The organism is Streptomyces sp. NPDC054813 (genome assembly GCF_053611365.1).
Genome location: NZ_JBSHAF010000022.1, coordinates 1 through 57,035, shown reverse-complemented (window position 1 = coordinate 57,035; position 57,035 = coordinate 1). Strand labels below are relative to the sequence as shown.

Sequence of the window (57,035 nt, the reverse complement as noted above, 5' to 3'; positions counted from 1 at the left end):
ACTCCGAGTGCGGGCACAGGTTCTCGGCGCCCCGCCGGCAGTAGGCGCACACCCCGTCGGTGCGCCGCAGCCAGGCCACCCCCACCCGCTCACCCACCGCGAAGTCCGTCACCTCGGGGCCCAGGCCCGCGACCACGCCGACCACCTCGTGCCCCGGCGTCACCCCGGGCCGGTGCACCGGCAGATCACCCTCCGTGACATGCAAGTCGGTCCGGCACACCCCGCAGGCGCGCACCCGGACCAGCACCTCGTCGGCTCCGGGCACCGGCACCGGACGCTCGACGAGCCGGAGCGGATCCGCCTCGACCGGTCCGGGCCGCGCCACCGTCCACGCCCGCATCACGTCCGTCATGCCGCGCCCCGTCCGCCGAAGGCCGCTCGGTCATCCTTCCCAGTGTCCGCCGGAGTCCGGAGTTCGGCTCGCGGGCGGTCGGCCGGATGGCTAGCGTGAGGAACCGGGAGAATCCGTGCGATCGGAAGGGCCGCGGCCATGGCGGTACAACCTGAAGGAACCCCCTGTTGGGCCGACGCGATGTTCAGCGACCTGGAGGGGGCCAAGAGCTTCTACGGCGAGGTCCTCGGCTGGACGTTCGGCGAGTCGGCGTCGGAGTACGGCAATTACACCCAGGCCTACGCGAACGGCAATGCCGTCGCCGCCGTCGTACCGCCCATGCCCGGTCAGGAGGGGCAGTCGCAGTGGTGTCTGTACTTCGCCTCGCCGGACGCGGCGGCCGTCGCCGAGCGGATCCGGGAGAACGGCGGTGAGGTGCTGATGGAGCCGATGCAGGTCGGTGACTTCGGCACGATGTGCCTGGCGCGTGAGCCCGGCGGGGCGGTCTTCGGTATCTGGCAGGGCGGCGTCCACGAGGGCTTCGAGGCCACGGCCGTGCCCGGCGCCTACTGCTGGGCGGAGGTCTTCACCCGCGAGCCCGAGAAGACCGACCCCTTCTTCACCGCTCTCTTCTCCTACACGGCCAGGCAGGTCGAGGACGACAACGTCGACTTCCGGATGTTCGACGTGGACGGGAACACGGTCCTCGGCCGGATGGGGATGACCGACGACTTCCCGCCCGAGGTGCCCTCGTACATCAACGTCTACTTCACCGTCGACGACTGCGACGAGGCCGTCGCCAGGGCCACCAAGCAGGGCGCGGTGCTGCGCTTCGGTCCGATGAGCAGTCCCTTCGGCAGGTTCGCGGCGCTCACCGACCCGCAGGGCGCCAACTTCTCGGTGATCGACCTCACCACCACCGAGGGCGAGCAGCCCCAGGTCAAGGACGTCTGACCAGGGCGGACACGGGCCACGGCCGGGCTCCCCGCCCGCCCGTGGCATGATCGGGCCCATGCGTGAACGAGTGGTGGCCGCGTGCGACGGGGCTTCTAAGGGAAACCCGGGACCGGCCGGCTGGGCCTGGGTGATGTCCGACGACGCGGCGACTCCGGCCCGCTGGGAGGCCGGCCCGCTCGGCAAGGCCACCAACAACGTGGCCGAACTGACCGCGCTGGAGCGGCTGCTGACGGCAGTCGACCCGGACGTGCCGCTCGAGGTACGGATGGACTCGCAGTACGCGATGAAAGCGGTCACCACCTGGCTGCCCGGCTGGAAGCGCAACGGCTGGAAGACCTCGGCGGGCAAGCCGGTCGCCAACCAGGACCTGGTCGTACGCATCGACGAACTCCTCGACGGCCGCACGGTCGATTTCCGGTATGTCCCCGCCCACCAGGTCGACGGCGACCCGCTGAACGACTTCGCCGACCGCGCGGCCAGCCAGGCGGCGACGGTCCAGGAGGCCGCGGGAAGCGCCCTCGGCTCCCCGGTACCGCCGCCGTCGCCGACGCCCGCCGCCTCCGCCGGGGCCCCGCGCCGCAAGGTGGCACCCCGCAAGACCGCCGCCGGCGGCGGCTCCTCGCGCACCATCAAGGCCAAGTTCCCCGGCCGCTGCCTGTGCGGCCGCCCCTACGCGGCGGGCGAGGCGATCGCGAAGAACGGGCAGGGCTGGGGCCACCCGGAGTGCCGCACGGCGGACGTCTGATCAGCTGTCTTCAGCTGTCTTCAGACGTCTTCAGACGTCTTCAGACGTCTTCAGACGTCGAACGTGTAGAACCGCGTGTGGTCGAGCAGGTCCGCCGGCCGCACGTCGTTCCACGGCTTCATCGTCTCGTCCAGGTCGACGACGTCCGGCGTCCCGCCGCCCGGCACATAGGCCGCCTGCGGGTGCCGGCGCTGCCACTCGGCCCACAGCTTGTCGATGAAGGCGTGGTGCAGCCAGAACACCGGGTCGTTGGGGGAGACCCCGGTGGCCATCTGGCCGCCGACCCAGACATGGACCCGGTTGTGCAGATTGACCCCGCGCCAGCCCTCCAGATGGTTCCGGAAGCCGTCCGAGGCGCTGTTCCAGGGCGCCATGTCGTACGTCGCCATGGCCAGCACCGAGTCGACCTCGGCCCGGGTCGGCAGCTCGCGCACGCCGGTCCCGAGTGACCTGCGCAGATAAGTACGGCCGTCCACACGGACGTTGAGCGGCCAGTTCCCGCTCGACGCGGCGAACGGGCCGTCCGCCACCCGCCCGTCGGAGCTGCGCCCGGTGCCGCCCAGGAAGTCCGGCGCCCACAGCGCGGCACGGACCGTGCGGTCGGCGCTCCAGTCCCAGTAGGGAAGTGCCACCGAGGAGTCCACCGACTGCAGCGCCTGCTCGAAGTCGAGCAGGAATCTGCGATGCCAGGGCAGGAACGACGGCGAACGATGGCCGGTGCGCTCCGAGTCGTCGGTGTCGGACATGATGAATGCGTTGTGCGTGCGCACGAAGTCGTCGTAACGCCCGCTGCGCTTCAGCTCGATGACGGCGGCGACGAACCGCCGCTTCTCGTCGGCGGACAGACTGGCCTGGTTCTTGCGTATGGTCATGTGCTTCGAGGCTCCGGAAGTCCTGGCGGGGGCGGTCAGTTGGCGGGGAACGGCAGCAGCGCGGCGCCCTGCAGCTCGTCGACTGCCGCACGGGCGGCGGCACGCGGGGTGCGCACCGGGTCGTAGTGGCTGACCACGCTGATCCAGCTGCCGTCCGCGTTCCGCATCACGTGCAGCTCCACCCCGTCCACGAACACCGCGTAACCGGTGCCGTGTCCGTGGTGGTGACCGCCCATGCCCTTCATGCCGCCCATGCCGCCCATGTCATCCATGCCGGACGGGTGGCCCTGTATCCGGCGGCCCTTGTAGACCTCGTCGAAGGGTTCGAGGGACCCCTCCTGCGGGTGAGCGGCGGCCGGGGTACCGGGGGCGACCAGGGCCTGGGCACCGGCCGCGGCGGCCAGGGCGGCCGCCGCGGTGAGCGCGCGACGGCGGGTGAGTTCGGGCATACGGATGCTCCTGTGCTGGGTGCGGGTGATGACTCCGTATGCCTATCCGCCGGTTTCCGGGCGGGAGAAATCGCCCGGATCGGGTTGGCTCCGATCAGGACAATGACTACATGTCATACAAGTTTGAACGAAGATGATCTTGCCGTGGCGAAGGGCCCGGCGGTACCGGAACGGGGAATTCCTTGCCTGGGCGAGGGGGTTTTCGTCGATCTTTCGCAAGGGTCCGCCGTCCGGGTGTCGTGGCTCACGCCGTCAATCTGGCGCGATTCGAAAACCCGGCCGGACCCGTCACCGCTGCTACTCTGCGATGCCAATTGGCCACTTTCGGTGAAATCCAGGGGTGCGTGTGAAGGTCGTCTGCGTCGGAGGCGGGCCCGCCGGCCTGTATCTAGCGATCCTGCTCAAGCGGCAGAACCCGTCCCACGACATCACCGTCCATGAACGCAACCCCGAGGGCTCGACCTACGGCTGGGGCGTCACCTACTGGCGTGCCCTGATGGACCGGCTGCACGCGTACGACCCCGAGTCGGCGCGCGCCGTCGAGGAGAGCTCGGTGCGCTGGAACCAGGGCGTCGCCCACGTCCGTGACCAGGTCACCCGACAGCCCGGCGACCCGGGCCACGGCATCGGCCGCCACCGCCTCCTGGAGATCCTCGCCGCACGCGCCCGGTCCCTGGGCGTACGGCTCGAGTTCGAGAGCGAGATCACGCCCGACGACCTCCCCGAGGCCGACCTGGTCGTCGCCGCCGACGGCATCCACAGCGCCCTGCGCACCCGGTACGCCGACGCCTTCGGCGCCGAGGTCACCGAGGGCCGCAACCACTACGTCTGGCTCGGCACCACCAAGGCCTTCGACTCCTTCACCTTCGCCTTCGCCGAGACCGAGCACGGCTGGGTCTGGTGCTACGGCTACCCCTACGACGACGGGCACAGCACCTGCGTCATCGAGTGCGCACCCGAGACCCTCACCGGCCTCGGCCTCGACACGCTGAACGAGGTCGACCAACTCGCCCTGCTGGAGAAGCTGTTCGCCGGCGTCCTCGACGGCCGGCCGCTGATCGGCGGCTCCTCGGCGGCCGCCTGGCCCACCTTCCGCACGCTCGTCAGCCGCACCTGGCACCATGGCAACCTCGTCCTGCTCGGCGACGCCGCCCACACCACGCACTACTCCATCGGTGCCGGCACCACCCTCGCCCTGGAGGACGCGATGTGCCTCGCCGGTGCCCTGCGCGAGCACGGCGCCGTACCGCAGGCCCTCCTCGCCTACGAGCGGCAGCGCAAGGCCGAGCTGGTCTCCGCCCAGAGCGCCGCCCGCCTCAGCGCCCAGTGGTACGAGAACCTGCCCCGCTACATCGACCTCCCCCCGCACCGCATGTTCGCCCTGCTCGGCCAGCGCCACTCGCCGCTGCTGCCGTACGTTCCGCCGCAGCTGTACTACGGCATCGACAAGGCGGCCGGGCGGCTGGAGGCGCTGCGCCGGCTCAAGAGGTGGCTCGGGCCACGGGCGGCGCGCGCCCTGCACTCCCGGTCGTAGGAGCTCGCTGTCGGAACGAGTTGGTGAAAGGTCATTCACTCGATAGGGTGAATTCGTATTCACCTTCATATCTGTGCCGTCCGCAGGAGCGCCGATGGATCACCCCGCCCCGACAGCCGGCCCCTCGGGCTCGTCCGCCGCACCGCCCCGGCTGCGGGAGCGGCTGACCATCCCGGTACTGGCCTTCGGCGGGATCCTGATGGCCGTCATGCAGACGGTGGTCGTCCCCCTGCTCCCGGATCTGCCCAAGCTCACCCACTCCTCGGCCGGCACCGTCTCCTGGATGGTCACCGCGACCCTGCTCGCCGGGGCCGTCCTCACCCCGGTGCTCGGCCGGGCCGGTGACATGTACGGGAAGCGCCGGGTGCTCACCGGGGCGCTCGCCCTGATGACCGTGGGCTCCGTGATGTGCGCCCTGTCGTCCGACATCACCGTGCTCATCGCCGCCCGCGCCCTGCAGGGCGCCGCCGCCTCCGTCGTACCGCTGTCGATCAGCATCCTGCGTGACGAACTGCCGCCCGAACGGCGGGGATCGGCGGTGGCGCTGATGAGCTCCACCGTCGGCATCGGCGCCGCGCTGGGTCTGCCGCTGGCCGCGCTCGTCGTCCAGTACTACGACTGGCACACCATGTTCTGGCTGACCAGCCTCCTCGGTGCGCTGGGCGTGGCGGCCGTGTGGTGGGCGGTCCGGGAGTCACCGGTGCGCGAACCCGGGCGGTTCGACGTGCTCGGCGCGCTCGGGCTGGCCGTCGGGCTGACCTGTCTGCTGCTCGGCGTCTCGCAGGGCGGCCAGTGGGGCTGGGGCAGCCCGCGCGTCCTCGGGCTGTTCGCCGCCACCGTCGTCGTACTGGCCCTGTGGTGGTGGCAGCAACTGCGGACCGAGCAGCCGCTGGTCGACCTGCATCTGGTGTCCCGGCCCCGGGTCGGCCTGTCCCATGTCGCCGCCCTGCTCACCGGGTTCGCCTTCTACGCCAACTCCCTGGTCACCGCCCAGCTGGTGCAGGCTCCGAAGGCCACCGGATACGGCCTCGGCCTGTCCATCGTGGCCACCGGCCTGTGCTTGCTCCCCGGCGGCATCACCATGCTGCTGTTCTCACCGCTCTCCGCCCGGATCTCGGCCTCCCGCGGCCCGCGCATCACCCTCGCCCTCGGCGCCGCGGTCATCGCCTGCGGATACGCGGTGCGCATCGCCGACAGCCGCGACCTCTGGATGATCATCCTGGGCGCCACCGTCGTCGCCACCGGCACCACCCTCGCCTACTCGGCGCTGCCCACGCTGATCCTGCGGGCCGTCCCGGCGAGCCAGACCGCCTCCGCCAACGGCGTCAACGTCCTCATGCGCACCATCGGCCAGGCCACCTCCAGCGCCGCCGTGGCCGCCGTCCTCACCCATCACACCAGCCTCGTCGGGGGCGCCCAGATGCCCACGCTGCACGGGTATCTGCTGGCGTTCGCGATGGCCGGCGTCATCGCGCTCGCCGCCAGCGCCGCCGCCCTGTCCATACCCGGCGACAAGGCCACGGGCGACGCCCCGCGCGCCAAGGCCCGCCCCCAGGGCGCCCGGGACGACGCGCTGGAGGGAGCATGAGTGCCGTGAGCACCCGACCCGACTCCGGCAACGACACCACCCCCGCGCCCGCCCGCCGGGACGCGGAGGCCACCAAGGCCGCCATCCTCAAAGCCGCCCGCCACCTCCTCGCCCGGCACGCGCACGCCGACATCACCCTCAAGGACGTCGCCGAACGCGCCGGGGTCAGCGCGCCGCTGATCCTCAAGTACTTCGGCAACAAGGACGGCCTGTTCGCCCGCGTGATGTCCTTCGAGAGCGACGCGGCCGCTCTGCTGGACGCACCCCTGGACGACCTGGGCCGGCACATGGTCCGGCACGTCCTGGAGGGCCAGCGCGACCGGGGCGCCGACCCGCTGCTGCGGATCGTCTTCGCCCCCCTGCACGGCGACCACGGAGACGTGCTGCGCGCCAACTTCCGCGCCCAGGTGGTCGACCGCGTCGCCGCCCGGCTCATCGGCCCCGACGCCCCACTGCGCGCCGAACTCGCCGTCGCCCAGCTCCTCGGCCTGGGCGTGATGTACGGCATCGCCCGCGGCGCACGGCTGCGCGACTCGGCGATCGACGACCTCGTCGACCGCTACGGCCCCGCCGTCCAGGCCCAGTTGACGCCCTAACCGGGCTCCGGTGCCGTCAGGAGCGCCTCGGCCGACCTGCGGAAGGCGGTCAGCAGCCGGTGGTGGTCCCCGGCGCGGGTCGCCAGGACCACCTGGCTCGGCTCGACGCCGTGCAACGGGACCGTGGTCAGGTCGGGGCGGATGGCCGCGCCGGGCACCCAGGGCGCGATCGCCACGGCCTGCCCGGCGGCGACATGCTCGAACTTGTCCTCCACCGCGCCGATCAGCGGACCGTCGGGCGCCGGGCTGCCGTCCGGCCGGGGGTCGACGCGCCAGAACGCGTTCCACAGCGGATCCCGCCCCCGGGGCAGCGGCTCGTCGGCGATGTCGTCGAGCGTGACCGACTCCTTCCCGGCCAGCCGATGGTCCAGCGGGACCACCAGGACCCGCGGCTCGTCGTAGAGGACCGTCACCCGCAACCGGTCGGTGCGCAGCGGCAGCCGGGTCACGACCGCGTCGACGCGCCCCGCCAGCAGGGCCTCGCGCGACTCGTTCCAGTCGAGGTGCAGGGTCCGTACGTCGGCGTCCGGGAAGCGGCGGCGCAGATCGCGCACGGCGGGGGTGACGAAGATCCCGTTGATGTACCCGACGGTGATCCGGCTGGGCTCGGCGGCGGCCCGGGTGACCGCCGCGGCCTCGCCCGCGGCCCGCAGCAACGCCCTCGCCCGCGGCAGGAACACCTCACCGGCCTCGGTGAGCCGCGCCCCCTGCGGGGTCCGGTCGAAGAGCCGCGCCCCCAGCAACTGCTCCAGGCGCTGGACCTGGCGGCTCAGCGACGGCTGGGTGATGTGCAGGACGCCGGCGGCCCGCCCGAAGTGCCGCTGCTCGGCGACGACGGTGAAGTACCGGACGAGCCGCAGATCGAGGTCAGGGGCGGAAGCGGGATCAGCCATGCCTCCAGGGTACGGCCGGCGACCTGCACCGATGCCTGAAACGCATTGCGTATTGCGAATCAGGCTTTGGACGCCCGCCGCCCGCCGGCCGAATGATGGAAGCACCAACCCCTCCCTCGAAGGAGCACCGACCATGCGGGTATTCGTCACCGGCGGCAGCGGCTTCATCGGCTCCGCGGCTGTCCCCGAACTCCTCGGCGCCGGGCACCAGGTCCTCGCCCTCGCCCGCTCGGACAAGTCCGCCGAGGCCCTGAAGGCGGCGGGCGCGGAAGTGCACCGCGGCAGCCTCGACAACCCCGAGGACCTGGCACGCGCGGCGGCCGGGACCGACGGCGTGCTGCACCTCGCCTTCAACCACGACGACTTCCCGGACATGACGCGAGCCGTGGACACCGACCTGCGCGTCATCGAGGCGATCGGTGCCGCCCTGGAAGGGTCGGACCGGCCCTTCGTCGTCACTTCGGGAACCCTGATGCTCGCCGCGGTCGACGGTGTGGCGACGGAGCAGGACACCCCGGCCCCGGGCATCCACCGAGGCGCCTGCGATCTGGCGGCACTCGCCCTCGCCGAGCGCGGCGTACGCAGCTCGGTGGTCCGCCTGGCTCCCACGGTGCACGGCCGTGGCGACCGGGGCTTCGTGCCACAGCTGATCGACGTCGCCCGTCGGACGGGCGTCGCCGCGTACGTGGGCGAGGGCACCAATCGCTGGCCCGCCGTACACCGCCTGGACGCGGCCCACCTCTACCGCCTGGCCCTGGAATCGTCCCCGGCGGGCACGGCCCTGCACGGAGCGGCCGACCAGGGCGTCCCGTTCAAGGACATCGCCGCGGCGATCGCCAAGGGCCTCGACGTCCCGTTGAAGAGCATCCCGCCCACAGAGGCGGAGGCCCACTTCGGCTGGCTGGGCATGGTGGCCGCGATCGACAATGCGACATCGGGCGAGCGGACCCAGAAACTCCTGGGCTGGAAGCCGGAACAGGCGGGCCTGCTCGCGGACTTGGAGAAGGGCCACTACTTCTAGGCACCGGCCACGCGTCCCTTTAGGGGCGCGGGGCTGTGTCGATGTGCGGCTACCGCCGCGTGGTCGCGACCAGCCCCCACCGCCCCACAGATTTCAACGGCGCACAAGCACCCCATCCAAGAACCCGTTGGTGAACACCCGGTGTGGGTCAAGGCGGTCCAACGTCTCCACCGCCGTATCCCACACCGCACCCCCGAACGACCCCGGAATCCTCGTACCGAGCACCTCCTCGTCACTCCACACAGCGGACCCGGTGTACGCCCACCCTTTGGACCACTCCACCCGAGTCCCCTCGTACCGCTCGAACAAGAACCGTTCCAACTCCCGCAGGAACGCCTCCGCATAGGGCGTCCCCGGCAGCGTCAGCACATCCAGCCACACCGCCGTGTCCGCCCCGTCCCTCGGCCGCAGGGCGGAGAGCAACGGCACCTGCGAGCCGGCCAGTTCCACATCGGCCGGCTCGTCCAGCCCCGTCACCCTGATCTCCACCGACCCGTTGACGGGGAACCGCCCCGACGCGGCGTACGCGGTGAGCCGTTCCCGGTAGAACGACGTGAACTCATGCACAACACGCTGCACGTCGGCTCGCCGAGTCAGCACCGCGTACCCGTTCGCGTTGATCCGCAGCGTCGTCGGCCGCAGATACAACAGCGTGTTCTTCGAGGCCCCCCAGATGTCCGAGGACAGCGTCGTCACCAGCCCGAGCGCCGCCACATCCAGCTGCGCGTTGCCCAGCACCGGCGCCAGATACCAGGCCGCGCCGGACACCATCCGCCCCACGAGGTCGGCGACCACGGTCGGCACGACGTCGGAGAAGGGGTAGTTGTACGGCGAGGTCACATGCCGCGAGGTGAGCGGTCTGGCCGGGGCGACGCTCCACTCCTTCAGCCACGGGTACTCGGTGAACGCGAACCAGATCGCCTCCACCCGCCCGGACCGCGCCAGGAAACTGTCGAGGGTCCGTCCGCCGGAGCCTGCCGCGGCGAACAGTTCGCCGGCCGGGATGTCGGTCCGGCTCACACACCGCAGATTGCTGTTGCCGCCCACCCGCAGCACGACCTCGGTCACCAACGCCCGGCCCAGATGCGTGAGCAGGGCCGCGCAGTCCGCCTCGGCGCGCCGGAACGTCCGCAGGACATACGCTCCCGCGTCCTCGTCCCACACCACCGCCGTCAGCGACAGCACCAGGTTGCTCAGCGAACCGTAGGTGTGCCCGGGCAGCGGCTGCTCGCCGTCGGCCGGTACGGCGGTGCCGTGCGCGTCGATCGCCAGCGCCCCGCCGAGCGTCAGATCGCCGGGCGCGGGAGTGGCGGTGAGCCCGAGACCGTGGCCCTCGAGGAAGGTGAGCAGCGCCTCCATGGTGACCCCGGCCCCGGCCCGCACCTGCGACCCGGAGTCCAGGGACAGCCCCGTCAGGTGCGTCCCGGTGTCCACGAGCAGCACTTTGTCGCCGGCGGCCGTCCCCTCCGTGACGGTCAACGGCGACCAGCCGTGCGAGGAGCCACGCGCGCGGACCCGCCAGCCGTTGCGCCAGGCCCACTCGACGACCGTGAGCACCTCGTGCGCGTCGGCCGGAGCACAGGCCCACAGCCCGTCCGCGGTGATCTCGCCGACCCAGTTGCGGTACGCCGAGCGGTACAGCGCCACATCCGCCGGGAAGCCGGGCAGCTCGGCCGCGGCCACGGCCGGATCCGCCGCCGACAGCACCGGTACGGCGGCCAGCGCGGCGGCGGACCGCAGGAAACCCCGACGGCTCCAGCCGTCCGGGGCAGGGAAGTTGTCCGCTGAACGATCAGTCACGCCGACACGCTAGGGCCGGGTTGACGCCCTCCCGATTTCTGTCGAACAGAATCACCCGTGTGAGTGAAGGATTCACAGGTAGGCGGGGGTGGAGAGGCCCTTGACACCGTTGTCGGTGGCGGATGACAGACTGACGCCATGGACGAACGCGTAATCGGCAGGTCGCAGCAGTGGGCATCGGTCGTCGGCCTCGGCACATGGCAACTCGGTGCCGACTGGGGCGACGTGGACGACAAGGAGGCCCTGGCCGTTCTGGAGGCCGCGGCCGAGTCGGGGGTGACCTTCTTCGACACCGCCGACGTCTACGGCGACGGGCGCAGCGAGCAGACCATCGCCGCCTTCCTGAGCGGCAGGCCGGACCTGCATGTGCTGGTGGCCACCAAGATGGGCCGCCGGGTCGACCAGATCCCGGAGAACTACGTCCTGGACAACTTCCGCGCGTGGAACGACCGGTCCCGCCGCAACCTCGGCGTGGACCGTCTGGACCTGGTGCAGCTGCACTGCCCGCCGACCCCGGTCTACTCCTCCGGCGAGGTGTTCGACGCCCTCGACACCCTGGTCGAGGAGGAGCGCATCGCGGCCTACGGGGTCAGCGTCGAGACCTGCGCGGAGGCGCTCACCGCGATCGCCCGCCCGGGCGTGGCCAGCGTGCAGATCATCCTCAACCCGTTCCGCATGAAGCCGCTGCGCGAGGTGCTGCCGGCCGCCCGGGAGGCCGGCGTCGGCATCATCGCGCGGGTGCCGCTCGCCTCCGGTCTGCTGTCCGGCAAGTACACCAAGGACACCGTCTTCGCGGCCGACGACCACCGCACCTACAACCGGCACGGCGAGGCCTTCGACCAGGGCGAGACCTTCTCCGGCGTCGACTACACGACGGGCGTGGAGGCCGCCGCCGAGTTCGCCGCGCTCGCCCCCGAGGGCTACACCCCGGCCCAGCTCGCCCTTCGCTGGATCATCGACCAGCCGGGCGTCACCACGGTCATCCCGGGCGCCCGCAACGCCGAGCAGGCCCGCGCCAACGCGGCCGCCGCAAAGCTCCCGGAACTGCCCGCGGAGACGGTCACCGCCATCCGGGACCTCTACGACCGGCGGATCAAGGACCAGGTCGAGAACCGCTGGTAGCACCCGCCGGGCCGGGACCGCCATCACGGTGCCGCTCCCGGCCCGGGCCGTTTGAACGACGGGACCGGCGGTTACACGGACTCCATGACCGACCAGGAGCGGCGGCAGGGGCGCGACGAGAGCGAGGAGGAGCGCGCCGACCGGATGTGGGGCGAACTCATCCAGGAGGTCCGCGTCGCCCAGACCGGTGTGCAGATCCTCTTCGGTTTCCTGCTCACCGTGGTCTTCCAGCAGAAGTACGCCGAGCTGTCCGACGTGGACCGGACGATCTACATCGTGACCGTCGTCCTGGGCGCCGCGGCCACCGGCGCCCTCATCGGCCCGGTCTCCCTGCACCGGCTGGTCGCCGGCCGCAAGGTGAAGCCACAGGCGGTGCGGCTGGCCTCCGGGCTGACCCAGATCGGCCTGTTCCTGCTGCTGGCCACCATGGCCGCCGCGCTGGTGCTGATCCTCCGGGTGGCCACCGGCGGCAGTCGGCTGACCTGGGTGGTCGCGGCCGTCGTCGTCTGGTACCTGGTGTGCTGGTACGGCCTGCCGCTGTGGTCCCGGAGCCGTCACACCACCCGTTGAGCCGCCTCCAGCGCCCGCAGCTGCCGGTCGTGCACCCGGCTGAGCAGCAGCACCGACACCGTCGCCCCGATCAGCGCGCAGAACATGTCCCACTGGGTGTCCCAGACATCTCCCTGGGTGGCGAGGAAGGCGTCCGCGCCGTGCCCGCCGATCACGGCCGCAAGCCACTCCAGCAGCTCGAAGAAGGCGCTGAACGCGAGGCAGGCGCACACCGTCAGCGGGGCCAGCCAGCGGCTGCCGCGCAGCGGTGAGGTACGGCTGAGCAGCTCACGGACCAGGACCGCCGGTACGAAACCCTGCATGAGGTGGCCGAAGCGGTCGTACGGATTGCGGTCCAGGCCGAAGGTGTCGCGCGCCCAGTCGCCCACCGGCACCTCGGCGTAGGTGTAGTGGCCGCCGACGGCGAGCACCAGTGCGTGCGCGGTGAGGAGCCCGGCCAGCAGCCCTGTCAGCGGGAAGCGCCGCCAGGTCAGCACCACCAGCGGCAGGCCGACCAGCACCCACACCGTCTCCAGGAACCAGGTCGTACGGTCCCGGGCACCCCACGCCGACACGGCCATGCCGGCCACCACCACCCCGGCGAGCAGGGCGGGCGGAACCCGGCGTGGCACACGGTGCGGAACGGGGCGCGGGGCGGGGTGCACTGCGGTCATGGCGGACTCCTCGTCGTGGGAGCCCCATCGTGGCCGCGGCGCCCGGGCGCGGACATGAGTACGGCTACTCAGCCTGGCACGCGCTCACTCAGCCGGTGGCGAGGATCTCCGCCAGTAGGTCGTCCACCCGGACCTCTTCCCGTCCGGGCGGCACGGCCATGTAGGTGTCGCTCAGGAACGAGGCCAGCGCGGGAGCCCAGGCGAACACCACCGCGTGATGCCGTTCGCCGCCGGGCAGGGGATCGCCGAGGAAATCCATGCGCACTTCCCTCCAGCGCCCCTGCCGTACCGGACGCAGCCGTACGTCCCCGACCCCGACCGGCTCTCTCAGACCCTCGTTCAGCATCTCCCGGTCCAGCCGCCATCTGGCCAGCACCCGGCCGTCCAGGGTGAACACCGCGGTGACGGCGAACGGGTCTTCGGCGTCGTACGACAGATGGGCGAGGACGGGGCAGCGGGCGGTCCCGTCCGCGCGGAGCTGTACCACCAGGGTCCTGTGCACGATGGGGTTCACGCGAGAGGCCTCCGGGAACGATCGGCTTGGTGCTCTCTAGTACCCCTCTCACAGGAAAAACGCTCAATCGTGAGCGGAATCCCCTGCGGAATCCACTGTGGGATCCACCACGGAGTCGCCCTTCGTGCCGCGCAGTGCGGCCAGGCAGGAGCCGATGGCCTGCTGGAGTTCCTCCAGGCGCTGCACCATGTCGTCCTCGTAGAAGTCCTGGGCGTCGTCGAAGGTCAGCTCCTCGAACGCCTTGGTCGCCTTCTGCAGACCGCTGTAGAACCTGGTGCGCTTCTCCTGGACGCGGAGTTCGGGGTCCGCCTCGACCGTCTCGACGACCAGGTTCTTCATGGTGTCGTAGGCCTCGGTCGCCCACTCGCCGGTGTCCTCGTCCTCGTCCAGCTCGTCGAGGAGCGACAGATGACGCTCGGCCTCCTGCCGCAGTTCGACGGGGGCGTCGACGGTCTGCCCGGCAGGTGTCTTGATCTGGCCGGACTCGGCGATCTGGCGGACGTATCCGATGCGGTCGGCCGAGCGGCTCTCGGTGGCGACGGCCTTCTTCAGGTCGGCGGTGCGGACCACGTCACGGGCCAGCACCGTCTGCAGGTCCGGGTCCTCCTTGATGCGGTCGAGGAGGGCCGAGCGGGCCGCGCGGGCGGTGGAGGGGTCGGCGAGGATCGCGGCCCGCAACGCGGTCGGGTTCTCGGCCACTTCGAGGGCCTTGGTGGGCCGGATGCCCTCGGCCTCGGCGGCCTGACTGATGGCGGTGCCGCGCTCGGACGTCGCGCTGTTGCGGGAGACGTAGTAGTCCAGCCAGACGTCGGAGTCCGGGAGTTCGACCTCCTGGCCCGGGGCGAGGGCCTCGAAGTGCGGGACCACACCGTCGTCGGCGGCCCTGTCCCACGCCTTGTAGTAGCGCATCACCCGCTCCGGGGAACAGCCGGCGAGCTCGGCGAACTCCTTCGCCGACACCTTCGGCGTCTCATCCGCGCCCTGCCCTCCCGGCCGCACGCTGCGGGCCACCATCAGCCCGAACGCCCAGCCTCCGGTGCGCACATACGCGCCGAACTCCCGGGCGTCCCGCGCCACGAGGTCGGACAGGGGAGCCGGGGACGCGCTGGACGTCTCGGACGGGTCGATCGCTAGGGTCACGGAGGACACTCCTGAAGGCTGCCGAACTGCGTACGTACCGACGGGCAGCCTATATCGACCTATTGGCCAGGGTTTGCCGCACGGTCGAGGACCAGCCGAGCGCGGCTCAGCCCGCGGACGGCCGGAACGTGGCCAGGAAGGTCTTCAGCGCCAGCGTGTTCGCGGCGTCGTCCCAGGTGGCGGCGGGGGCCGTGATGCGCAGCGAGAAGCTGCGGCCGCCGCCGAGCAGGAAGCCGCGGCCGAAGGTGCGCACCTGGTCGGCGCCCGTGCCGGACAGCCACTCCATGTCCGCCGCCTTGTACCCCTGGTAGGTGGTCGCCTTGATCTGGCCGATCCGCCGGTAACCGTCGAGCTGTTCCAGCTGGGGTTCCACGTCGTCCCGCCAGACCGCGACCGGGTCCGGGCCGGCCTGGGTGCTGTAGGTGACGGCCAGGGTGCGCGGGTCGTCGCTGCCCGGGCCGAAGGTGACCCGGTAGGCGACGTCGTCGACCCGCGAGGTGTCGATGCGCTTCCAGCCCGTGGGGAGCGCCACGGAGAAGCCCTCGGGGGCGGAGTAGCGGTGGTACCCCGCGGGGAGGGCACCGGCCGTGGCCGACGGCGACGGCGCCGTCTTCGAGGGGGAGGAGGCAGGAGAGGACGACGGAGGGGAAGGAGGAGCGGAAGAAGGAGGTGCGGAAGGGGAGGGCGAGGCGGTGGGCACGTTGCCGTCCGTGCGGTTGCCCCCGTCGGTGGCCGCCGCGGAGGCGCTCGGCGCCGAGCCGGCCAGGGAGCCGACGCCCGGGAGCCCCTGGGTGGCGGCGAGCACCGCGACCGACACGGTCACCACGGCCAGTGCGGTCCCCCCGATCATCGTGGTCCGGCTCCATCCCGAGGCCCGCGCCGCCACGTAGGCACCGCGCAGCCGGGGCACCGGGGCGGGCTGCCCGATCGCGTCGGGGTCCTCGTCCAGGACACGTGTCAGCGCCTGCCGGACCACCGGGCGGCTCAGCCGTTCACGGGAGTTCTTGCGCAGCAGCCCCTGGACGACCTGGGTGAGCGGACCGGCCCGCAGCGGGGTGCGCAGCGGCAGCCGGTCCACGCCCTTCAGCGTGGCGTCGGCCCGTCCACGGTCCCGGAACGGCGGCCGTCCCTCGACCATCGTGTAGAGGATCGCACCGAGCGCCCACAGGTCGGCGGCCGGGCCGATGCGCTCGTCCCTGGCCTGCTCCGGCGAGGCGTACGACGGTGCGGTGACCCGCGGGGCCAGGGTCGCGCCCGCCAGCCCGAACCCGGTGATCACGACCGGGCCCTTGTCACGGACGAAGATCTGGCCGGGGCTGAGCTCGCCGTGCGTGTAGCCCTCGCCGTGCGCGCCGTCCAGCACGTCGAGCACCTCGAGGGCGATCCTGGCGGCCCGCACGAAGTCGAACGTGGGCTGCTGTACGAGCAGTTCACTGAGCGGTGTGCCGTCGATCAGCTCCGTGACCGTCCACAGCGTGCCCGCCTCCTCGAAGGCGTCGATCGCCATGGCGACCCGGCCGGGCCGCAGCGCGCCCATGGCCTCGGACGTGCGCAGGATCCGGGAGGTGGTCCGGCGTATCACGTCCTCGGTGAGGGCGTCGGGAAGCACGATCTGGGTCACCAGACGCGGACGTTCGGCCTGCACGTCCTCCGCGTACCAGCTGATGCGGTTCGGCTCGCGGTCGGCGACCTCGAGGAGCCGGTACCTGCCGGCGACCAACTGCTGTGCGGAGACATGCGCCTTGACCATCGTCATCCCTCGCTGGAACCCCTGCCTCGTCTTAACCAGAGGTACGCGGGACCCGCCCGGGTTTGTTCAAAGAATCTGCAACTCCGAGCCCCTTCTTGCCTTTTATTCAAACGGCGTCCCGTACTGGGGACTTGAGGAAAACGGCCGATGGCCGGGCCCCGACCTGCGGGTAACCGACGGTAAAAGCCCGGCTGCGGTCCGCTGGCCGGCTCACCGCGAAACGTCCCATATCCGGGTGAACGGATCAGGTCGGACCATCTCAGAGGTCCCGGTGCACCAGGAAGTCCAGCAGGCCGCGCAGTTCCGCCGACGCGAGCGGCAGTCCGGTGAGCAGTGCCTCGGCCCGGGCGGTGTGCCGGCGGGCCTCGGCGAGCGCGGCCTTGCGTCCGCCCGCGTCCTCGATCAACGCGGCCGCCTCCCGGGCTTGCCCCGGCACGTCGAGCAGCCGGGCCAGCCGGGGGCCGGCGGACGAACCGAGCGCGGCGAGGACCGGATACGTCTTCTTCCGCTCCCGCAGATCGCCGTGCACGGGCTTGCCGGTGACGGCCGGGTCGCCCCAGATCCCCAGCACGTCGTCGACCAGCTGGAACGCCACGCCGAGATGGCGTCCGGCCAGGTCCAGCGCGCTCACCGTGGCCTCGGGCGCGCCGCCGAGCGCGGCCCCCAGCGCGACGGCACACCCCAGCAGCGCGCCCGTCTTCCGCTCGGCCATCACCCGGTACTCCCGTGCCGACACACCGGTCCAGGGCCGCGCCGCGAACAGCAGATCGTCCGCCTGCCCGTGCACCAGGTCCGCCAGCGCGGCCGACAGCAGCCGCAGGACGCCCGTTCCGCCGGGAGCGGCGGCCAGGGTCTCGACCGCGAGCGCGAAGAGGGCGTCGCCCGCGAGGACGGCCGGTCCGGTGCCGTACGCCTGCCAGACGGCCGGGCGGCGGCGCCGGGTGGCATCGCCGTCCATGATGTCGTCGTGCAGCAGCGAGAAGGCGTGCACCAGTTCCACCGCGACCGCCGCCGGAACCCCGCGCTCGGCGGGCGCGCCGACGGCCTCCGCGCCGAGCACCGCCAGCGCCTGCCGGACGCCCTTGCCGCCCGGGGCGGCGGCGGGGGAGCCGCCGACCTCGCACCAGCCGAACGCGTACCCGGCCATCTCGCCGACCCAGGGGTGCAGCCGTCCCACCGCCGCGACAAGCGCGGGCCGCACCAGTTCCCGGCACCGGACGAGGGCGTGCGGGGGAGCGGTGACGGGTGCGAGCGCGGTCATCGGACGGCCTCCGTCCCGACGCCGAACTCCGCCTGGGCCCGGGTCACCATGGACCGGGCGTGCCGCAGGCCGGCCCGCTCCAGCACGCCCGCGAGGTCGGCGAGTTCGGCCGCCGTCTCGGCCCGGTCATGGCCCAGCCGGGCCAGCGACTTGGCCAGCCCGAGCCGTGACAGCGCCTCGCCGCGCGGCTCGCTCATCGCGCGGAACTCCGTGAGCGCCAGCTCGTACAGCTCCCGCGCCTCGGCGTAACGCCCGGCCCGGTAGAGGACGTTGCCACGCATCTTGTGGTTGTAGGCCAGCGCGCTGGACAGGTTCATCGCCCGGCAGGACCGCTCCGCCTCGGAGAGCAGCGCGAGTGCCCGTTCGCTGTCGCCGTCCCGCACCGACACGATGTCCGCGAGCCCGCGCAGCGCCCAGGCGTGCCCGCGCCGGTCCTCCGCCCGCGCCGCTATCCCCGCCGCCTCCTCGAAGAGCGCGTACGCCCGGTCGTACGACCCGGTGTTGCGATGCATCTGCGCGATGCCCTCCAGTGCCCACACCGTGTGCCGGGCCTCACCGCGCCGCCGGGCCTCGGCGAGCAGTTGCTCGTGCAGCCGGCCCACGGCCGCGTAGTCGCCCTGGATACGGCCGGTTTCGGCGAGCCCGGCCAGCGAGTAGCCGCGTACGACGACATCCCCGCCCCGCTCGCCGAGGTCGGCCGCCAGCCCCAGTAGCCGCCGGGCCAGCGGGAACGCGCCGCGCTGCCGGGCCAGGGTGCCGCCGCTCCACAGCGCCCAGGCCATCGCCGCCGTGTCCCCGGCCGCCCGGGCGGCACGGTAACTCGCCTTCCAGGCCCGGTCGGCTTCCCTCACCTGGCCGAGGCGCCGATGTGCCTCGGCGACGGCCAGCCCGCAGCGCGCCTCCTCGTCGGGCCGACCGGAGCGCTCGGCCTCCCGCAGCCGCTCGATGCCCTCGGCCAGCACATCGACCAGCGACGAGTTCACGGACAGGGAGGTCAACGCGCCCTGGTACTCCGGGGCGACTGCCTTGCCGTACACGGGTGACATGGGTACCTCTCTACGCGGGACGCTTATACATGCCGTCTATACATCATGTGTATACATGGCGTGCATAGTGCGCCCGAATTTTGCCCTGGCCGCAGGGGCCAGGGCTTCGCTGTTGTGAATCAAGACGCCGGCACGGCCGTCGGGGTTGCCTGCGTGGTGTGGATCACCGCGCGAGGGTGTCAGTGCTGCTGAGCCTTCTGCGGGGTCGCCTCGCTCGGCCGCACCACGACGTACCCGTCGCCCTGGAGCATCAGCTGGACCGCTTCACCCGAACCGCCGCGCAGCATCGACCCGATGGACTGCGAACGGTGCAGCGAGGTCTGGAGCCGGGTCGTCCAGCCCACCACCGCGTCCGTGTCGACGTACACCGGCGCCTGCGGCGAGACCGGGATGACCAGCGGGTTGCCTTCGCAGATCAGCCCCAGCCTGCCCTGTCCGGTGAACACGCTGTTGAAGAGACCGCCGCCGGCTATGCCGGACCCCTTCACGGTCCTGATCTCGTACGACAGCGAGGCGTCGAAGCACAGGACGTTGCGGCCGTTGACCGTGAACTGGTCGCCGGGCTCGACCTCGACGATGAAACAGTTCTGTGCCTCGTGCGCGAACCAGGCCTCGCCCTGGCCCTGCACGGACATCAGGGGCAGACCCTCGCCGGTGACCGCGCGCTTGAGCATCCCGCCCACGCCCTGGCCCTTTCGCTCGAACTTCAGATTGCCGCGGTGCGCGATCATCGCGCCCTGGCGTGCGTGCATCTCGCCGTTCACGGCGTACCGGACGCACTTCGCGTTCTCGATCGTCATGCCCGGCTCGACGGCCGGCTCCACCATGTGCTGACTGGAAAAGAGATCACCCTTCATGCCCGGCATGGTGTCCCGGACGAACCCGTTCCGCCAAGATCACGGACCGTATCGGTTCAGGCACCGAACAGCTGGGTCCAGTAGGTGCCCGCCCGGCCGCCGCCCGCGAAGCCGACGCCGATGTGGGTGAAGTCGGGTTTGAGGATGTTGGCCCGGTGGCCGGGACTGTTCATCCAGCCGTCCACCACCTCGGCGGCCGAGCGCTGGCCGCAGGCGATGTTCTCGCCGATGGTGCGCCGCCGGGAGCCCGCGGCGGCGGCCCGGTCCCAGGGCTGGGTCCCCTCGGGGGAGGTGTGCGAGTAGAAGTCCCGGGTCGCCATGTCCGTGCTGTACGCCTGCGCTGCGGCGGCCAGTTGCGGATCCACCGCGAGCGGCCGCAGCCCGGCCCGGACGCGCTCCCGGTTGGTGAGGTCGACGACCTCGGCGCGGGCGCGGGTCAGTTCGGCCGGGGTGAGGGGTCTGGCCCACAGCGCGGTCCAGTAGGTGTCCCCGTCCCTCGGGCCCTGGACGTGGGCCAGGCCGGCGTGGGTGAAGGCCGGGTCGAGCAGGGTGCGCCGGGCGCCCTCGGTGCGCAGGCAGTAGTCGACGAACTCGGCCGGCGTGCGCGGGCCGGAGACGAGATGCTCGCCGACTGTGACATACGCGAATCCGGTGCGATCGATCCGCTGGTGGAGCGAGACGCCGTCGGGGCTCTCGGTGGCCAGGCGGCCGGCGTCGGCCATCGCGGTGGCATGGGCGCGGGCGGCGGAGGTGAGCCGGGTGTCCGGGGCCACCGGTGACCGGCCGGCCTGGGCGCGGGCGGAGTTGACCAGGCCCAGCAGGCCGTCCGGGTCCGGGAGCGCGGCCGCCGAGGGCCGGGGCGGCGCGGCCGCGGTGCGCTGGGCGGGGATCGTGGGGCGCGACGCCGGAGCCGGCTGCCGGTCCTCGACGACGTCGACCCCGAAGTCCCGGGCCAGCCCCGCCAGTCCGTCGGCGTATCCCTGTCCGACCGCCCGCAGCTTCCAGCCGGTGCCCCGGCGGTATATCTCGGCGAGCAGCAGCAGGGTCTCCGTCTGCGGGCGGGGCGGGGCGAACCGGGCCACCGTCCGGCCGAGGCGGTCGGTGACATGCAGCGCGGAGGCGGGCAGCCGGCCGAGTGCGGTGCCCGGCTCGGCGGCGGTGACCGTGAGGGTGACGCGCTGGGCGCCGGTCCGCAGCCGGGCCGGCTCGACGGTCAGTGTGTCGCCGCGCAGCCGGACGCCGGGCGCGTCCGGCTGGTTGTAGAAGACGAAGTCGGCGTCGCCGCCGACCTTGCCGCTCTCGTCGGTGATCAGCGCGGAGACGTCGAAGGGACCGGGCACCCGCAGCGTCAGCGCGCCGTCCGGAAGGGGCAGATTGCCCCCGGGGACCAGCTCGCTCATCGCGCCGCCTCTGCGAGGTCAGGGGCCGAACGTCGCGCCCGGTGGGGGAGTCGCCGGTAGAACGTCCGGCCCGGGAGCGAGGTTCCCTCGACGGGGCGAGGCGGTGCGCGGGCCGCTCTCGCGGCTACCGCACCGGCGGCCGGCGCCTCGCGGCAGGTGCTGCCGTGGCGAGCGCTCCTGTGGCCGGTGCCGCCGTGGCCGGTACACCGGTGGCCCGCGCCTCCGTGGTCGTGGCACCCGAGGCGGAGCAGGTGCCACCTCTCCCACAGCGGACGAAGTGCCGCCGCTCCCGCGCTGAGCGGGTTGCCATCACCACCGCGATGGGCCAGGACCCGTCGCTACTGCTCCCGCGGCGCGGCCGGCGCGATGTCCTCCCGTTCGAGGGGTGTCCCGGCGCTTCGCGTCGCCGTCGCCGTGGTCCCGCGCTTGCCGCAGAACGCCGGCTCCAGCGTGTCCGCCAGCGTGTTGAGCACGGTCGAACTGTTGGAGGCGTTGGCCAGCGCGGTCAGGCTGCGCGTGCCGTCCTTGGTGGTGAAGGCGTACGTGTAGTAGCCCTGCACCGCGCCCGTGTGGCCGTACACCGAGATCCCGCAGGACAGGTCGCGGCGGCGCAGCCCCAGGCCGTAGGAGGTGGTGGAGTTGACCCGGGTGAAGCGCTCCATCTCCGCGAGGCGGGCGGCCGACGTCAGCTTGCCCCGGACCAGCGCCGAGTAGAAGGTGTCGAGGTCCTGGGCGGTGGAGATGATGGCGCCCGCGCTCTGCGCCCAGGACACCGTCTGGTCCGTCGCGTCGACCGCCGTGGCGCCGGCCTTGTCGGCGGTGAGGTAGCCCTTGGCGTGCTGCCCGGGGATCTTCGCGTCGGGGTGCACGTAGAAGGTGTCGCGCAGCTCCAGCGGCTTGAAGATGCGGTTCTCGTACTCGGTACGCACGCTGTGCCCGGTGAGCTTCTCGATCAGCATCCCGGCGACCACGAAGTTGGTGTTGGAGTACGAGTAGGCGGCCCCCGGCGCGTTGGTGCGCGGCTTCTTCAGGGCGAGGTCCACCAGCTGGCGGTAGGTGAAGACCTTGTTCCGCACCGCCTCGAACCCCGACACGCTGCTGGCGAACAGGTCGTTGGTGTAGTCGTACAGACCGCTGCGGTGGCTGAGCACGTGCCGCACGGTGATGCGGTCGTCGGGCAGCAGCCCCGGCAGATAGCGGTTGACCGGTGCGTCCAGGGCGAGCCTGCCCTCGTCGACCAGTTGCAGCAGGACGACCGCCGAGAACGTCTTGGTGACACTGCCGACGCGGAACCGGTCGCCGGTGGTGATGGCACGCCGGGTGGTCCGGTCGGCCACGCCCCGCGTCGTCTTGTAGACCTTCGTCCCGTCGTCGATCCGCGCCATCGCACCGGGCGCACCCTTCGCCACCACCGAGTTCAGCACCGCGGCCATGCCCGCGGTGTCCGGCGCCGGCAGGGCGGCGGCCGGCCGGGGCTCCGCTCCCGCCTTCATGGGCGCCGCCTGGGCCGGTACCGCGAGCAGCGACAGCGCCACCGCTCCGAGCACCGCACTTCTGCTCATCTTTGCCGAGACCATCCGGACCCAGCTCCTCTCTGTCTGCCTCCGATGCGAGATGGGTCACATTCGGTTCGGGGAACCCTCTCGCATCCCGTCACATCTCCACAGTCGACGCACAGTTGGTCACTCCTCGGTCACCACGCGGTGCGGAATCGCAAAGTATTGCCACGAAACGCAAGAAAAGCGACGAACTGCGCTTTACATGGACATGACTCGTCCGGAAGGGTTGCGGCCGGGGGCCCGACCAGCCCCCCTTGGCGCCTCGACGGCGCCGTGCCGCAAGGCGGTCGGTGATCGATGCCCGCCGTCTTCGAACGTAAGGAACCCTGACCAGTGCGTAGCGCGCACATACGCAGCGTGGCGGTCGCCGTCGCCGTGACGACGGCCGCCACGGCCCTGTCCGGTACGGCCTTCGCCGGTTCCACCACGGGGGTGGAGCAGCAGGCCGCGGCCGCCGCCACATCGGCCGCGCAGGTGGTGACCGCGGCACGGACCGCGGCCTTCGCCCACGCCTCGGCGACCGGAGTCGGCGCGGGCGACCAACTCCAGGCACAGGACGTGATGATCGACCCCGAGGGGGCGCGTCATGTCCGCTTCGTCCGCACCCACCGGGGCATGCCGGTGCTCGGCGGCGATCTCGTCGTCCATCTTTCCCGTCGGTTGACCTACACCGGCGTCACCCGAGCTGCCGACCACGCCGTCCGGCCCGCCACCACCGAGGCGAAGCTGACGGCCCGCCAGGCCGAGGCGAAGGCCGCCTCCGCCGCCGACGGCGACGCCGGCGCCGCCGCACTCGTGGTGGATGCCCGCGGCGGTGCCTCCGCCCTCGCCTACCAGGTGACGGTCGACGGCTCGGACGGCTCCCGTACGGTCGTCGTCGACGCTCTCACCGGCACGGTGCGCAGCAACACGCCGGACAACGACGAGTTCCTCTCGCCCAAGGTGCTGGAGAGCCTCCGCGAGCGCGGCGAGACCCTGGACCCGGCCACCGGCATCGGCGCTCACGCCGACGCCTTCGCCGGCGCGTCCGCCTCCGCCGCCGCCCGCTACCCGGCGACCGCGCACGGCTTCGGCAAGTCGCTCTTCGTCGGCAAGGTCCCGCTCACCACCACGCAGACCGCCCGCAAGAGCTTCCTGCTCAAGGACCCGACCCGCTACGGCACCGAGACCCGGGACGCCAAGGGCAAGGAGACCGAGAGCTTCGCGCAGGGCGCCAAGTTCACCAGCACCACCGACAGCTGGGGCAACGGTGCCACCAGTAGCCGGGGCAGCGCCGCCGCCGACGCCCAGTACGGCATCACCAAGACCCTGGACTTCTACAAGAAGACCTTCGGCCGCAAGGGCATAGCGAACAACTCCAAGCCCGCCCGCGCCATGGTCCACTGGGGCAAGAAGGTCGGCAACGCCTTCTGGGACTCGGACTGCGGCTGCATGCTGTACGGCGACGGTGACGGCCAGGAGATCAAGAAGCCGCTGGTCGTCCTCGACGTCACCGGCCACGAGCTGACCCACGGCGTGGTGGACGCGACCGCGAAGCTCGAACCGACCCGTGTCGACAACGACGGCAACCAGTACGGCGAGCCGGGCGCACTGAACGAGTCGCTGGCCGATGTCTTCGGCTCGAACGTGGAGTTCTCCGCGAACAACCCGAAGAACCCGCCGAACTACCTGCTCGGCGAGAAGCTCGGCCTGCAGCAGAAGTTCCTGCGCCGCCTCGACCACCCCTCGCTCGACCGCCTCGAAGGCACGGTCGACTACTGGTCGCCCGAGGTGGCGGACGCCGAGGTGCACGCTGGCTCCGGTGTCTCCTCGCACGCGTACTACCTGCTCGCCGAGGGCAGTGGCCGCAAGAAGATCGGCGCCACCACCTACGACTCGCCGACCTACGACGGTTCCACGGTCCAGGGCATCGGCCGCGCCAAGGCCACGGCGATCTTCTACCGCGCCCTGACCCGGTACATGGTCTCCTCGACCGACTTCCACGACGCGCGGATCGCGACGCTGAAGGCGGCCAAGGACCTCTACGGCGCGAGCGGCGTCGAGTACCGCACGGTCGACCAGGCCTGGGCCGCGGTCAACGTCACCGAGGCCAACACGCCGGCCGCCCGCCGCTGACGGGCACGCCACACCGCTGATCCGGGTGCCCTGTCGGGGGGCCGGGCACCCGGATCGCTCCCACCGGTGGAACCGGATCGAAGTCGCTGGTGGAACACGAGCCAACGCCCCCACGTCACCCGCCATTTGAAGGCCACGGCAGCCTCACAGTCAACCTTCAGGTGATTCCTGTTTCTTTTATTGACAGCGGAAAATAAGCCACCTAAGTTCCCGGCCATGCGCTCCACCTCCCGTGCCGAGACGTTCCCGGCCCACACGCCGGCCGTCTCGCAGATCTTCACCGCGGTCCTGTCCCACGGCCCCCTCACCCGACTGGAGGCGGCCCGCCGGGCCGGCCTGTCGGCGGCGGCCGTGACCAAGGCCGTCCGGCCGCTGCTGGCGGCCGGGTATCTCGCGGAGGACGCCGACGGCGAGGCCCGGCCGGCCCTCGGCCGCCCCGCCAACCTGGTGCGGGTCGACGGCGGGCGCGCGCTGTTCATCGGGGTCAAGGTGACCGGCGACGAGGTCATCGCCGTCCTCACCGACCTGTGCTGCCGGATCCGGCTGGCCCGCCGGCTGCCGGTCACGGACCGCACCGCCAAGGCCGTCCTGACCTCCATCGCCGAACTGACCCACGAACTGCGCACCGAGGCCGAGGACTTCGGCGCCCCCGTCCTCGGCCTCGGCATCGCCGTCTCCGGCGACGTGGACCGCGCCGAGGGGGTCGTGCGCTACTCGCCCTTCCTCGACTGGCGGGACGTGGCCCTGGCCGAACTCGCCGCCATGACGACGGGGTTGCCGGTCGTCGTCGACAACGACGTACGTGCCCTGACCGTCGCCGAGCAGTGGTTCGGCGCCGGGGTCGGGCTCTCCGACTTCGCCGTGGTCACCGTCGGCGCAGGCATCGGCTGCGGACTGGTGATCCACGGCCGGCTGGTGGCGGGCGCGCACGGGGTGGCGGGGGAGATCGGCCATGTGGCCATCGACCCGACCGGACCCCTGTGCCACTGCGGCAACCGCGGCTGCGTGGAGGCGATCGCCGGGGACGCCGCGATCGTCACCCGCATGCGCGAGGTGACCGGCCGCCAGGTGACCGACTCCGCCGAGGCGGTGGCCCTGGCCCACGAAGGCGTGCCCGGAGCGCGGGAGGTGTACGCCGGCGCCGGTGAGGCCATCGGCCGGGGCATCGCCACCGTGGCCAACCTCTTCGGCCCCGAACGCGTGATCATCTCCGGCGAGGGACTCGCCGCCTACGACCTCTTCGCCGAGCAGATCCTCGACTCGTTCACCGCGGCCGCCTTCGGCTCCGCCGCGCAGTGCGACGTACAGACCCGTCCACTCCCCTTCGAGGAGTGGGCGCGCGGGGCCGCGGCCACCGCGATCCAGTCCTTCATCACCTCGTCTCCCACCCCAATGGGCAAGGGCTGAGCCGCCCAAGACCCCGAACCCTGGAGGGCCCATGCGGTCACCTTCGCAATCTGTCCTGCCCGTACGCGGGCTGAGAACCGTCCTCGTGCTGGCACTCACCGCGGCCTTCGCGGCCGCCGTACCGGCCGCCCAGGCCCAGACGCCCGCCTCGATCGCCGCCAAGCCCTACATGGGCTGGTCCAGCTGGAGCATGCAGTCGTCCAAGTACCCGGGCCTGAACGACCAGGGCGACTACAGCTATCTCACCGAGGCGAACGTCCTCAAGCAGACCGACGCCATGGCGAGCAAGCTGAAGAAGTACGGCTACGAGTACGTCAACATCGACGCCGGCTGGTGGATGGACTGGAGCTGGAAGTCCGGCTACGACCAGTACGGCCGCCAGAAGGCCGACTCCGCCCGCTTCCCCAGCGGCATGAAGGCCGTCGCCGACCACATCCACGCCAAGGGCCTCAAGGCCGGCATCTACCTCCCGGCCGGTCTGGAGAAGGGCGCCTACGGCGACGGCAAGACGCCGATCTGGAACGCCGACGGCTGCACCACCGCCGACATCGTCTACGACGACCTGCGCACCACCAACGGCTGGGACAGCGCATACAAGATCGACTTCGACAAGCCGTGCGCGCAGAAGTACATAGACTCCCAGGCCCAGTTGATCGCCGGCTGGGGCTATGACTTCCTCAAGCTCGACGGCGTCGGCCCCGGCTCCGGCAAGAGCGGCGACCAGTACAACAACGTCGCCGACGTGGCCGCCTGGAACAAGGCGATCACCGCCACCGGCCGCCCGATCCACCTGGAGGCCTCCTGGTCCCTGGACTTCGGGCACGCCGCCGACTGGCAGAAGTACACCAACGGCTGGCGCATCGACACCGACGTCGAGTGCTACTGCAACACCCTGGTCAGCTGGGAGAACTCGGTCGACGACCGCTGGGACGACACCCCGGCCTGGACCGGCAAGGCGGGCCCCGGCGGCTGGAACGACCTCGACTCCCTCGACGTCGGCAATGGCGCGATGGACGGCCTCACCAAGGCCGAACGGCAGAGCTACGCCACGCTCTGGGCCATCGCCAAGTCGCCCCTGTTCACCGGCGACGACATCACCAAGCTCGACGACTACGGCGTCTCGCTGCTGACCAACCGCGAGGTCATCGGCATCGACCAGAGCGACAACCCGCCGGCCCGGCCCATCACCCCGTCCGACCCGCAGCAGGTCTGGGCCGCGAAGAACGCCGACGGCACCTACACGGTGGCCCTGTTCAACCTCGCGGACTCGCCCGCGGCGGTCACCGCCGACTGGACGGCCCTGGGCTTCGCCGGCAAGGCGTCGGTACGGGATCTGTGGAACCGCGAGAACCTCGGTTCGTACCCGAGCAAGATCACCGAGGCGCTGCCGGCGCACGGCTCGCGTCTTTTCACCGTGACGCCGAAGGGCAGTGCCCTTGCCTCCACCGGGTATGAGGCCGAGGCGAGCGGGAACACGCTGAGCGGCAACGCCTCGGTGGCCGGTTGCGACGCGTGCTCCGGGCAGAAGAAGGTCGGAAACCTCTACCAGGGCGGCAAGCTGACCTTCAACAACGTGGTGGTCGACAAGGCCGGCACGTATCTGGTGAAGGTCGCGTACGTCAGTGGTGACTCGCGGTCGGCCACGATCTCGGCCAACTCCGGGGGCGGTACGAGTCACAAGTTCCCGTCCACCGGGGACTGGGGGACCGTTTCGACGGTGAGTGTGCCGGTGACCCTGAAGGCCGGTGCGAACACGATCAGCTTCGACAGCGGGTCGGGGTACGCGCCGGACGTCGACCGGATCGGCGTTCCCAAGTCTCCCCGGTAGTCGACTCGGTACGTGCGTCGTCGGGAACTGCCGGCCGGTGGGGGCTGGTCGCGCAGTTCCCCGCGCCCCTGAAGGGGCGCGTTGTATCGCCCCTTACTTCAAAAGGACACCGTCATGCAGAATCACCCCAGCAGACGTAGCTTCCTCGCCCTCGCCGCGGCCACCGGAGCCCTCGCCGGGCTCCCCTCCTTCACCGCTTCCGCCGCCCCGCTGCGGTCTTCCGAGCCGCTCGCCTCCTCCCGTCACCAGCTCTGGTGGCAGGCGCCCGCCGACGACGGGTCGATGATCACGCAGGGTCTCCCCGTCGGCAACGGCCGACTCGGCGCCCTCGCGAGCAACGACCCCGGTCGTGAACTTCTCCTGATCACCGACGCCACCCTGTGGACGGGCGGTCTCAACGACACCCTCGACTCGGACGGCCAGTTCCCCTACGGGCGCGCCGACTTCGGTTCGCTCACCCTGCTGGCCCGGCTCGTCGTCGAGATACCCGACCACGACCTGGGCGCCGTCTCCGACTACCGCCGCACCCTCGACCTCGACAACGGCGTGGTGACGGCGTCCTACGTCCGCTCCGGAGTGACATACCGGCGGCAGATCTTCGCCAGCCGCCCCGACGACGTGATCGTGGTGCACTTCAGCCAGGACGGCGGCGGGCGCTACACCGGCACCCTCACCTTCGAGGGCACCCACGGCGAGACCGGCGGCACGGCCGAGTCGTTCGCCGGGTCCTTCGCCAACGGGCTGAAGTACGGGGCCGCCGTGAACGCGTACGGCAGCGGTGGCAGCGTGCGGGTGAGCGGCTCGCACATCACCTTCACCGACTGCCGGGAGCTGACGGTCGTACTCAGCGGTGGTACGAACTACGCGCCGGACGCCGCAGCCGACTACCGCGACCCGTCCCTCGACCCGCGGGCGCTCGCCCGCACCAAGGTCAAGACGGCCGCCCGGCACTCGGCGGACTCGCTGCTGCGTACCCACGCCGCCGACCACCGGGCGCTGTTCGGGCAGTTCGACCTGTCGCTCGGCACCTCGACGGCCGACCAGCGCGAACTCGACACCTGGGCGCGCATCCAGGCCCGCGCCGACACCGGCGACCCCGACCCGGAACTGGAGGCCGCCTACGCCCAGTTCGGCCGCTACCTGATGATCGCCGGGTCGCGCGACAGTCTGCCGATGGGCCTCCAGGGCCTCTGGCTGGACGGTAACGACCCGGACTGGATGGGCGACTACCACACCGACATCAACATCCAGATGAACTACTGGATGTCCGACCGGCTGGGTCTGTCCCAGTGCTTCGACGCCTACACCGACTACTGCGTCGACCAGCTCCCGTCCTGGACGGACCTCACCCAGCGGCTCTTCCAGGACTCCCGCAACCGCTACCGCAACTCCAGTGGCAAGGTGGCCGGCTGGACCGTCGCCATCTCCACCAACCCCTTCGGCGGAGGCGGCTGGTGGTGGCACCCGGCGGGCAACGCCTGGCTCTGCCAGAGCCTCTGGGAGCACTACGAGTTCACCCAGTCCCGCGCCCACCTGGAGAAGATCTACCCCCTCCTCAAGGGCGCCTGCGAGTTCTGGGAGGCGCGGCTGCTCACCACCACCCTGGACGACGGGAAGGAGGTGCTGATCGCGGACAGCGACTGGTCGCCGGAGCAGGGACCGCTGGACGCCAAGGGCATCACCTACGCCCAGGAACAGGTGTGGATGCTGTTCGGCAACTTCCGGACTGCGGCTGCCGAGCTGAAGAGGGATGCTGGATACGCGGGCACCATCGGCAAGCTCCGCGACCGCCTCTACCTGCCGGTGGTGAGCCCCAAGACCGGCTGGCTGGAGGAGTGGATGTCCCCGGACAACCTCGGCGAGACCACCCACCGCCACCTCTCGCCGCTGATCAACCTCTTCCCCGGCGACCGGATCCGCCCCGACGGCTCCACCCCCGCCGACATCGTCAAGGGCGCCACCGCCCTGCTCACCGCCCGCGGCATGGACAGCTTCGGCTGGGCCAACGCCTGGCGCTCGCTGTGCTGGTCCCGGCTGAAGGACGCCGACAAGGCCTACCAGCTCGTCGTCAGGAACCTCCGCCCGTCCAGCAACGGCAGCAACGGCACCTCACCCAACCTCTTCGACATCTACGAGGTCGAGCAGGGCCGGGGCATCTTCCAGATCGAGGCCAACTTCGGCACCCCGGCCGCGATCCTGGAGATGCTGCTGTACTCCCGCCCCGGTCACCTGGAACTCCTGCCCGCCCTGCCCGCCGCCTGGGCCGCCTCCGGCAAGGTCACCGGGGCGGGGGCGCGCGGCGGCTTCGTCGTCGACCTGAGCTGGCGCGACGGCAAGCCGACCGAGGCCCGGATCCGCAGCGTCGGCGGCCGCACGACGACGGTCGCCTACGGCGGCAAGTCACGGACGGTCACGCTGAAGCCCGGCGCTTCCGTCACGCTGAAGGACCTCGCGCGGTGACCGGCCGGTTCGCGCGCCTCCTCGGCCTAGCCGCCGTGTTACTGGCGACGGTCGCCTGCCAGACCGGGCCCGCCCAGGCGGCACCCGGGTGGGAGCCCTCCTCCGGGGCAGCCGTCTCCGCCCGGCACGACGTCGTCACCTGGGGCGCCAGCGCCGACCAGATGGGACAGGGCACCGCCGACCGCGGCTACCGGCTGGTCGTGCACACCAGCGCCGCCGGCAGCGGACTGCGGGTGCGCCTGTCCAACGCCTTCGGCGAGCGGCCGCTGACCCTGGACAGCGTCTACGCGGGACTGCAGAGCCAGGGCGCCGCCCTCAAGCCGGGCAGCAACAAGCGGCTCACCTTCGACGGCGCCCGCACGGTCACCGTGCCGGCGGGCGCCACCGCCTGGAGCGACCCGCTGCCCGGCAGCCTGCCCGCCGGCAGCAACCTGGTCGTCAGCCTGCACAGCCCGGACGCGGCCGGCCCCGCCACCGGCCACTGGATGGCGATGCAGACCTCCTACGCCACCCAGGGCGATCACACCGCCGAGGAGAGCGCCGCCAACTGGACGGAGACCACCGGCTCCTGGTGGTACCTGGACTCGGTCTCCGTACGGCCGTCGAACCCGGCCACCGGGGCCGTGGTGGCGCTCGGCGACTCCATCACCGACGGCTGGGCGTCCACCACCGACCTCGACCGCCGCTGGCCCGACTACCTCGCCCGCCGGCTCCAGAAGGCGGACACCGAGGTCAAGGGCGTGGCCGATGAGGGAATCTCCGGCAACCAGGTCCTCGCGGACGGCGCCGGGCAGGCGGCCCTGCACCGGCTGGACCGTGACGTCCTCAGCCAGCCGGGCGTCCGTACCGTCTTCCTCTTCGAGGGGGTCAACGACATCAAGGCCCACACCGGGGTCACGGCGGCCGACCTGATCACCGGTTACCAGGAGATCGTCCGGCGGGCGCACGCGGCCGGCAAGTGCGTGGTCGCCTCGACCGTCGGCCCGTTCGAGGGCTGGTCTGAGTGGGACCCGGCGGGCGAGGCCGTACGTCAGCAGGTCAACCAGTACATCCGCACCAGCGGGGAGTTCGACGGGACCGCCGACTTCGACCGGATCCTGCGCAGCCCCTACGACCAGGCGCGGATGCTGCCGTTCCTCGACGGCGGCGACCACATCCACCCCAACGACAAGGGGATGCAGGCCATGGCCGACTCCGTCGACCTGGCCGGCCTCGACTGCGACCGCTGAACCCGTGTACTGCCCTGATCACCCCTGGGCCGTCGGCTCCGGGGTGATCAGGCCCTCGCGATAGGCGATCGCCACCGCCTCCGTACGACTCGCCGCGCCCACCTTGGCGAGGATGTTGGAGACATGGACGCTCGCCGTCTTGCCGGTGATGAACAGTTCCTCGCCGATCTGCCGGTTGCTGCGGCCGAGTGCCAGCAGCCGCAGCACCTCCCGCTCACGGGCGGTGAGCGGGGAGACCCGGACCTCGGCGGCCCGGCCGGGGAGCGCGTCCAGCCACTCCAGCAACGCCACGGCCCGCAGCGCCACGGCCGTCTCCCGCGCCGCCCGCGCCTGCTCCTCGGCCTCCGCACGCCGACCGTCGGCCGACAGGGCCTCGGCATACCGGAGCCGGACCCGAGCCAGCTCATAGACATCGGCGTGCGCGAACGCGGCCACCGTCTTCTCCCAGGCCGCCGCGTCCGGCCCGGACACCGCGCGGGTCCACTCCGCCTCCGCGCGCGCCAGCCAGGCCTGCCCCTCCGGCCCCTGCCGGGCGGCCGAGACCCGGGCCGACTCCACCAGCTCGCCGGCGAGGTCCGTCCACCGGCCCTCGCCCCCTGTGCCGCGCACCTCGGCCGCCCGGTCCGCGACCGCCGCCAGTGCCAGTGCCGCCAGCCGGACCGTCACGTCCGCAGGCCGCCCCGACTCGTCGGTCAGCGCCGCGACCGAGTCCCGCATCAGCGCCACCGCCTCCTCCGGATCACCGCGCAGTGCCGCCGCGTCGGTGAGCACGATGCCCCCCACGAGCCGGCCCATCCAGTCGAAGGGCTCCCCGAGCAGGGCCCGGCCCTGCTCCACGATATCCGGCTCGCCGCGGGCCAGCGCCACGTACAGGGCGGGCCCCCGGGCAAAGCCGGGCGCCGGGTCGGCGCCGGCCGAGCCCACACACTCGTCCCAGTTCCCCAGCGTGTACAGCACCAGCAGCCGCAGATACCGCATCTCCGAGGCGTACGGCGAGGACAGCAGCCCCGAGCGCCGGGCCCGGTCGAGTCCCTCGTTGATCCACGGCAGGCAGTCCTGGAACTCGCCGGCCTCGAAGCACCCGATGGCCAGGGCGAACAGCGCGCGTATCTCCACCGGCGCGTCCCCGGCCGACCGGGCCAGCTCGCGGGCCTCCCGGAGCAGTGCACGCCCCTCCAGGCTGCGGCGGCCGCCGCCTTCGAGGCGCGCCAGGGAGATCAGCAGGTCGGCCCGGGCCGCGGTGGCGCCGATCCGCTCGGCGACCTCCAGGGCCTGCCGGGCCACCCGCAGCGCGGTGGCGTCGTCGCCGATCTGGCGAGCCGCCATCACATGGGTGGCCGCCGCCCACACCCAGGTCCGCGAGGGCGGATCGGCGGGGATCATCGCGAGCGCCTCGCTGCTGTAGGCGAACGCGGCGGCGAGGTTGTCGACGGTCATCAGGTTCCCGGCGAGCGTGTAGCGCACCCGGGCGGCGAGTTCGGGATCCGCGTCCTGTCCGGTGCCGGCCAGCGCGGCCCGGGTCAGGGACACCGCCCGGTGCGCGTCACCGGCGTGCGCGGCCGCCGCCGAGGCCCGCAGCGTCAAGGTCACCCGGTCCAGCCCCTCACCCGTGGGCCGCGCCTCGCACGGCACGGCCGGCCACAGGTCCAGGGCGGTCTCCAGCTGTCGCAGCTCCTCCGCCGGGGCACCCACCCGCCGGGCGTGGTCGGCGGCCTCCAGGGACGCGGCCAGCGCCTCCGGCAGATCGTGGCTCTCCCGGTAGTGGTGGGCCCGCTCGGCCGCCGTCGCTGCGTCGCCCCCGCCCTCGGCGAGCAGCCTCGCGAAGGTGCCGTGCAGCCGCGACCGCTGACCCGGCAGCAGATCGGCGTAGACCGCCTCCCGTGCGAGAGCATGCCGGAAGGTGTACGTGTCCCCGTCACCCGGGACCAGCAGCTGCCGTCCGACCGCCTCCCGCAGCGCCGACTCCAGCTCCTCCTCCGGCAGCCCGACCGCGTCCCGCAGCAGGTCGTGCCCCACCCGGCGCCCGGCGACCGCGGCCGTACGCAGCACTTGTTGGGCCGTCTCCGGCAACTGCTCGACCCGGATCAGCAGCAGGTCGGCGAGCCCGGTGGGCATCCCCTCCGTGTCGGCGGCGGCCACCAGCTCCTCCGTGTAGAAGGCGTTGCCCTCGGCCCGCTCGACGATGTCCCGCACGGCCGTGTCCGACAGCGGCCGCTCCGTCAGGGCCCGCACGAGCCGTGTCACCTCGGCGTCGGCGAGCGGCCGGAGCTCAAGACGCTCCACGGCGGGCAGCCGCACCAGCTCGGCGAGGAGCGGCCGCAGCGGATGCCGGCGGTGCAGGTCGTCCGCACGATAGGAGGCCAGTAAGGTCAGCCCCCGGGCGGGTCCGGTCCGGCTGAGCAGAAACCGCAGCAGGTCCCGGGAGGACTGGTCGGCCCAATGGAGATCCTCCAGGACCAGCAGCAGCGGCGTGGTCGCGGCGAGGTCCGCGAAGAGCCCGGTGACCCCCTCGAAGAGCCGCAGCCGCGCGTCCGCGTCCCGGGCGGCGTCCGACCCGGCACCGAGCAGCCGGTCCACCACGGGATGCGCCGAGACGACCGCGGCGAACCGGGCATCGGCGGCCAGCATCCCGAGGATCTCGGTGAAGGGCAGATACGGCAGCCCCACATCACCGAGATCGACACAGTGCCCGATGACGACGGTGGTTCCGGCGGCAGCCGCCCGGTCGGCCACCTCGTCCAGAAGCCGGGTCTTCCCGACCCCGGCATCCCCGGCGACGAGCACGGCCTGCCCACTGCCGTCCCGGGCCCGGTCAAGCACCCTGGCGAGGCGGGCCAGTTCGCCATCGCGCCCGATCAGGGGAGTGGAAAAGGATCTCTGCGACACGCCCCCATCCTCACACGCAGTGCCGACAGTTCCTTTTTGAGAGGGGCGACGGAAGCCACCCAAGGGGCGCGGGGCCGTACCGACGTGCGGCTCCGCCGCGTGGGCGCGACCAGCCACAATCCACCCGCACCCGACACACACAGAACCCCCCATCCCCTTAGGCGCTCACCCCCGCAGAACCTGCGCCCAGTTCTCCGGCACCCGCTCCGCAGGACCCGGCACGGACTGGTCCGCGGGATGGCACTCCGGCGGCGCCAACTCCGGTCCCGCCTCGAATACTTCCTCCGTCTCGTAGTTCCAGAACCATCCCTCGTCCGGCTCGTAGCTACGAATGATCGGATGCCCCGTGTCACGGAAGTGCGCCGTCGCGTGCTTGGCGGGCGAGTCGTCGCAGCACCCTATGTGCCCGCACTGCGCGCACCGTCGCAGATGGAACCACCAACCCCCCGCTTTGTCGCACTCCACACACCCGGCACCGCTCGGCGGAACGCTCGGGTCGATCGCGGTGTCGCCGCTCATACCGTCTCCTCAGATGATCGGGGCGTCTCTGCCTCGGGCGCTTCGGCGGTCAGCGGAAGCAGTACCTGGAACCGGGTGTCCCCGGGCACCGACTCGACCCGCATGGTGCCGTGATGCTTGTTCACGACGATCCGCCACGAGATGTCCAGACCGAGACCCGTGCCTTGCCCCACGGGCTTCGTCGTGAAGAAGGGGTCGAAGATCCGGTCCTTGATCTCCGGCGCGACCCCGGTCCCGGTGTCCCGGAACTCGACCAGCAGGTGCTCGTGGTCGAGCGCGGTCCGCACGGTCAGCGTGCCCTGTCCGACGCCGTCACCGTCCTTCATCGCGCACACCGCGTTGTCGATGAGGTTGGTCCACACCTGGTTGAGCTCGGCGGGGTAGGCGGGAACCGGCGGGAGCGTACGGTCGTACTCCTTGACGACCTGGATGTCCTGCCCGATCTTGGCGGACAGCATCAGCAGGGTGCTGTCGAGGAGTTCGTGCACGTCCACGACCCGGTAGGGCGCCCGGTCCAGCTGGCTGTACTGCTTGGCCGCGTCGACGAGGTTCGAGATCCGGGTGGTGGAGTCGTCGATCTCGTTCATCAACAGCTCGGTCTCGATGGTGTAGTTGAGCCAGCCGACCGCGTTCGGCAGGATCTCCTCGTCCACCGCCGCCGAGACCTGCTCCAGCCAGTCGATGTCCAGCCCGGCCTGCACGAAGGTCGGCGCCAGCTGCCAGCCGTAGTCGATGCCGTGGTCGTCGAGCCAGTCGGAGAGTGCGTCCTCGCGGTCGGTGGCCTCCAGCGGGCTCATCGCCGGGGCCTTGGCGACCCGTTCGGCGGTGCGCTCCTGGATCTCGATCAGACCGGCCAACTGCTCCCGCGAGAACGGCCCTTCGGCGATCACCGCGAGCTTGTGCCGCATCTTCGCGATCCGCTCGCGCAGTGTGGACGTGGCCCGGACGGCCGCGGCGGCCGGGTTGTTGAGCTCGTGGGTGAGCCCGGCGGACAACGAGCCGAGCGCCAGCAGCCGTTCGCGCTGCCCGATCGCCGCCTGGGTGTTCTTCGAACCGAAGAACAGGCCCTCCAGCAGATGCACGGCCATCGGGAACCACTCGCGCATGATGTCCGCGAAGGTGTCCGCCGGAAGCACGAAGAACCGCGTCGGCTCGGTCACCCGCATCGAGTTGTTGTACCCCTGCCGCACCCGGTCCCCGAGGTAGGCCTGCATGGCACCCGCGTACACCCCGGCCTGTGAGGTCCGGGTGACCTCGACGTCGTCCCCGCCGACCTGCCGGGAGAGCACCACGGTGCCTTCGATCATCACGTAGAAGCAGGTGGCGGCCTCACCCTCGGTGTAGACCGGACCGGGCTCGAACCGCTCCACCCGGCCCGCGGCGCACAGCCGCGCCAGCTGCTCCGGCTCCAGCTTCTCGAAGAGGAAGAGCGCGCCGATCTCCTTCGGGCTGCACGGGCACACCTGCCCGCTCATGACTGCTCCAGATAACGGTGGACGAGCATCACGGCCATGGCTCCTTCTCCGACGGCGGACGCGACACGCTTGGCGGACTCGGCACGCGCGTCGCCCGCCACGAACACTCCGGGCACGCTGGTCTCCAGGTGGTACGGCGGCCGGTCCAGCTCCCAGGCCGTCGGCGGCCGTCCGTCGACCGTCAGATCGGGGCCGGCCAGGATGAACCCGCGCCCGTCGCGCAGCACGGTGTCGCCGAGCCAGTCGGTCAGCGGAGCCGCGCCGATGAACACGAACATCCACTGCGCCTCGACCGACTCGGTCTCGCCGCTCACCGAGTGACGGAGCGTCAGCCGCTCCAGCCGGTCGGACCCGTGTGCGGAGTCGACCACGGTGTGGCTGCGCACCGAGATGTTCGGGGCCTCGTTGATCTGCTGGATCAGGTAGTACGACATCGACGCCGACAGGTCGGCGCCGCGCACCAGCAGCGTCACGGACTTGGCGAACCGGGACAGGTACATGGCCGCCTGGCCCGCCGAGTTGGCGCCGCCGACGATGTACACGTCGTGGCCCTGGCAGGAGGTGGCCTCGGTCAGCGCGGAGCCGTAGAACACCCCGCAGCCGGTCAGGCCGAGGCAGCCCTCGGCCTCCAGCTGCCGGTACTGCACACCGGTCGCCAGGATCACACTGTGCGCGGCGATCGCCGAACCGTCCGCGAACCGCACCACCCGGGCGGCCCCGCTGACCTCAAGTGCCGTGACCTCGCGGGCGGTCAGCACCTCCGCGCCGAACTTGGCGGCCTGCCGCCGGGCCCGGTCGGTGAGCTGCGCCCCCGACACCCCGTCAGGGAAGCCGAGGTAGTTCTCGATCCGGGAGCTCTGCCCGGCCTGCCCGCCGGTCGCCGCGCGCTCCACGAGCACGGTCCGCAGGCCCTCCGACGCCCCGTACACCGCCGCGCCGAGCCCGGCCGGGCCGCCGCCGATGACCACCAGGTCGTAGAAGTCCGCCGTGGGCGTGGTCGCGAGCCCCACCCGCGCGGCCAGTTCGGGCGCCTCCGGCTCGACCAGGGGCGTGCCGTCCGGCGTGATCACCAGCGGCAGCCGCTGCCCGTCGGCCCCGGCGGCCGCCAACAGCCGCTGGCCCTCCGGCTCCTCGACCGAGTACCAGCGGTAGGGCACCTGGTTGCGGGCGAGGAACTCCCGCACGTCCGAGGACCGGGCCGACCAGCGGTGCCCGACGACCTTGGTGGCCGCCACCGACTTGTACTCGCTGCACCGCCAGGCGTCCAGCAGGTCGTCGAGGACCGGGTACAGCTTCTCCTCGGGCGGATCCCAGGGCTTGAGCAGATAGTGGTCCAGATCGACGACGTTGATCGCGTCGATCGCCGCGTTGGTGTCCGCGTACGCGGTCAGCAGCACGCGCCGGGCGCCCGGGTACACGTCCAGGGCCTGTTCCAGGAATTCGATGCCGTTCATCTGCGGCATCCGGTAGTCGGCCAGGATCACCGCCACCAGGTCGCCGCGCAGCTTCAGCTCCCGCAGCGCGTCCAGTGCGGACTCCCCGGACTCCGCGCGCACGATCCGATAGGACGCGCCGTAACGGCGCCGCAAGTCCCGGGCGACGGCACGGGAGACCCCCGGGTCGTCGTCCACGGTCATGATGACGGTCCGTGCTGCGTCGGCAGCCTGTGCCATACGTCTCCCACCCCGAGCCGTTGGTTTCTCGGTACGGCGGGCTCTCCGGGAGGAGCGCGGCCACCGCACCCGCCCATCGTATGTTCGATCGTCCGCCTTCGCTCTTGTACGCCGGTGCACAGCGGGCACCCGTCCGTGCGGAAGACTGATCACGCACACGCGGAACCGACGAGGAGGCCGGTGCATGACACGCCCGATCACGGCAGGGGTCGACGGTACGGAGGAGAGCCTCGCGGCTCTGGACTGGGCGGCCCGGGAGGCGGTGCGCCGCGGTCTGCCGCTAAGGGTGGTGCACGCCTGGTGCTACGAGGAGCAGGAGGCGCTCGGCGGCGACCGGGAGACGCAGCACGGGTGGGTGTCGGACGGGGTGGCCGAGTCGGTGCGTGCCGTCACCGGTCGGTATCCGGAGCTTGCGGTGAGCGTCGACGTCCTGGCGGGCGGAGCGGTCGAGGTACTGGTCGAGGCGGCGGCCGGGGCCGAGTTGCTGGCGCTGGGCTCGCGCGGGTACGGGCCGGTCGTCGGGTTCCTGCTGGGCTCGGTGGGCCAGCAGGTGATCGCCGGGGCCGCCCGGCCGGTCGTCCTGGTGCGCGCCGGGGACCGGCCCGTGGCCGAGGCCGCCGGGCGGGAGGTCGTCGTGGGCCAGCAGGGCGGGGCGGAGGACAGCGCGGCCGTGCTGGAGTTCGCGTTCGAGACGGCGGCGGCCCGTGGCGCGACGGTCCGGGTGGTCCGGGCTTGGACCCTGCCGCCGGTCTTCGCCTACAGCCCGGGCTCGCTGAAGCTGCTGGACGAGACCGGCGGCCTGGAGCCCTACGAGAAGAAGGCCCTGTCCGAGGCGGTACGGCCGCTGCGGGAGCGGTTCCCGGACGTACCGGTCGCCGAGCACGTGGAGATGGGCAGCGCCGGCCAGGTGCTGCTCTCGGTGGCTGGCCGGGCCCAGCTGATGGTCGTCGGCCGGCGCGCCCACCGCACGGCGGTCGGCGCGCGCATCGGCTCGGTCGCGCACGGGGTGCTGCACCACGCCGACTGCCCGGTGGCCGTGGTGCCGCACGACTGACTCATTCGGGAGTGACCGGCTCCAGGGTCTCCCGGGCCTTGGGCAGCACGTTCTCGATGTAGTCCTCGACCGCGCTGTCCAGACCTATGTCCTGCTGTGCCCGCTCGGACAGGTACCAGCGGTGTTCGAGCAGCTCGTGGTAGATCTCGGCCGGGTCCATGGAGCCGCGCAGCTCCAGCGGTACGGCCCGCACGGTGGGGCGGAAGACGTCCCGCACCCACCGGTGGGCCAGCACCTCGGGCCGGGCGGCCAGGGGGTCGCCGGGGGCGTAGTCGTCCTGGGTGGCCATCCAGCTCTCCAGGTCGTTCAGCAGCCGCCGGGCCTGGTTCTCCTCGGCGTCCAGGCCGGTCAGCCGGAGCAGCTGGCGCTGGTGGTGCCCGGCGTCGACGACCTTGGGCACGAAGGTGACGCTGTCGCCGTTGGAGGAGTGCTCGATCTGCATCTCGGCCACGTCGAAACCCAGCTCGTTGAGCCGTCGGATCCGGCGCTCGATGTAGTGGTACTTGCCGGCCGGATACACCGAGGTGCGGGTCAGCTCCTCCCACAGTTCGCCGTACCGGGTGCAGATCTCGAACCCGAACTCGATCGGGTCGAGCGACGGGTGCAGCGCTCCCGACGCCTCCAGGTCGAGCAGCTCGCCGCTGATGTTGACCCGGGCCAGGTCGAGGTCGTACTCCCGCTGCCCGTTGCTCAGCTGCGGATGCAGATCGCCGGTCTCGGCGTCCACCAGATAGGCCGCGTACGCGCCCGCGTCCCGCCGGAACAGCGTGTTGGACAGCGAGCAGTCGCCCCAGGCGAACCCGGCCAGGTGCAGTCGTACGAGCAGCACGGCGAGGGCGTCCATGAGGCGGTGCATGGTGGCCGGCCGCATGGTCGTCTCGAACATCGAGCGGTAGGGCATCGAGCCGCCCAGGTGCCGGGTGACCAGGACCGACTCCAGCGGTTCGCCCACCGCGTCGGTGCGGCCGGTGATCACCGCGAGCGGGTCGACCGCGGGGATGGCGAGCCGGTCCAGATCGCGCAGCAGCTCGTACTCGCGCAGCGCCGGGCGCTCGGCCAGCTCCTTCACGGCGATGACCTCGCTGCCGGCCCGGGCGTAGCGCACCACGTGCCGGGAGATACCGCGGGGGAGCGGCACGAGGTAGTTCTCGGGCCACTCCTCCAGCGGGACGTCCCAGGGGAGTTCGAGCAGGAGCGCGGGGTGCTCCGGGTTGGTGGCGCTGAGCTGCAATGCCATGGCCCGACCTTAGACGGCGCGTTCGCGGGCCTGCCGGGCGGCCTCCGCGACGGATCCCCGGTGCACGGGCCCGTGTCCGGGCAGCAGCACGTCGCCGTCGAGCGCCTCGATGATGCCGAGCGAGGCCACCGCCCGGGAGCGCTCGTGGTGGAACATGTCGGGCAGCAGCTGCGGGCCGCTGAGGCGCGCCGTGCGGTGGCCGCTGACCAGGGCGTCACCGGAGATCACGATCCCGGCGTCGGGCAGGTGGTAGGCGGTGTGCCCGTCGGTGTGGCCGGGCGTGTGCACCGGGACGGGCCGGCCCGGCAGGTCCAGCGGGCCGTCCGCGACCGGGAACGCCTCGGGGGCGGTCACCGGGTGCTGTTCGGTGCCGCCGACCCGCAGGACGTGCACCAGCCACGGCACCACACCCGGCCGCCAGGCGTTCTTCAGAACGGCCCCCACCGAGACCTGCTGGAGGAACTCCCGCCGAGCGTGCGGCACTTCGGCCTCGTGCAGATAGACCGGGGTGCCGTGGGTGTCGCGCAGGTACTCGGCGGAGCCGAGGTGGTCGTTGTGCGCGTGGGTGATCAGGACGGCCGCCACCGCCTCCGGTGAACTGCCCACCTCCGCCAGGGAGTCGAGCAGTCCCGGCCGGTCCCCGGGGTAGCCGGTGTCCACCAGTGTGACGGCGTCGCCGTCCTTGAGGATCACCCAGTTGGTGTGCTGCCCGTGCACCAGGTAGATGCCCTTGCCGACTTCGTGTACCTCTGCGCGCATGCTCTCTCCGACGTTCCCGCAGCGTCCCGACCGAACCGGGGGACAGCCAACCAGATGGCGTGCGGTGGCTGTCGACTGGGGATCCGGGTCACCGCACCCCCTGTGGCCGGAACTGGACGCTGATGCGCGGACCGGCGGCCCGTGCGGTCTTCGGTACGCAGTGTTCCCAGGTCCGCTGGCAGGAGCCGCCCATCACGATCAGGTCGCCGTGGCCCAGCGGGCGCCGGACCGAGGGGCCGCCGCGCAGCGGGCGCAGCAGCAGGTCACGGGGCGCGCCCACGGAGAGGATCGCGACCATGGTGTCTTCCCGCGCGCCCCGGCCGATCCGGTCGCCGTGCCAGGCGACGCTGTCCCGGCCGTCGCGGTAGTAGCAGAGCCCCGCCGTGGTGAACGGCTCGCGCAGCTCGTCGGCGTAGTGCCGGGTGAGTGCCTCGCGGGCCTCGACGAGGACGGGGTGCGGCAGCGGGTCGCCCGCGCCGTAGAAGGCGAGCAGCCGTGGTACGTCCACGACGCTGTCGTACATCGTGCGGCGCTCGGCGTGCCAGGGGACGTCCGTCGCCAGCTGTTCGAACAGGGCGTCGGCGCCGCTCAGCCAGCCGGGCAGCACGTCGATCCAGGCGCCGGAGCCCAGCTCGGTCCGGCCGGCGCCGTCGAGGGAGCCGAGCCGCAGCTCGTCGGTCTGGTCGAACAGGGAGCCCTGGAGGTGCGTGGCCATGGAGCCAGCGTACTCCTTAATCGAAAATGTGTTCCCATTCGATCATGGCGACCTCGCTCCGAGGTCTTTCGATACGTTCATGTATCGGATACGTTCGTGTATCGAATGGAGGTCGGAGCATGGCAGTGGACGGTGCGCCCCAGCGTGTGACCCGGCGCCGGGTGCAGACCCGGGCCCGGCTGCTCGACGCCGCGTTCACGGTGTTCGCGGCCAGGGGCTTCGGGCGCGTCTCCATCGAGGAGGTCTGCGAGGCCGCCGGGTTCAGCCGGGGCGCCTTCTACTCCAACTTCGCCACCCTCGACGAGCTGTTCTTCGCCCTCTACCGGGACCGCGCCGACCTCATTGCCCGGCAGGTCGCCGACGCCCTTGCCCTGGACCGGCCGGACATGGACGTACCGGCCTCCGTGGACCGGGTCACCGACGTGCTGCTCCTCGACGTGGACTGGCTGCTGGTGAAGACCGACTTCCTGGTGCACGCCGCCCGGGACCCGGCCGTCGCCGAGGCGCTCCTCGACCACCGTGCCCGGCTGCGGCAGGCCATCGCCGACCGGCTCTTCCGGGCCCGTGGCCACGCCCCGATCCCCGTCGTGCTCGGCGGGGTGGACGGCGCCGCGCACGCGGTGGTCGCCGCGTACGACGGCGTGACCACCCAGTTGCTCCTCGACAAGGACATCGACCGGGCCCGTGCCTGGCTCAAGCAACTGCTCACCGCGCTGCTGACCGACGGCAGCACCGCAAGCGAACCCCCGAGCGCATCCCCCGATCGGGATCCGACCGGGATCCGACCGGGATCCGAATGAGAAAGGCAACGGTCGCCATGGACGCGGACGTCATTGTCGTCGGAGCGGGCCTCGCCGGCCTGGTCGCGGCGCACGAACTCACCAGCAGGGGCCGCCGGGTCGCCCTGGTCGACCAGGAGAACGCCGCCAACCTCGGCGGCCAGGCGTTCTGGTCCTTCGGCGGCCTCTTCCTCGTCGACTCACCCGAGCAGCGCCGCCTCGGCATCAAGGACTCCCTCGACCTGGCCTGGAACGACTGGCAGGGCAGCGCCCAGTTTGACCGCAAGGACGACGAGGACTCCTGGGCGGTGCGCTGGGCGCGGGCCTATGTCGAGTTCGCGGCCGGGGAGAAGCGGCCCTGGCTGCAGAGCCACGGCATCAGCCTGCTGCCGACCGTCGGCTGGGCCGAGCGCGGCGACCTGCGCGCGACCGGGCACGGCAACTCCGTACCCCGCTTCCACGTGGCCTGGGGCACCGGCACCGGCGTGGTCGAGCCGTTCGCCCGATACGCCAAGCAGGCCGCCAAGGACGGACTGCTCACCTTCCACCACCGCCACCGGGTCGACGAACTCGTCATCGAGGACGGCGCGGCACGCGGTGTGCGCGGCACGGTCCTCGCCCCCGACGACTCGCCGCGCGGTGTCGCCTCCAACCGTGACCGGATCGGCGACTTCGAGCTCACCGCCCAGGCCGTCGTCGTCACCACCGGAGGCATCGGCGCCAACCACGACATCGTCCGCCGCTACTGGCCGGAGCGCCTAGGCACACCCCCCGCCGAGATGGTCACCGGGGTCCCCGCCTACGTGGACGGCCGCATGCTCGACATCAGCGCCGAGGCAGGCGTACGCCTGGTCAACCGCGACCGCATGTGGCACTACACCGAGGGCATCCAGAACTGGAACCCCGTCTGGCCCGGCCACGGCATCCGCATCCTGCCCGGCCCGTCCTCGATCTGGCTGGACGCCCTCGGCCGTCGGCTCCCCGACCCCTGCCTGCCGGGCTACGACACCCTCAGCACCCTCAAGTACCTGCGCACCACCGAGGACATCGCCGGACACGACCACTCCTGGTTCGTCCTCACCCGGAAGATCATCGAGAAGGAGTTCGCGCTCTCCGGCTCCGAGCAGAACCCCGACATCACCGCGAAGGACCGCAAGGCCGTGCTGCGCGACCGGCTGCTCGGCAAGGGCGCCCCGGGCCCGGTGCGGGCCTTCGTCGACAAGGGCGCGGACTTCGTGACCGCGAACTCCCTGGAGCAGCTCGTCGAGAAGATGAACGGGCTCACCGACAAGGCACTCCTGGACGCGGCCGAGGTGCGCCGCCAGATCGTCGCCCGTGACCTGCAGATCAACAACTCCTACAGCAAGGACTCCCAGGTCCAGGGCATCCACAACGCCCGCCGCTACATCGGCGACCGCCTCGGCCGGGTCGCCACCCCGCACCGCATCCTCGACCCGGCCGCCGGGCCGCTGATCGGCGTCAAGCTGCACGTCCTCACCCGCAAGACCCTCGGTGGCATCCAGACCGACCTGGACTCCCGCGCCCTGGGCGCCGACGGGCAGCCGATCGAGGGGCTCTACGCGGCCGGTGAGGTGGCCGGCTTCGGCGGTGGCGGTGTGCACGGCTACAACGCGCTGGAGGGCACGTTCCTCGGCGGCTGCCTGTTCTCGGGCCGGGCGGCGGGACGCGCGGCGGCCCAGCAGACGGCCTAGACCGAGAAGCCTCCGAGGCCGGGGCCTACGCGGAGAGGAGGCGCGCCAGCACGGTGGCGTGGCTCTCCTGCGGTGTCTTCGACGCGGTGAGCAGCGTCACCGGGCCCTTCCGGGCCGACTCCCGCAGGCCGTCGAGTAGTTCGGCGGCCTCGGGAGCAGCCAGCTCCGCCCGGTAACGGCCCGCGAACTCGTCGTAGGACCCCTCGCTCGAGTGGAACCAGCGGCGCAGCTCGTTCGACGGAGTCAGCCCCTTGGGCCACTCGTCCACCTGCGCGTCCGCCTTCGACACCCCGCGCGGCCACAGCCGGTCCACCAGGACCCGTACCCCGTCCTGCGGCTCGGGCGGTTCGTAGATCCTGCGGACGCGCACGCTCACGGTCGGGCACCTCTCGGCTCGGTGGGGGTGCCGCGAGGGTACGCGGCGGGCCCGTGCCACCGGCTGCCGACGCGGCGCAGCTTGACCAGAATGAGGGGGAAACGCGGACACCCCCGCGCCTAGTCTGTGGGCCATTGATCATTGGCCACCTCCCAAGGAGCGCATGTGCAGGGCGCAAGCAGACGTACCGCAGTTCTCCGCCGCGAGGCCGTCCTCGCCACCGTCCCGGTCGCCGTCGCGGCCCTGCTCGCCGCCGCCGGACCGGCTTCGGCGAGCACGATCGGCACCGCGGGCGCGGGCGACCCCTACTTCCCGCTCAGCGGCAACGGCGGCTACCACGTCGGCCACTACGATCTGACGCTCCGCTACGACACCTCCTCCCGCCACCTCGACGGCAAGGCCGTCCTCACCGCCCGCGCCACCCAGAAGCTCACCCGCTTCGACCTCGACCTCAGCGGTCTGAAGGTCACCCGGGTGACGGTCGACGGCCGGACCGCCCGTTTCAGCCGCAGCGGACAGGAACTCGTCGTCACGCCCTCGCACGCGCTCGCCAAGGGCCGGGAGTTCCAGGTCGCCGTCACCTACAACGGCACCCCCAAGCAGGTCACCGACCCCGACGGCTCGCCGGACGGCTGGATCCGCACCGACGACGGCGCGTTCGTCGCGGGCGAGCCGCAGGGCGCGATGACCTGGTTCCCGGCGAACAGCCATCCCAAGGACAAGTCGTCGTACGACTTCACGATCACCGTCCCCAAGGGACGCACCGCCGTCGCCAACGGCGTCCTCCTCGGGCAGCACACGTCCGGCGGCCGCACGACCTTCCGGTGGCGGCAGACCGAGCCGATGGCCGCGTACCTCGCCACCGCCACGGTCGGCAAGTTCAAGGTGCAGCAGTACACCACCCGGGACGGGATCAAGGTGTACAACGCGGTCGACCCACGCGAGGCGAGCGGGTCGGCGGCGGTGCTGAAGAAGCTGCCGTCGGTGCTGGAGTGGGAGAGCAAGCTGTTCGGGCCGTACCCGTTCCGGTCCGCCGGGGCGATCGTCGACCACGCGCCGAACGTCGGCTACGCCCTGGAGACGCAGAGCCGGCCGATCTACGACTCCGCGCCCGACCTCGGCACGCTGGTGCACGAGAACGCCCACCAGTGGTTCGGCGACTCCGTCTCCCTCACCGCCTGGAAGGACATCTGGCTCAACGAGGGCTTCGCGACGTACGCCGAGTGGCTCTACAGCGAGCAGCACGGGGGCGACAGCGCGCAGAAGTCCTTCGACGCGCTCTACGCCAAGCCGGCGAGCAACGAGTTGTGGGCGTATCCGCCCGGGGATCCGGGCAGTGGCGCGAACATCTTCGGGACGCCGGTGTACGCGCGGGGTGCGATGGCTCTGCACGAGCTGCGGAAGGCGGTCGGGGATCCGGTGTTCTTCCGGATTCTGCGGGTGTGGGCTTCGGAGCACCGGTACGGGCACGGGACCACCGCGGAGTTCGTGAAGCTCGCGGAAGGGCAGTCGGGGCAGGATCTCGGTTCGTTGTTCCAGACGTGGTTGTACAAGAAGGGCAAGCCGTAGCGGTTCGGGTGCGGGCCGGTGGGGGCTTGTCGCGCCCACGCGGCGGCAGCCGCAAATCGACACACCCCCGCGCCCCTTTGGGGCGCTTCAGTCAACGGGGATATGAAGCTGACGAGTTTCTTACAATTGTCGGCCAGAGTCGGTCTCATGATCCATCGCAGAACAGCTGTTGCCCTCCTCGCCTCCCCCCTCCTGCTCTCGGGGTGCGGGGGTGGCGCCGAGGCCGCGCCGAGTCGGTCGGACGACGACCGGCCGGCGCGGACGACGGCTTCCCCCACACCCGAGAGCAACAGCCCGCAGCCCACCGGCATACCGGGGCTGGGGCCGCGGACCGCGGCCGCGATACCCGAGCGGGCCGAGCAGGTCGTCGTCGCCAGGGGACGGGGCAAGGACTCGCCCGTCTCCACCGTCGTCCTGTACGAGCGCGACGACAGCGTCTGGCAGCCCGGCGCGAGTTGGCCCGCGCACAACGGCAGGGACGGCTGGAGCGAGCACCACATGGCCGGGGACCTGCGCTCACCCGTCGGCGTGTACGGGCTCACCGACGCCGGGGGCCTGCTCGCCGACCCGGGGAGCAGGCTGCCGTACCACCAGGGGTACGGCTTCCACTCGCCCGGCACCGGCTTCGAGGGCGAGCCGCTGGAAGGCTCCTTCGACTATGTCGTCGCCGTCAACTACAACCGGCAGCCCGGCACTTCGCCCCTCGACTGGACCCGCCCCATGGGCGCCGGGCGCGGCGGCGGCATCTGGCTGCACGTCGACCACGGCGGCCCGACACACGCCTGTGTCAGCGTCGCCAAGGCGCACATGAAGGAACTGCTGCGCACCCTGGACCCGGACCGGCACCCGGTCGTCGTCATGGGGCACGCCGACTGGCTCGCCCAGTAGGCCGCCGGCACACCGCTTAGGATCCGAACCTGTGTGCGCACATGTGCTGGTCGCCGAGGACGACGAGATGCAGGCCGAGCTGATCCGGCGCTCCCTGCTGGCCGAGGGCCATACCGCGACCGTGGTCCACGACGGCGCCGCCGCGCTGGACGCGGCCCGGCGGCTCGGGCCCGACCTGGTCGTCCTCGACCTGATGCTCCCGGTGATCGACGGCTTCGGCGTCTGCCGGGTGCTGCGCGGCGGCGACCCGGAGATCCCGGTGCTGATGCTCACGGCCCGGTCCGAGGAGGACGACGTGCTGCTCGGTCTGGAACTGGGTGCCGACGACTACATGACCAAGCCGTACAGTCCACGAGAGCTGATGGCCCGGATCCGGACGGTTCTGCGGCGCAGCGGGCGGACCGCCGCGGTACGGGAGGAGCCGGCCGTGACCGCGGCCGGGATCAGTGTCGATCCGGTGCGGCACGAGGTGCGCTGCGACGGGGTGCCGGTGGAGGTGACCCCGGCCGAGTTCCAGATCCTGCTCGCCATGGCCGGGGAGCCCGACCGGGTGTTCACCCGGCGGCAGCTGCTCCAGTGCACCCGCGGCTTCGACCGGGCCTCCACCGAACGGGCCGTCGACGTCCATGTGATGAACCTGCGCCGGAAGATCGAGGCCGATCCCCGGCGGCCGGTGCGGCTGGTGACCGTGTTCGGCGTCGGCTACAAGCTGAGCGGCGGCCGCCCGTGAGGGCCCGGATACCGTGGCGCAAACGGCTCCTGGTCCGGCTGCTGTTCGCCTCCGTGCTGATCGCCGCGTGCTCGGTGGCCGCCACCGCCTGGCTGGCGGTGACGACCACCACCAGCGCGCTGGAGGAGGAGCAGGGCCAGGACCTCGCGGCCGACAACAAGATCCTCGCCCAGCTCAGCGGCTACGCCGCGGAGCACCCCGACTGGAGCGGGGTGCGGCACACGGTCCGCTCGCTGGCCGCGCAGACCGGCCGCAGGATCGCGCTGACCACCGCCGACCGCACCCTGATCGCCGACTCGGCGGCACCGGGCACCGCACTGCCGCCCCGGCCGGCCGCCGCCATCGACCCGCTGCACACCGACACCTACACCGAGTCCGGCGCCCAGCTCAGCGGCATCGACCCGCGGGTGGTGGGCCCGTACCGGCTGTCGGCGAAGGAGCGCGGGGAACTGGACATGGTGGCCCAGAAGGAGCGGTACTGCTACAACACCTACGGCATCCGGACCACCGTCGCCCACACCCCGAGCGGGCGGCCCTACCTCGTCGACGACGACGGCACGGACGCCCCGGGCTTCCGCTCGATCGGCTGCGGCAGCGGGCTGGACGACTCCCTCACAACGGCGAAGAAGGGGATCCTCGGCGGTACCCGCACCGAGGCGAAGGCCCTCGCCACGCTGACGGAACTGGTCCGCCCCTGTCTCCAGAGCAAGCACCTGGAACTCGCCGGACAGCTGTACCTCACCTACGACCAGACGGGACGCAACCCGGTCACCGGCGGCTTCCTCATCACCGCCAAGAAGGGCAGCCGCGACCAGGCACAGACGGACCAGATCGCGAAGAACTGCATCACCAGCGCCCGCCGCACCCAGCTCGAACCGTATGCCGCCCCGGCCGCCGAACTCTTCCTCGGCCTGGGCGACCAGACCGCGCCCCGGTTCGACATGTCCCGCGCCAACAAGGCGAAGATCGTCGGCGCGGCCGGACTGGTCCTCGCCTTCACGGTCGCCGTCACCGCCGTGGTCGCCACCCGGCTCGTCCGGCCGCTGCGCGCGCTGACCGTCACCGTGCGCCAGCCGCCCGAACTGCATGCGCGGGCGCCGGTGCGGACCCGGGACGAGACCGGGCTGCTGGCCGAGGCGTTCAACGACCTCACCGAGCGCCGGGAGCGGCTGGAGGAACAGCGCAAGGCGATGGTCAGCGACATCGCCCATGAACTGCGCAGCCCGCTCACCAACATCCGGGGCTGGCTGGAGGTCACCCGGGACGGCGTGGTCGACCCCGACCCGGCGCTCCTGGCCTCGCTGCACGAGGAGGCGCTGCTGCTCCAGCGGATCATCGACGACCTCCAGGACCTGGCGGCCGCCGACGCCGGCACCCTGCGCATGCACCGCGAACCCGTCCGCGCCGCCGACATGGTCGACCAGGTCGCCGCCGCCCACCGGGTGGCCGCCGACGCGGCCGGGGTCACGCTGCTGACCGACGTCGACGGCACGGCCTGGCTCGACGCCGACCCGGTGCGGATGCGGCAGGCGCTGGGCAACCTGGTCTCCAACGCGATCCGGCACACGCCCGCCGACGGAACGGTGACCCTGGCCGCCCGCCGGGCCGGCGACGAGGTCGTGCTCACCGTCACCGACACCGGCAAGGGCATCGCCCCCGACGATCTGCCGCACGTCTTCGAGCGGTTCTGGCGCGCGGAGAAGTCCCGCAGCCGACGTACCGGGGGCAGTGGGCTCGGTCTGCCGATCGTGCGCCACCTGGTCGCCGCCCATGGCGGGACCGTCGAGGCCGCGAGCGAACCGGGCAAGGGAGCCGAGTTCACCCTGCGGCTGCCGGCCGCCGAGGCACCGGCCGACGTCAGCTGAACCGGCGCGCGGCCCGCTGCCGGCGCCGGGTAAGCAGCCGGCGCTCCGCCTCGGTCGTACCGCCCCAGATGCCTACGGTCTGCCCGGTGTCCAACGCCCAGCCCAGGCACTGATCCTGGACCGGACAGCGCTCACAGACGGCCTTTGCGCGCCGTGTCTGGTGCAGTGAAGGCCCGGTGGTGCCGATCGGGAAGAAGAGGTCGGGGTCCTCCTCGCGGCACTCGGCGTGGTCTCGCCAGTCGTCCATCGAAGTCACCTGCGATCCAAGTCGATTCTGCCGTTTCATGTGCGTACTCGGCTTCGGGTCACCGGAGTGGGCGCGTCCGAAACGGCGAAGTCCCCTGGAATTCGCGGGCGGTCACTGCTCGCGCAGACCCCAGGGCGAGCCGTACTCGGTCAGCAGGTCGAGGAACGGGCGGGCCGGGAACGCCTCCGGGCCGAGGACGCCCGAGCCCGACCACGCACCGGTGGCCAGGAGTTCGAGGGCGACGACCGGGTTGAGGGCCGTCTGCCACACCACGGCCTGACAACCGTACTCCGCCATGGACCACTCGTTGTCGACCACGTGGTAGAGATACACCTCACGCGGCTGCCCGTCCTTGACCCCGCGCACCCAGGTGCCCGCACAGGTCTTGCCGCGCATCCGGTCGCCCAGCGTCGCCGGGTCGGGCAGCGACGCGGCGACCACGTCCCGCGGCGAGACCGCGACCGGGCCGTCGGTGCCGGGCACGGTCACCGGGGTGGTCCTGTCCAGCCCGAGCAGGTGCAGCGTCTTGAGCGTCTCGATGAACTCGCGGCCGAGCCCGTACTTGAAGGTGACCCGCCGCGCCTCCACCCAGCGGGGCACGAGCAGCACCTCCTCGTGCTCGACGTTGACGCACTCGACCGGCCCGATCCCCTCCGGGAAGTCGAACACCTCCGGTTCGCTGAAGGGGGCGGTGGTGAACCAGCCGCGCCCCTCCTCGTACACGACGGGCGGGTTGAGGCACTCCTCGATGGTGGTCCAGATGTTGAAGGAGGGCGCGAAGTCGTAACCGTCCACCGTCAGGTCCGCGCCGTCGCGGATGCCGATCTCCTCGATCTCGTCGAAGAGCTCGTCGGCCGCGTACCGCGCGAACACATCCGAGAGCCCCGGCTCCACGCCCATCCCGACGAGCGCCAGCGCGCCCGCCTTCGCCCACTCCTCGGCCAGGGCGAACTGCTCGTCGCCCAGCTTGACCCCGCACTCCTCGTACGGCCGTTCGGCGTGCGGCCGGGACAGTGACATCGCCATGTCGAGGTAGCCGGCGCCGGCCTTGCGGGCGGCCCGGAAGAGCGGCATCACAAAGCGCGGATCGGTGGCGTTGAGCAGCACATCGCAGCCGTGCCGGGCCAGCAGGCCGGCCACGGCCGCCTCGTCACCGGCGTCGACCCGCTCGGCGAGGAACCGGTCGTCGCCGACGGCAGCCACGGCCGCCTCGGCGCGGGCCGGGTCGTAGTCGGCGACCACCATCACCTCGAAGAACGGGCGACGGGCCGCGATCCGGGTGACGGCGGTGCCCACACCACCGGCTCCCACGAGCAGTACGCGCATGGCGGAATCTCCTTCTCGAACAGTGTGCGAGGTCGAGTACGGGGGCGCCCGGCCGGAATCAAACGCCGGACCCCGTCGTAAGGTCAATGGCGTTGGCATAAGAACGCCGTCGGCGTGAGAACCCCAGGGGAGTGCCCGATGCCCAAACCGGTCGTACCGGAGGAGAAGCGCCGCCGGCGCCGGCCCACGCGTGGCGGCACGGTGCTGTCCGAGCGGCTGATCGTGGCGACCGCCCTGCGTCTGCTGCGCGAACACGGCAGCGCGGGCCTCACCGCCCGCCGCCTGGGCCTGGCCCTCGACTGCGACCCCAGCACCCTGTACCGCTACTTCCGGGGCATGGACGACCTGACCCTGGCGATCGGCGACGCGCTGATCGGCCAGGCGCTGGCCGGCTGGGCGCCGACGGGGGAGTGGCGGACCGACCTGCGCACGATCGGTCTGCGCATCCACGCGGAGTACGTGGCCCATCCGCAGGCGGCCCTGCTGACGGCGAACCGGGTGACGGGCCGGGCGCAGGAGCTGGCGGCGGACGAGGCGATCCTGGACGTCCTGCGCACGGCGGGCTTCCCCCTGCCGGAGACGGTTCGCGTCTACCACGCCTTCATCGACCAGACCCTGGCCTTCGCGGCCCTGGACGCGGCATCCCTGGCCCTGCCACCGGACTCCCAGCGAGCGGACGAGGCCAAGTGGAACTCGACGTACGCCCAGCTGCCGCCCACGACTCATCCCCGCATCGCGGAAGCGGCCCCGCTGCTGGCGAAAAGGATGGTGACCAGCGCTTATCCGACGGCCCTGGAAATGCTGCTGGACAGCACAGAACGGTCCTTGTAAGCGCCCCTGGCGGGGGCGCCCCGAAAGGGGCGCGGGGAAGGGGCGCGATCAGCCCCCACCAGCCCGCACTCGCACGACCACCGGCAGCCCGCCCTACGGCTGTCGCAACGCGCGCCCCGCCGTACTCACCACCGCCTCCGCCACCGCCCCCAGAGCCGGCGAATCCAGCTTCCACTGCTGCCAGTACAACGGCACGTCCACCCACAGCTCCGGCTCCCCGAGCCGTACCAGCCGCCCCTCCCGCAACCGCGGCTCCGCCTGCACCTCCGGCACCATCCCCCACCCCAGCCCCGCCGTCACCGAGTCCGCGAACCCCTCCGAGGTGGGCACGTAATGCCGTAGCGAACCGGCCCCGCCCCGCCCCAGTCGCCGTACGAACCCGTCCTGGACGTCGTCCCGCCGGTCGAAGACGATCACCGGCGCCTCGGCGAGCGCATCCGGCAGCGGCCCGGTGAGATGCGCCGCCGCGAACTCCGGCGCGGCCACCGGCAGGTACCGCATCCGCCCCAGTGCCCGCACGGAGCAGCCGGGCACCGCGTCCGGCGAGGAGGTCACCGCCGCCATCACCAGCCCCTCCCGCAGCAGCGCGGCCGTGTGCTCCTCGTCCTCCCGGTGCAGTTCGACGAAGACGTGCGGGAGACCGGTCAGCGCACCCAGGAACCACGTCGCCAGCGAGTCCGCGTTGACCGCGACCGACACCCGGGTCGGCTCCCCGGCACCGCTCATGCCCAGCTCGCCGCGCGCGTCGCGTTCCAGCCGGGCCAGCTGCCGGGCGAACCGCACCAACACCTCGCCCGACTCGGTCGGCCGCACCGGCTTGGTGCGCTGCAGCAGCACCCGGCCCGTCCGCTGCTCCAGCGCCTTCACCCGCTGGCTGACCGCCGACGGCGTCACGTGCAGGGCCGCGGCCGCCGCGTCGAACGTACCCTCGTCCACCACCGCCAGCAGCGTCCGCACCTGGTCGAGAGGAAGTTCCACCGTTCCGCTCCCGTCTGCAGCTGTGCTAAGGGTACGTAAGAATCTTTAGCTGTACCTCCAGAGATCACTTCCTTACCGTCGAGGACATGTCCAGCTCTCTCGCCGCCGCTGCCGCAGGTTTCGGCAGCGGCCTCTCGCTCATAGTCGCCATCGGCGCCCAGAACGCCTTCGTCCTGCGGCAGGGCGTCCGCCGGGACGCGGTCCTCGTCGTCGTCGCCATCTGCGCCCTGTCCGACGCGGCCCTCATCTCGCTCGGCGTCGGCGGGGTGGGCGCGCTGGTGGTGGCGTGGCCGGGCGTGGTGCGGGCGGTCGGTCTGGTCGGCGGCGTCTTCCTGCTCTGCTACGGCGTCCTGGCCGGCCGCCGGGTGCTGCGGCCGGGCACCGGCGGTCTGCGCGCCGAGGGTGAGGCGGCCGGTTCCCGGCGCCGGGCCGTACTCACCTGCCTCGCCATGACCTGGCTGAACCCGCATGTCTACCTGGACACCGTGTTCCTGCTCGGCTCTCTCGCCGCCGACCGGGGCGACCTGCGCTGGACCTTCGGCCTCGGCGCCGCGCTGGCCAGTCTGTGCTGGTTCGCCGCGCTCGGCTTCGGTGCCCGGCAGCTCGGCCGGTACCTCGCCGAGCCGGCCGCCTGGCGGGTGCTGGACGGACTGGTGGCCCTGACCATGATCGGGCTCGGCCTGATGCTCGTGGCGGGCTCCTGACGCCCGCGGACCCCGGTGCGGCCGGATCCTGAGACAACCGGTTCGGCGGTCACAGAAGTTGCTGGGATAGTGATCCTGCAGTCGAAAGATGTAGCGAGCACCAAGAGGACCAGGACACCAGGAACTCCGTGGACACCAGCGAGAGCGGCACCCAGTCCGGCATACAGCCCCCCGAAGACACCACGGCTGCCCCGCCTCCGCCCCGGCGGGGCTGGCGCCGCTGGGCGATGGACACCCGCCCGCTGGCCGTCCCGGCCTACCGCCGGCTGTGGACCTCGACGATCGTCACCTCGGTCGGCAGCCAGCTCACCGCGGTGGCCGTGCCCAAGCAGATCTACGACATCACCGGGTCCTCGGCCTGGGTCGGCGCCGCGAGCCTCGCCGGACTGCTGCCGCTCATCGTGTTCGCGCTGTGGGGCGGCGCGGTAGCCGACGCGATGGACCGCCGCAAGCTGCTGCTGATCACCAACTGCGGTATCGCCGTCACCTCGCTGCTGTTCTGGCTCCAGGCCGTCACCGGCCTCGAATCCGTGGCCGCGCTGATGGTCCTGCTCGCCATGCAGCAGGCGTTCTGGGGGCTGAACGCCCCGGCCCGTACCGCCTCCATCGCCCGGCTCGTCCCCGAGGGACAGCTGCCCGCCGCCAACGCCCTCGGATCGACGGTCATGCAGACCGGGCAGGTGATCGGCCCGCTGCTGGCCGGTGCGCTGATTCCGGTCATCGGCCTGCCCGAGCTGTATCTGATCGACGCGCTGGCGCTCAGCGTGACGGTGTGGGCCGTCTACCGGCTGCCCGCGCTGCCGCCGCTGGCGCGTGCGACGGCCCGCCGGGCCGGGGTGCGGGAGATCGTGGAGGGTTTCCGCTACATCTCGATGCACAAGGTGCTGCTGCTGTCGTTCCTGGCCGACATCATCGCGATGGTCCTCGGCATGCCCCGCGCCCTGTTCCCGCAGCTGGCCGCGGAGACCTACGGGTCCTACGGCGAAGGGCTGGCGCTCGGCCTGCTGTTCGCGGCGATCCCCGTCGGCGCCGTGCTCGGCGGGCTCTTCTCCGGCACCTTCTCGCGGGCCCGTCGGCACGGCTGGATGGTGATCGGCGCGGTCGTCGGCTGGGGCGCCGCCATCGCCGGGTTCGGGCTCAGCCGCAACCTCTGGGTGGCGGTCGCCTTCCTCGCCGCCGCCGGGGTCGCCGACATGGTCTCGATGGTCTTCCGGGGCGCCATCCTGCTGTCCGCCGCGACCGACGAGATGCGCGGCCGGATGCAGGGCGTGTTCACGGTCGTGGTCGCGGGCGGGCCGCGGCTGGCCGACGTCCTGCACGGCACCATGGGGTCCGTGTTCGGGCCGCGCGCGGCCGTCACGGGCGGCGGGCTGCTGGTCGTGGCCGTGATGCTGGCCCTGGCCGCCGCCGTGCCCGCCCTGCGCCGCTACCGCATCTGACCCCTAGGCGGGCCGCCGCCCCACGTACGCGTCCAGCAGCTTGCCCCGGGTGACCTCCAGCCGGCTGGCGAGGATCTCGGCGACGGTCCGCACGAGCGAGAGCCCCAGCAGCGGATCCTCCACGCACAGCGCGAGCACGGCCGCGGCGTCGTACTCGTAGGCCCGCACCTGGCTGAAGGCCACCGCCCCGAAGTCCCAGGTGTACGGCGGGAACAGCCATGACCAGCCGAGCAGGTCGCCGGCGCCCAGGCTGGCGACGGTGACCCGTTTGTGGGACGTGACCTCCTGGTCGAGGTTGACGGCACCCGAGCGGATCACCCAGAAGCGGTCCGCCGTGCCACCGGCCTCGAAGATGCGGGCGTCCTCGGGGAAGGAGATCTCCTGCGCCAGTTCCATGAGGCGCTCGCGCTGCGCCTGCGGAAGTGCGGTCAGCAGTTTGATGGCTTTGGTCATGGCGCTGGGCTCCTCGCCGGCGAGGGTACGGGGGCTTTGCCTACGCCCATTTCATCCGCTGCCGCCGCGCCGGGCACCTCGAAGGAGATGAGAATCGCCTGCCCGGAGCCGTCCGGGCGTTAAAAAGCCCTGGCTGGACGGGGGAGGCCAGCCAGGGCCGTCAAGCGGTGGTACGGGAGGACCTGCTGTCGACTCCGCGACCACTTATGGATGAACGCTAAACCATCCGGGGCCATTTCGCGTACCCAGGAACAGGCTACGTGACCCGTTTCACTCAGGGGAAGCCCTCGCCGCCCCCAGATGTGTTTGTTGGCGCCCCGACCGGTGAGCCGTACAAGTAGAGACCCGCGCGGACAGGCCAGACAGACCCGACCGGTCCACCACTCAGGGAGCGAAGGGATGCGCGAGAAGATCCGGACCGAATCAGTAGTGGTACCACCCGACTCCCGCCGACCGTCGTTGCGGCCGGCGGACGCCCGCAGAGAGGTCCGCGGCGCGCTCGCCGGGCAGGCTGTGCCGTGCCCCGCCGAAGCCCTGAACGACGCCCTGCTCGTCGCCTCCGAACTGACCACCAACGCGATCCTGCACGGCGGCGGGATCACCGGATTCGACGTGGACGTCGAGGGATGCGCGGTACGCGTGTCGGTGAGCGACCGCAGCGACGCCCTACCGGTGGCCGAGCAGGTCCCGGACGACCGCGGCCGGCTCGGTGGCCGGGGCTGGCCCATCGTCTGCCGGCTGGCCCGGGACGTGGAGGTCGCCGGACTGCCCCGCGGGGGCAAGCGGATCACCGCGGTCGTGTCGCTGAGTTGAGCCGGCGAGCCGAGTTTCTCCCGACGGTGTTTGCGTCCGGGGCGAAGGGGCAGGCGGAGTTTCGTGCTTCGGACCGGAGGCGCGCGCCAGTGGGAGCGGTCATACCGCCCCCGGCCCGCAGAGCGGTCCGGGCGGTGCTCCCGCGGCGACTCTGACACCGCAGTTCGGGTCCAATCCCGGAACCACGTTCCGGTGATGCCCTGGAACCCACAGTTCAGGAGCGATTCCGCATGCCGACCGACTTGTCGAACAGCCGCCCCCGTACGCCCGGCCAGCCTGCGCACGCCCCGTCCCGGCGTTCGCACGACGA

The 57,035-nt window shown here is 71.8% G+C and carries 50 protein-coding genes (1 of these 50 running past the window's edge); 24 read left to right on the top strand and 26 right to left on the bottom strand.

Annotation, left to right across the window (positions count from 1 at the left end; all coding sequences use genetic code 11):
• A protein-coding gene (locus ACWGJB_RS35500) for a zinc-binding alcohol dehydrogenase family protein (RefSeq protein WP_453384273.1) crosses the window boundary here: on the bottom strand, positions 1 to 340 show its 5' portion. The gene continues 668 nt to the left of window position 1, outside the view; only the first 340 of its 1,008 coding nucleotides appear in the window; its start codon is at positions 338 to 340; the stop codon falls past the left edge of the window.
• 150 nt (positions 341 to 490) lie between these two features.
• Here ACWGJB_RS35500 and ACWGJB_RS35495 point away from each other — a divergent pair, with 150 nt between their 5' ends.
• A complete protein-coding gene (locus ACWGJB_RS35495; protein ID WP_453384155.1) occupies positions 491 to 1,285 on the top strand; it encodes a VOC family protein in 795 nt (264 codons plus the stop codon).
• A 46-nt stretch (positions 1,286 to 1,331) separates the two neighbouring features.
• Positions 1,332 to 2,033 (top strand): ribonuclease H family protein, encoded by a 702-nt coding sequence (locus ACWGJB_RS35490; protein ID WP_453384154.1) that lies wholly within the window; start codon positions 1,332 to 1,334, stop codon positions 2,031 to 2,033.
• A 50-nt stretch (positions 2,034 to 2,083) separates the two neighbouring features.
• Here ACWGJB_RS35490 and melC2 read toward each other — a convergent pair whose 3' ends face one another.
• Positions 2,084 to 2,905: a tyrosinase MelC2 gene (gene melC2, locus ACWGJB_RS35485; RefSeq protein ID WP_453384153.1), complete on the bottom strand. Its 822-nt coding sequence runs from the start codon at positions 2,903 to 2,905 to the stop codon at positions 2,084 to 2,086.
• A gap of 35 nt (positions 2,906 to 2,940) precedes the next feature.
• Positions 2,941 to 3,354 carry an apotyrosinase chaperone MelC1 gene (melC1, locus tag ACWGJB_RS35480; protein WP_453384152.1) on the bottom strand — a complete coding sequence of 138 codons (414 nt, stop codon included), beginning with the start codon at positions 3,352 to 3,354 and terminating at the stop codon, positions 2,941 to 2,943.
• A 340-nt stretch (positions 3,355 to 3,694) separates the two neighbouring features.
• Between melC1 and ACWGJB_RS35475 the strand changes: the two genes are divergently transcribed.
• From ACWGJB_RS35475 to ACWGJB_RS35465, 3 genes are all read left to right on the top strand, one after another.
• Positions 3,695 to 4,888, top strand: a complete 1,194-nt coding sequence (locus tag ACWGJB_RS35475; protein WP_453384151.1) for an FAD-dependent monooxygenase — start codon at positions 3,695 to 3,697, stop codon at positions 4,886 to 4,888.
• Between the two features lie 94 nt (positions 4,889 to 4,982).
• Entirely contained in the window at positions 4,983 to 6,476 is a 1,494-nt protein-coding gene (locus tag ACWGJB_RS35470; protein WP_453384150.1) for an MFS transporter, read from the top strand.
• Positions 6,473 to 7,072, top strand: a complete 600-nt coding sequence (locus ACWGJB_RS35465) for a TetR/AcrR family transcriptional regulator (protein WP_453384149.1) — start codon at positions 6,473 to 6,475, stop codon at positions 7,070 to 7,072. Before ACWGJB_RS35470 ends, ACWGJB_RS35465 begins: the two co-directional genes overlap by 4 nt.
• On the opposite strand, the gene ACWGJB_RS35460 is transcribed toward ACWGJB_RS35465, so the two are convergent.
• Positions 7,069 to 7,965 (bottom strand): LysR family transcriptional regulator, encoded by an 897-nt coding sequence (locus tag ACWGJB_RS35460; protein ID WP_453384148.1) that lies wholly within the window; start codon positions 7,963 to 7,965, stop codon positions 7,069 to 7,071. The genes ACWGJB_RS35465 and ACWGJB_RS35460 overlap by 4 nt on opposite strands.
• Positions 7,966 to 8,098: 133 nt before the next feature.
• Here ACWGJB_RS35460 and ACWGJB_RS35455 point away from each other — a divergent pair, with 133 nt between their 5' ends.
• Entirely contained in the window at positions 8,099 to 8,986 is an 888-nt protein-coding gene (locus ACWGJB_RS35455) for an SDR family oxidoreductase (RefSeq protein ID WP_453384147.1), read from the top strand.
• Between the two features lie 93 nt (positions 8,987 to 9,079).
• Here ACWGJB_RS35455 and ACWGJB_RS35450 read toward each other — a convergent pair whose 3' ends face one another.
• Positions 9,080 to 10,786 (bottom strand): cholesterol oxidase substrate-binding domain-containing protein, encoded by a 1,707-nt coding sequence (locus ACWGJB_RS35450; protein ID WP_453384146.1) that lies wholly within the window; start codon positions 10,784 to 10,786, stop codon positions 9,080 to 9,082.
• Between the two features lie 138 nt (positions 10,787 to 10,924).
• Between ACWGJB_RS35450 and ACWGJB_RS35445 the strand changes: the two genes are divergently transcribed.
• A complete protein-coding gene (locus tag ACWGJB_RS35445; protein ID WP_453384145.1) occupies positions 10,925 to 11,908 on the top strand; it encodes an aldo/keto reductase in 984 nt (327 codons plus the stop codon).
• Positions 11,909 to 11,992: 84 nt separating this feature from the next.
• Positions 11,993 to 12,478, top strand: a complete 486-nt coding sequence (locus ACWGJB_RS35440; protein ID WP_453384144.1) for a DUF6328 family protein — start codon at positions 11,993 to 11,995, stop codon at positions 12,476 to 12,478.
• Here the strand turns inward: ACWGJB_RS35440 and ACWGJB_RS35435 are convergent.
• The 9 genes from ACWGJB_RS35435 to ACWGJB_RS35395 form a co-directional block, all read right to left on the bottom strand.
• A complete protein-coding gene (locus ACWGJB_RS35435; RefSeq protein WP_453384143.1) occupies positions 12,463 to 13,131 on the bottom strand; it encodes a DUF2238 domain-containing protein in 669 nt (222 codons plus the stop codon). The two genes, ACWGJB_RS35440 and ACWGJB_RS35435, sit on opposite strands and share 16 nt — an antisense overlap.
• Before the next feature lie 88 nt (positions 13,132 to 13,219).
• A complete protein-coding gene (locus tag ACWGJB_RS35430; RefSeq protein WP_362576333.1) occupies positions 13,220 to 13,645 on the bottom strand; it encodes an SsgA family sporulation/cell division regulator in 426 nt (141 codons plus the stop codon).
• 63 nt (positions 13,646 to 13,708) lie between these two features.
• Complete coding sequence (locus tag ACWGJB_RS35425; RefSeq protein ID WP_453384142.1) at positions 13,709 to 14,785, bottom strand: hypothetical protein; 1,077 nt, start codon at positions 14,783 to 14,785, stop codon at positions 13,709 to 13,711.
• Positions 14,786 to 14,891: 106 nt separating this feature from the next.
• Complete coding sequence (locus ACWGJB_RS35420; RefSeq protein ID WP_453384141.1) at positions 14,892 to 16,541, bottom strand: serine/threonine protein kinase; 1,650 nt, start codon at positions 16,539 to 16,541, stop codon at positions 14,892 to 14,894.
• Between the two features lie 253 nt (positions 16,542 to 16,794).
• The gene (locus ACWGJB_RS35415) at positions 16,795 to 17,796 is read right to left on the bottom strand and encodes a polyprenyl synthetase family protein (RefSeq protein WP_453384140.1); all 1,002 of its coding nucleotides are present in this window, start codon (positions 17,794 to 17,796) and stop codon (positions 16,795 to 16,797) included.
• Positions 17,793 to 18,833, bottom strand: a complete 1,041-nt coding sequence (locus ACWGJB_RS35410) for a tetratricopeptide repeat protein (RefSeq protein ID WP_453384272.1) — start codon at positions 18,831 to 18,833, stop codon at positions 17,793 to 17,795. The genes ACWGJB_RS35415 and ACWGJB_RS35410 overlap by 4 nt, the downstream gene beginning before the upstream one ends.
• Positions 18,834 to 19,021: 188 nt before the next feature.
• A complete protein-coding gene (locus tag ACWGJB_RS35405) occupies positions 19,022 to 19,699 on the bottom strand; it encodes an AIM24 family protein (RefSeq protein WP_453384139.1) in 678 nt (225 codons plus the stop codon).
• Between the two features lie 56 nt (positions 19,700 to 19,755).
• Positions 19,756 to 21,099, bottom strand: a complete 1,344-nt coding sequence (locus tag ACWGJB_RS35400; protein WP_453384138.1) for a CAP domain-containing protein — start codon at positions 21,097 to 21,099, stop codon at positions 19,756 to 19,758.
• Positions 21,100 to 21,437: 338 nt separating this feature from the next.
• On the bottom strand, positions 21,438 to 22,661 hold the full coding sequence (locus ACWGJB_RS35395; RefSeq protein ID WP_453384137.1) for a serine hydrolase domain-containing protein: 1,224 nt from the start codon (positions 22,659 to 22,661) through the stop codon (positions 21,438 to 21,440).
• Between the two features lie 330 nt (positions 22,662 to 22,991).
• Between ACWGJB_RS35395 and ACWGJB_RS35390 the strand changes: the two genes are divergently transcribed.
• The 5 genes from ACWGJB_RS35390 (at position 22,992) to ACWGJB_RS35370 (ending at position 31,697) form a co-directional block, all read left to right on the top strand.
• Entirely contained in the window at positions 22,992 to 24,773 is a 1,782-nt protein-coding gene (locus ACWGJB_RS35390; protein WP_453384136.1) for a M4 family metallopeptidase, read from the top strand.
• A gap of 216 nt (positions 24,774 to 24,989) precedes the next feature.
• Complete coding sequence (locus ACWGJB_RS35385; protein WP_453384135.1) at positions 24,990 to 26,180, top strand: ROK family protein; 1,191 nt, start codon at positions 24,990 to 24,992, stop codon at positions 26,178 to 26,180.
• 31 nt (positions 26,181 to 26,211) lie between these two features.
• Positions 26,212 to 28,008 carry an alpha-galactosidase D gene (locus ACWGJB_RS35380; RefSeq protein ID WP_453384134.1) on the top strand — a complete coding sequence of 599 codons (1,797 nt, stop codon included), beginning with the start codon at positions 26,212 to 26,214 and terminating at the stop codon, positions 28,006 to 28,008.
• 114 nt (positions 28,009 to 28,122) lie between these two features.
• Positions 28,123 to 30,468 (top strand): glycosyl hydrolase family 95 catalytic domain-containing protein, encoded by a 2,346-nt coding sequence (locus ACWGJB_RS35375; protein ID WP_453384133.1) that lies wholly within the window; start codon positions 28,123 to 28,125, stop codon positions 30,466 to 30,468.
• Entirely contained in the window at positions 30,465 to 31,697 is a 1,233-nt protein-coding gene (locus tag ACWGJB_RS35370) for an SGNH/GDSL hydrolase family protein (protein WP_453384132.1), read from the top strand. The genes ACWGJB_RS35375 and ACWGJB_RS35370 overlap by 4 nt, the downstream gene beginning before the upstream one ends.
• 18 nt (positions 31,698 to 31,715) lie before the next feature.
• On the opposite strand, the gene ACWGJB_RS35365 is transcribed toward ACWGJB_RS35370, so the two are convergent.
• The 4 genes from ACWGJB_RS35365 to ACWGJB_RS35350 form a co-directional block, all read right to left on the bottom strand.
• Positions 31,716 to 34,583, bottom strand: a complete 2,868-nt coding sequence (locus ACWGJB_RS35365; protein WP_453384131.1) for a helix-turn-helix transcriptional regulator — start codon at positions 34,581 to 34,583, stop codon at positions 31,716 to 31,718.
• A 165-nt stretch (positions 34,584 to 34,748) separates the two neighbouring features.
• Positions 34,749 to 35,102: a UBP-type zinc finger domain-containing protein gene (locus ACWGJB_RS35360; protein WP_453384130.1), complete on the bottom strand. Its 354-nt coding sequence runs from the start codon at positions 35,100 to 35,102 to the stop codon at positions 34,749 to 34,751.
• Positions 35,099 to 36,577 (bottom strand): ATP-binding protein, encoded by a 1,479-nt coding sequence (locus ACWGJB_RS35355; RefSeq protein WP_453384129.1) that lies wholly within the window; start codon positions 36,575 to 36,577, stop codon positions 35,099 to 35,101. Before ACWGJB_RS35355 ends, ACWGJB_RS35360 begins: the two co-directional genes overlap by 4 nt.
• The gene (locus ACWGJB_RS35350) at positions 36,574 to 38,250 is read right to left on the bottom strand and encodes an FAD-dependent oxidoreductase (protein ID WP_453384128.1); all 1,677 of its coding nucleotides are present in this window, start codon (positions 38,248 to 38,250) and stop codon (positions 36,574 to 36,576) included. The genes ACWGJB_RS35355 and ACWGJB_RS35350 overlap by 4 nt, the downstream gene beginning before the upstream one ends.
• Positions 38,251 to 38,434: 184 nt before the next feature.
• Here ACWGJB_RS35350 and ACWGJB_RS35345 point away from each other — a divergent pair, with 184 nt between their 5' ends.
• Entirely contained in the window at positions 38,435 to 39,304 is an 870-nt protein-coding gene (locus tag ACWGJB_RS35345; RefSeq protein WP_453384127.1) for a universal stress protein, read from the top strand.
• Position 39,305: 1 nt separating this feature from the next.
• Here ACWGJB_RS35345 and ACWGJB_RS35340 read toward each other — a convergent pair whose 3' ends face one another.
• The 3 genes from ACWGJB_RS35340 to ACWGJB_RS35330 form a co-directional block, all read right to left on the bottom strand.
• Positions 39,306 to 40,541: a DUF4032 domain-containing protein gene (locus ACWGJB_RS35340; RefSeq protein ID WP_453384126.1), complete on the bottom strand. Its 1,236-nt coding sequence runs from the start codon at positions 40,539 to 40,541 to the stop codon at positions 39,306 to 39,308.
• A 9-nt stretch (positions 40,542 to 40,550) separates the two neighbouring features.
• On the bottom strand, positions 40,551 to 41,300 hold the full coding sequence (locus tag ACWGJB_RS35335) for an MBL fold metallo-hydrolase (RefSeq protein WP_453384125.1): 750 nt from the start codon (positions 41,298 to 41,300) through the stop codon (positions 40,551 to 40,553).
• Positions 41,301 to 41,388: 88 nt separating this feature from the next.
• The gene (locus ACWGJB_RS35330) at positions 41,389 to 42,015 is read right to left on the bottom strand and encodes an alpha-ketoglutarate-dependent dioxygenase AlkB (protein WP_453384124.1); all 627 of its coding nucleotides are present in this window, start codon (positions 42,013 to 42,015) and stop codon (positions 41,389 to 41,391) included.
• 119 nt (positions 42,016 to 42,134) lie between these two features.
• On the opposite strand from ACWGJB_RS35330, the gene ACWGJB_RS35325 reads away from it, so the two are divergent.
• Entirely contained in the window at positions 42,135 to 42,815 is a 681-nt protein-coding gene (locus tag ACWGJB_RS35325) for a TetR/AcrR family transcriptional regulator (protein WP_453384123.1), read from the top strand.
• 17 nt (positions 42,816 to 42,832) lie between these two features.
• On the top strand, positions 42,833 to 44,506 hold the full coding sequence (locus tag ACWGJB_RS35320) for an FAD-binding dehydrogenase (RefSeq protein ID WP_453384271.1): 1,674 nt from the start codon (positions 42,833 to 42,835) through the stop codon (positions 44,504 to 44,506).
• Positions 44,507 to 44,531: 25 nt separating this feature from the next.
• On the opposite strand, the gene ACWGJB_RS35315 is transcribed toward ACWGJB_RS35320, so the two are convergent.
• Positions 44,532 to 44,882, bottom strand: a complete 351-nt coding sequence (locus ACWGJB_RS35315; protein ID WP_453384122.1) for a DUF488 domain-containing protein — start codon at positions 44,880 to 44,882, stop codon at positions 44,532 to 44,534.
• Positions 44,883 to 45,047: 165 nt separating this feature from the next.
• Here ACWGJB_RS35315 and ACWGJB_RS35310 point away from each other — a divergent pair, with 165 nt between their 5' ends.
• The 4 genes from ACWGJB_RS35310 (at position 45,048) to ACWGJB_RS35295 (ending at position 49,934) form a co-directional block, all read left to right on the top strand.
• Entirely contained in the window at positions 45,048 to 46,451 is a 1,404-nt protein-coding gene (locus ACWGJB_RS35310) for a M1 family metallopeptidase (RefSeq protein WP_453384121.1), read from the top strand.
• A 147-nt stretch (positions 46,452 to 46,598) separates the two neighbouring features.
• A complete protein-coding gene (locus ACWGJB_RS35305; RefSeq protein ID WP_453384120.1) occupies positions 46,599 to 47,339 on the top strand; it encodes a L,D-transpeptidase family protein in 741 nt (246 codons plus the stop codon).
• Positions 47,340 to 47,370: 31 nt separating this feature from the next.
• The gene (locus ACWGJB_RS35300) at positions 47,371 to 48,069 is read left to right on the top strand and encodes a response regulator transcription factor (protein ID WP_453384119.1); all 699 of its coding nucleotides are present in this window, start codon (positions 47,371 to 47,373) and stop codon (positions 48,067 to 48,069) included.
• The gene (locus ACWGJB_RS35295; RefSeq protein ID WP_453384118.1) at positions 48,066 to 49,934 is read left to right on the top strand and encodes a sensor histidine kinase; all 1,869 of its coding nucleotides are present in this window, start codon (positions 48,066 to 48,068) and stop codon (positions 49,932 to 49,934) included. Before ACWGJB_RS35300 ends, ACWGJB_RS35295 begins: the two co-directional genes overlap by 4 nt.
• Here the strand turns inward: ACWGJB_RS35295 and ACWGJB_RS35290 are convergent.
• On the bottom strand, positions 49,927 to 50,181 hold the full coding sequence (locus ACWGJB_RS35290) for a WhiB family transcriptional regulator (protein WP_453384117.1): 255 nt from the start codon (positions 50,179 to 50,181) through the stop codon (positions 49,927 to 49,929). The genes ACWGJB_RS35295 and ACWGJB_RS35290 overlap by 8 nt on opposite strands.
• 111 nt (positions 50,182 to 50,292) lie before the next feature.
• Positions 50,293 to 51,507, bottom strand: a complete 1,215-nt coding sequence (locus ACWGJB_RS35285) for a saccharopine dehydrogenase family protein (protein ID WP_453384116.1) — start codon at positions 51,505 to 51,507, stop codon at positions 50,293 to 50,295.
• Between the two features lie 138 nt (positions 51,508 to 51,645).
• Between ACWGJB_RS35285 and ACWGJB_RS35280 the strand changes: the two genes are divergently transcribed.
• Positions 51,646 to 52,338, top strand: a complete 693-nt coding sequence (locus ACWGJB_RS35280) for a TetR/AcrR family transcriptional regulator (protein WP_453384115.1) — start codon at positions 51,646 to 51,648, stop codon at positions 52,336 to 52,338.
• Between the two features lie 93 nt (positions 52,339 to 52,431).
• Here ACWGJB_RS35280 and ACWGJB_RS35275 read toward each other — a convergent pair whose 3' ends face one another.
• Positions 52,432 to 53,316, bottom strand: a complete 885-nt coding sequence (locus ACWGJB_RS35275; RefSeq protein WP_453384114.1) for a LysR family transcriptional regulator ArgP — start codon at positions 53,314 to 53,316, stop codon at positions 52,432 to 52,434.
• Between the two features lie 86 nt (positions 53,317 to 53,402).
• Here ACWGJB_RS35275 and ACWGJB_RS35270 point away from each other — a divergent pair, with 86 nt between their 5' ends.
• Both ACWGJB_RS35270 and ACWGJB_RS35265 read left to right on the top strand, forming a co-directional pair.
• On the top strand, positions 53,403 to 54,020 hold the full coding sequence (locus tag ACWGJB_RS35270) for a LysE/ArgO family amino acid transporter (protein ID WP_453384113.1): 618 nt from the start codon (positions 53,403 to 53,405) through the stop codon (positions 54,018 to 54,020).
• A 128-nt stretch (positions 54,021 to 54,148) separates the two neighbouring features.
• Positions 54,149 to 55,459 carry an MFS transporter gene (locus ACWGJB_RS35265; protein ID WP_453384112.1) on the top strand — a complete coding sequence of 437 codons (1,311 nt, stop codon included), beginning with the start codon at positions 54,149 to 54,151 and terminating at the stop codon, positions 55,457 to 55,459.
• 3 nt (positions 55,460 to 55,462) lie between these two features.
• Here ACWGJB_RS35265 and ACWGJB_RS35260 read toward each other — a convergent pair whose 3' ends face one another.
• Positions 55,463 to 55,912 carry a cyclic nucleotide-binding domain-containing protein gene (locus ACWGJB_RS35260; protein ID WP_453384111.1) on the bottom strand — a complete coding sequence of 150 codons (450 nt, stop codon included), beginning with the start codon at positions 55,910 to 55,912 and terminating at the stop codon, positions 55,463 to 55,465.
• Between the two features lie 399 nt (positions 55,913 to 56,311).
• On the opposite strand from ACWGJB_RS35260, the gene ACWGJB_RS35255 reads away from it, so the two are divergent.
• The gene (locus ACWGJB_RS35255; RefSeq protein WP_453384110.1) at positions 56,312 to 56,725 is read left to right on the top strand and encodes an ATP-binding protein; all 414 of its coding nucleotides are present in this window, start codon (positions 56,312 to 56,314) and stop codon (positions 56,723 to 56,725) included.
• Positions 56,726 to 57,035 lie beyond the last annotated feature (310 nt).

Coding starts and splice junctions, on each gene's coding strand:
- ACWGJB_RS35280 (WP_453384115.1), top strand. CDS start 51,646: ATGCCCAAACCGGTCGTACCGGAGGAGAAGCGCCGCCGGCGCCGGCCC.
- ACWGJB_RS35415 (WP_453384140.1), bottom strand. CDS start 17,796: ATGACCGCGCTCGCACCCGTCACCGCTCCCCCGCACGCCCTCGTCCGG.
- ACWGJB_RS35380 (WP_453384134.1), top strand. CDS start 26,212: ATGCGGTCACCTTCGCAATCTGTCCTGCCCGTACGCGGGCTGAGAACC.
- melC1 (WP_453384152.1), bottom strand. CDS start 3,354: ATGCCCGAACTCACCCGCCGTCGCGCGCTCACCGCGGCGGCCGCCCTG.
- ACWGJB_RS35395 (WP_453384137.1), bottom strand. CDS start 22,661: ATGAGCAGAAGTGCGGTGCTCGGAGCGGTGGCGCTGTCGCTGCTCGCG.
- ACWGJB_RS35285 (WP_453384116.1), bottom strand. CDS start 51,507: ATGCGCGTACTGCTCGTGGGAGCCGGTGGTGTGGGCACCGCCGTCACC.
- ACWGJB_RS35290 (WP_453384117.1), bottom strand. CDS start 50,181: ATGGACGACTGGCGAGACCACGCCGAGTGCCGCGAGGAGGACCCCGAC.
- ACWGJB_RS35360 (WP_453384130.1), bottom strand. CDS start 35,102: ATGAGCGGCGACACCGCGATCGACCCGAGCGTTCCGCCGAGCGGTGCC.
- ACWGJB_RS35255 (WP_453384110.1), top strand. CDS start 56,312: ATGCGCGAGAAGATCCGGACCGAATCAGTAGTGGTACCACCCGACTCC.
- ACWGJB_RS35270 (WP_453384113.1), top strand. CDS start 53,403: ATGTCCAGCTCTCTCGCCGCCGCTGCCGCAGGTTTCGGCAGCGGCCTC.
- ACWGJB_RS35350 (WP_453384128.1), bottom strand. CDS start 38,250: ATGGCACAGGCTGCCGACGCAGCACGGACCGTCATCATGACCGTGGAC.
- ACWGJB_RS35385 (WP_453384135.1), top strand. CDS start 24,990: ATGCGCTCCACCTCCCGTGCCGAGACGTTCCCGGCCCACACGCCGGCC.
- ACWGJB_RS35340 (WP_453384126.1), bottom strand. CDS start 40,541: ATGGCATTGCAGCTCAGCGCCACCAACCCGGAGCACCCCGCGCTCCTG.
- ACWGJB_RS35490 (WP_453384154.1), top strand. CDS start 1,332: ATGATCGGGCCCATGCGTGAACGAGTGGTGGCCGCGTGCGACGGGGCT.
- ACWGJB_RS35445 (WP_453384145.1), top strand. CDS start 10,925: ATGGACGAACGCGTAATCGGCAGGTCGCAGCAGTGGGCATCGGTCGTC.
- ACWGJB_RS35330 (WP_453384124.1), bottom strand. CDS start 42,015: ATGGCCACGCACCTCCAGGGCTCCCTGTTCGACCAGACCGACGAGCTG.
- melC2 (WP_453384153.1), bottom strand. CDS start 2,905: ATGACCATACGCAAGAACCAGGCCAGTCTGTCCGCCGACGAGAAGCGG.
- ACWGJB_RS35260 (WP_453384111.1), bottom strand. CDS start 55,912: ATGACCAAAGCCATCAAACTGCTGACCGCACTTCCGCAGGCGCAGCGC.
- ACWGJB_RS35440 (WP_453384144.1), top strand. CDS start 11,993: ATGACCGACCAGGAGCGGCGGCAGGGGCGCGACGAGAGCGAGGAGGAG.
- ACWGJB_RS35375 (WP_453384133.1), top strand. CDS start 28,123: ATGCAGAATCACCCCAGCAGACGTAGCTTCCTCGCCCTCGCCGCGGCC.
- ACWGJB_RS35465 (WP_453384149.1), top strand. CDS start 6,473: ATGAGTGCCGTGAGCACCCGACCCGACTCCGGCAACGACACCACCCCC.
- ACWGJB_RS35400 (WP_453384138.1), bottom strand. CDS start 21,099: ATGAGCGAGCTGGTCCCCGGGGGCAATCTGCCCCTTCCGGACGGCGCG.
- ACWGJB_RS35435 (WP_453384143.1), bottom strand. CDS start 13,131: ATGACCGCAGTGCACCCCGCCCCGCGCCCCGTTCCGCACCGTGTGCCA.
- ACWGJB_RS35495 (WP_453384155.1), top strand. CDS start 491: ATGGCGGTACAACCTGAAGGAACCCCCTGTTGGGCCGACGCGATGTTC.
- ACWGJB_RS35320 (WP_453384271.1), top strand. CDS start 42,833: ATGGACGCGGACGTCATTGTCGTCGGAGCGGGCCTCGCCGGCCTGGTC.
- ACWGJB_RS35460 (WP_453384148.1), bottom strand. CDS start 7,965: ATGGCTGATCCCGCTTCCGCCCCTGACCTCGATCTGCGGCTCGTCCGG.
- ACWGJB_RS35335 (WP_453384125.1), bottom strand. CDS start 41,300: ATGCGCGCAGAGGTACACGAAGTCGGCAAGGGCATCTACCTGGTGCAC.
- ACWGJB_RS35305 (WP_453384120.1), top strand. CDS start 46,599: ATGATCCATCGCAGAACAGCTGTTGCCCTCCTCGCCTCCCCCCTCCTG.
- ACWGJB_RS35355 (WP_453384129.1), bottom strand. CDS start 36,577: ATGAGCGGGCAGGTGTGCCCGTGCAGCCCGAAGGAGATCGGCGCGCTC.
- ACWGJB_RS35470 (WP_453384150.1), top strand. CDS start 4,983: ATGGATCACCCCGCCCCGACAGCCGGCCCCTCGGGCTCGTCCGCCGCA.
- ACWGJB_RS35405 (WP_453384139.1), bottom strand. CDS start 19,699: ATGAAGGGTGATCTCTTTTCCAGTCAGCACATGGTGGAGCCGGCCGTC.
- ACWGJB_RS35325 (WP_453384123.1), top strand. CDS start 42,135: ATGGCAGTGGACGGTGCGCCCCAGCGTGTGACCCGGCGCCGGGTGCAG.
- ACWGJB_RS35455 (WP_453384147.1), top strand. CDS start 8,099: ATGCGGGTATTCGTCACCGGCGGCAGCGGCTTCATCGGCTCCGCGGCT.
- ACWGJB_RS35345 (WP_453384127.1), top strand. CDS start 38,435: ATGACACGCCCGATCACGGCAGGGGTCGACGGTACGGAGGAGAGCCTC.
- ACWGJB_RS35420 (WP_453384141.1), bottom strand. CDS start 16,541: ATGACGATGGTCAAGGCGCATGTCTCCGCACAGCAGTTGGTCGCCGGC.